52 protein-coding genes and 4 pseudogenes (1 of these 56 cut by a window edge) are annotated in these 57,091 nt (G+C 71.1%); 22 read left to right on the top strand and 34 right to left on the bottom strand.

Features of this window, described 5'->3' with window-relative positions; genetic code table 11:
- The 7 genes from FHG89_RS05215 to FHG89_RS05185 all read right to left on the bottom strand — a co-directional run.
- A protein-coding gene (locus FHG89_RS05215; RefSeq protein ID WP_139583199.1) for a non-ribosomal peptide synthetase crosses the window boundary here: on the bottom strand, positions 1 to 2,130 show its 5' portion. Its footprint begins 2,877 nt before the window's first position; 2,130 of the gene's 5,007 nt are visible here — the first part of the coding sequence; the start codon lies at positions 2,128 to 2,130; the stop codon falls past the left edge of the window.
- Positions 2,131 to 2,177: 47 nt separating this feature from the next.
- Positions 2,178 to 2,384, bottom strand: a complete 207-nt coding sequence (locus FHG89_RS05210) for an MbtH family protein (protein ID WP_053655527.1) — start codon at positions 2,382 to 2,384, stop codon at positions 2,178 to 2,180.
- Positions 2,381 to 3,415, bottom strand: a complete 1,035-nt coding sequence (sbnB, locus tag FHG89_RS05205) for a 2,3-diaminopropionate biosynthesis protein SbnB (RefSeq protein WP_139583197.1) — start codon at positions 3,413 to 3,415, stop codon at positions 2,381 to 2,383. Before sbnB ends, FHG89_RS05210 begins: the two co-directional genes overlap by 4 nt.
- A complete protein-coding gene (gene sbnA, locus FHG89_RS05200; RefSeq protein ID WP_425280154.1) occupies positions 3,409 to 4,377 on the bottom strand; it encodes a 2,3-diaminopropionate biosynthesis protein SbnA in 969 nt (322 codons plus the stop codon). The genes sbnB and sbnA overlap by 7 nt, the downstream gene beginning before the upstream one ends.
- Before the next feature lie 215 nt (positions 4,378 to 4,592).
- Positions 4,593 to 5,948, bottom strand: coding sequence for a condensation domain-containing protein (locus FHG89_RS05195; protein WP_139583194.1), 1,356 nt, complete (start codon positions 5,946 to 5,948; stop codon positions 4,593 to 4,595).
- A complete protein-coding gene (locus FHG89_RS05190) occupies positions 5,945 to 6,199 on the bottom strand; it encodes an acyl carrier protein (RefSeq protein WP_139583193.1) in 255 nt (84 codons plus the stop codon). Before FHG89_RS05190 ends, FHG89_RS05195 begins: the two co-directional genes overlap by 4 nt.
- A 40-nt stretch (positions 6,200 to 6,239) precedes the next feature.
- Positions 6,240 to 7,196: a beta-ketoacyl-ACP synthase III gene (locus tag FHG89_RS05185; protein WP_139583191.1), complete on the bottom strand. Its 957-nt coding sequence runs from the start codon at positions 7,194 to 7,196 to the stop codon at positions 6,240 to 6,242.
- A 178-nt stretch (positions 7,197 to 7,374) separates the two neighbouring features.
- Here FHG89_RS05185 and FHG89_RS05180 point away from each other — a divergent pair, with 178 nt between their 5' ends.
- The gene (locus FHG89_RS05180) at positions 7,375 to 8,262 is read left to right on the top strand and encodes an SDR family NAD(P)-dependent oxidoreductase (protein ID WP_139583188.1); all 888 of its coding nucleotides are present in this window, start codon (positions 7,375 to 7,377) and stop codon (positions 8,260 to 8,262) included.
- On the opposite strand, the gene FHG89_RS05175 is transcribed toward FHG89_RS05180, so the two are convergent.
- From FHG89_RS05175 to FHG89_RS05160, 4 genes are all read right to left on the bottom strand, one after another.
- On the bottom strand, positions 8,234 to 8,980 hold the full coding sequence (locus FHG89_RS05175; protein WP_139583187.1) for an SDR family oxidoreductase: 747 nt from the start codon (positions 8,978 to 8,980) through the stop codon (positions 8,234 to 8,236). The two genes, FHG89_RS05180 and FHG89_RS05175, sit on opposite strands and share 29 nt — an antisense overlap.
- Positions 8,977 to 9,441: a 3-hydroxyacyl-ACP dehydratase FabZ family protein gene (locus FHG89_RS05170; protein WP_139583185.1), complete on the bottom strand. Its 465-nt coding sequence runs from the start codon at positions 9,439 to 9,441 to the stop codon at positions 8,977 to 8,979. Before FHG89_RS05170 ends, FHG89_RS05175 begins: the two co-directional genes overlap by 4 nt.
- A complete protein-coding gene (locus tag FHG89_RS05165; protein ID WP_139583184.1) occupies positions 9,441 to 9,809 on the bottom strand; it encodes an ApeI family dehydratase in 369 nt (122 codons plus the stop codon). Before FHG89_RS05165 ends, FHG89_RS05170 begins: the two co-directional genes overlap by 1 nt.
- A gap of 78 nt (positions 9,810 to 9,887) precedes the next feature.
- The gene (locus FHG89_RS05160) at positions 9,888 to 11,708 is read right to left on the bottom strand and encodes an AfsR/SARP family transcriptional regulator (RefSeq protein ID WP_167517344.1); all 1,821 of its coding nucleotides are present in this window, start codon (positions 11,706 to 11,708) and stop codon (positions 9,888 to 9,890) included.
- A 279-nt stretch (positions 11,709 to 11,987) separates the two neighbouring features.
- Between FHG89_RS05160 and FHG89_RS05155 the strand changes: the two genes are divergently transcribed.
- The 3 genes from FHG89_RS05155 (at position 11,988) to FHG89_RS05145 (ending at position 18,478) form a co-directional block, all read left to right on the top strand.
- Positions 11,988 to 15,170 carry a type 2 lanthipeptide synthetase LanM family protein gene (locus FHG89_RS05155; RefSeq protein ID WP_139583180.1) on the top strand — a complete coding sequence of 1,061 codons (3,183 nt, stop codon included), beginning with the start codon at positions 11,988 to 11,990 and terminating at the stop codon, positions 15,168 to 15,170.
- Positions 15,167 to 15,406, top strand: a complete 240-nt coding sequence (locus FHG89_RS05150) for a hypothetical protein (RefSeq protein WP_167517343.1) — start codon at positions 15,167 to 15,169, stop codon at positions 15,404 to 15,406. Before FHG89_RS05155 ends, FHG89_RS05150 begins: the two co-directional genes overlap by 4 nt.
- 123 nt (positions 15,407 to 15,529) lie before the next feature.
- Entirely contained in the window at positions 15,530 to 18,478 is a 2,949-nt protein-coding gene (locus FHG89_RS05145) for a LuxR family transcriptional regulator (RefSeq protein ID WP_244295173.1), read from the top strand.
- A gap of 168 nt (positions 18,479 to 18,646) precedes the next feature.
- Here FHG89_RS05145 and FHG89_RS34095 read toward each other — a convergent pair whose 3' ends face one another.
- Together FHG89_RS34095 and FHG89_RS05130 are read right to left on the bottom strand one after the other, a co-directional pair.
- Positions 18,647 to 19,102: an AAA family ATPase gene (locus tag FHG89_RS34095; protein WP_280116049.1), complete on the bottom strand. Its 456-nt coding sequence runs from the start codon at positions 19,100 to 19,102 to the stop codon at positions 18,647 to 18,649.
- A gap of 7 nt (positions 19,103 to 19,109) precedes the next feature.
- Complete coding sequence (locus tag FHG89_RS05130; RefSeq protein WP_139583174.1) at positions 19,110 to 20,198, bottom strand: XdhC family protein; 1,089 nt, start codon at positions 20,196 to 20,198, stop codon at positions 19,110 to 19,112.
- Positions 20,199 to 20,315: 117 nt separating this feature from the next.
- Here FHG89_RS05130 and FHG89_RS05125 point away from each other — a divergent pair, with 117 nt between their 5' ends.
- The 8 genes from FHG89_RS05125 to FHG89_RS05090 are packed head-to-tail and all read left to right on the top strand — an operon-like array spanning position 20,316 to position 28,492.
- A complete protein-coding gene (locus FHG89_RS05125) occupies positions 20,316 to 21,188 on the top strand; it encodes an FAD binding domain-containing protein (RefSeq protein ID WP_139583172.1) in 873 nt (290 codons plus the stop codon).
- 2 nt (positions 21,189 to 21,190) lie between these two features.
- Complete coding sequence (locus FHG89_RS05120) at positions 21,191 to 21,739, top strand: (2Fe-2S)-binding protein (protein ID WP_139583170.1); 549 nt, start codon at positions 21,191 to 21,193, stop codon at positions 21,737 to 21,739.
- Positions 21,736 to 24,126 carry an aerobic carbon-monoxide dehydrogenase large subunit gene (locus FHG89_RS05115; RefSeq protein WP_139583169.1) on the top strand — a complete coding sequence of 797 codons (2,391 nt, stop codon included), beginning with the start codon at positions 21,736 to 21,738 and terminating at the stop codon, positions 24,124 to 24,126. Before FHG89_RS05120 ends, FHG89_RS05115 begins: the two co-directional genes overlap by 4 nt.
- Before the next feature lie 11 nt (positions 24,127 to 24,137).
- The gene (locus FHG89_RS05110) at positions 24,138 to 25,004 is read left to right on the top strand and encodes an XdhC family protein (protein WP_139583166.1); all 867 of its coding nucleotides are present in this window, start codon (positions 24,138 to 24,140) and stop codon (positions 25,002 to 25,004) included.
- 2 nt (positions 25,005 to 25,006) lie between these two features.
- Complete coding sequence (locus FHG89_RS05105; RefSeq protein ID WP_139583208.1) at positions 25,007 to 25,585, top strand: nucleotidyltransferase family protein; 579 nt, start codon at positions 25,007 to 25,009, stop codon at positions 25,583 to 25,585.
- The gene (locus FHG89_RS05100; protein WP_139583165.1) at positions 25,582 to 26,451 is read left to right on the top strand and encodes an AAA family ATPase; all 870 of its coding nucleotides are present in this window, start codon (positions 25,582 to 25,584) and stop codon (positions 26,449 to 26,451) included. Before FHG89_RS05105 ends, FHG89_RS05100 begins: the two co-directional genes overlap by 4 nt.
- Positions 26,448 to 27,260 (top strand): SRPBCC family protein, encoded by an 813-nt coding sequence (locus FHG89_RS05095; protein ID WP_139583164.1) that lies wholly within the window; start codon positions 26,448 to 26,450, stop codon positions 27,258 to 27,260. The genes FHG89_RS05100 and FHG89_RS05095 overlap by 4 nt, the downstream gene beginning before the upstream one ends.
- A complete protein-coding gene (locus FHG89_RS05090; RefSeq protein WP_139583163.1) occupies positions 27,257 to 28,492 on the top strand; it encodes a vWA domain-containing protein in 1,236 nt (411 codons plus the stop codon). Before FHG89_RS05095 ends, FHG89_RS05090 begins: the two co-directional genes overlap by 4 nt.
- Here FHG89_RS05090 and FHG89_RS05085 read toward each other — a convergent pair.
- The 6 genes from FHG89_RS05085 to FHG89_RS05060 form a co-directional block, all read right to left on the bottom strand.
- Complete coding sequence (locus FHG89_RS05085) at positions 28,417 to 29,373, bottom strand: LysR family transcriptional regulator (RefSeq protein ID WP_139583162.1); 957 nt, start codon at positions 29,371 to 29,373, stop codon at positions 28,417 to 28,419. The two genes, FHG89_RS05090 and FHG89_RS05085, sit on opposite strands and share 76 nt — an antisense overlap.
- 385 nt (positions 29,374 to 29,758) lie before the next feature.
- A complete protein-coding gene (gene dmpG / locus FHG89_RS05080) occupies positions 29,759 to 30,790 on the bottom strand; it encodes a 4-hydroxy-2-oxovalerate aldolase (RefSeq protein WP_139583161.1) in 1,032 nt (343 codons plus the stop codon).
- Between the two features lie 29 nt (positions 30,791 to 30,819).
- Positions 30,820 to 31,782 (bottom strand): acetaldehyde dehydrogenase (acetylating), encoded by a 963-nt coding sequence (locus FHG89_RS05075; protein ID WP_139583160.1) that lies wholly within the window; start codon positions 31,780 to 31,782, stop codon positions 30,820 to 30,822.
- A complete protein-coding gene (locus tag FHG89_RS05070) occupies positions 31,779 to 32,600 on the bottom strand; it encodes a 2-keto-4-pentenoate hydratase (RefSeq protein ID WP_139583159.1) in 822 nt (273 codons plus the stop codon). The genes FHG89_RS05075 and FHG89_RS05070 overlap by 4 nt, the downstream gene beginning before the upstream one ends.
- Before the next feature lie 196 nt (positions 32,601 to 32,796).
- On the bottom strand, positions 32,797 to 33,396 hold the full coding sequence (locus tag FHG89_RS05065; RefSeq protein WP_139583158.1) for a cysteine hydrolase family protein: 600 nt from the start codon (positions 33,394 to 33,396) through the stop codon (positions 32,797 to 32,799).
- A 10-nt stretch (positions 33,397 to 33,406) separates the two neighbouring features.
- Positions 33,407 to 34,513 (bottom strand): alcohol dehydrogenase catalytic domain-containing protein, encoded by a 1,107-nt coding sequence (locus FHG89_RS05060; protein ID WP_139583157.1) that lies wholly within the window; start codon positions 34,511 to 34,513, stop codon positions 33,407 to 33,409.
- 203 nt (positions 34,514 to 34,716) lie between these two features.
- On the opposite strand from FHG89_RS05060, the gene FHG89_RS05055 reads away from it, so the two are divergent.
- From FHG89_RS05055 to FHG89_RS33550, 6 genes and pseudogenes are all read left to right on the top strand, one after another.
- Positions 34,717 to 35,595 carry an alpha/beta fold hydrolase gene (locus FHG89_RS05055; protein WP_139583156.1) on the top strand — a complete coding sequence of 293 codons (879 nt, stop codon included), beginning with the start codon at positions 34,717 to 34,719 and terminating at the stop codon, positions 35,593 to 35,595.
- 1 nt (position 35,596) lies between these two features.
- A complete protein-coding gene (locus tag FHG89_RS05050) occupies positions 35,597 to 36,538 on the top strand; it encodes a 3-carboxyethylcatechol 2,3-dioxygenase (RefSeq protein ID WP_139583155.1) in 942 nt (313 codons plus the stop codon).
- A gap of 70 nt (positions 36,539 to 36,608) precedes the next feature.
- Positions 36,609 to 37,283, top strand: a complete 675-nt coding sequence (locus FHG89_RS05045; protein ID WP_139583154.1) for a GntR family transcriptional regulator — start codon at positions 36,609 to 36,611, stop codon at positions 37,281 to 37,283.
- Between the two features lie 477 nt (positions 37,284 to 37,760).
- Positions 37,761 to 37,952, top strand: a pseudogene (locus FHG89_RS34400) (phosphatase PAP2 family protein); the annotation flags it as partial.
- 338 nt (positions 37,953 to 38,290) lie between these two features.
- A complete protein-coding gene (locus FHG89_RS33555) occupies positions 38,291 to 38,770 on the top strand; it encodes a BUD32 family EKC/KEOPS complex subunit (RefSeq protein ID WP_244295171.1) in 480 nt (159 codons plus the stop codon).
- A 16-nt stretch (positions 38,771 to 38,786) separates the two neighbouring features.
- Positions 38,787 to 39,671 carry a lysylphosphatidylglycerol synthase domain-containing protein gene (locus FHG89_RS33550; protein ID WP_244295170.1) on the top strand — a complete coding sequence of 295 codons (885 nt, stop codon included), beginning with the start codon at positions 38,787 to 38,789 and terminating at the stop codon, positions 39,669 to 39,671.
- A 110-nt stretch (positions 39,672 to 39,781) separates the two neighbouring features.
- On the opposite strand, the pseudogene FHG89_RS05035 reads toward FHG89_RS33550, so the two are convergent.
- From FHG89_RS05035 to FHG89_RS04995, 9 genes and pseudogenes are all read right to left on the bottom strand, one after another.
- Positions 39,782 to 40,682, bottom strand: a pseudogene (locus FHG89_RS05035) (AMP-dependent synthetase/ligase); the annotation flags it as partial.
- Positions 40,683 to 40,807: 125 nt separating this feature from the next.
- Positions 40,808 to 41,026: pseudogene (locus FHG89_RS05030) on the bottom strand (heavy metal translocating P-type ATPase); the annotation flags it as partial.
- A 46-nt stretch (positions 41,027 to 41,072) separates the two neighbouring features.
- Entirely contained in the window at positions 41,073 to 43,754 is a 2,682-nt protein-coding gene (gene fdhF, locus FHG89_RS05025) for a formate dehydrogenase subunit alpha (RefSeq protein WP_139583153.1), read from the bottom strand.
- Positions 43,755 to 45,509: an NAD(P)H-dependent oxidoreductase subunit E gene (locus tag FHG89_RS05020; protein WP_139583152.1), complete on the bottom strand. Its 1,755-nt coding sequence runs from the start codon at positions 45,507 to 45,509 to the stop codon at positions 43,755 to 43,757. It abuts the gene before it with no gap.
- A gap of 276 nt (positions 45,510 to 45,785) precedes the next feature.
- Positions 45,786 to 45,971 carry a cation transporting ATPase C-terminal domain-containing protein gene (locus tag FHG89_RS05015; protein WP_244295175.1) on the bottom strand — a complete coding sequence of 62 codons (186 nt, stop codon included), beginning with the start codon at positions 45,969 to 45,971 and terminating at the stop codon, positions 45,786 to 45,788.
- Between the two features lie 52 nt (positions 45,972 to 46,023).
- Positions 46,024 to 46,362, bottom strand: a pseudogene (locus FHG89_RS05010) (IS5/IS1182 family transposase); the annotation flags it as partial.
- 124 nt (positions 46,363 to 46,486) lie between these two features.
- Positions 46,487 to 47,380 (bottom strand): inositol monophosphatase family protein, encoded by an 894-nt coding sequence (locus FHG89_RS05005; protein WP_244295168.1) that lies wholly within the window; start codon positions 47,378 to 47,380, stop codon positions 46,487 to 46,489.
- Positions 47,381 to 47,642: 262 nt separating this feature from the next.
- Positions 47,643 to 48,149: a hypothetical protein gene (locus tag FHG89_RS05000; protein WP_244295166.1), complete on the bottom strand. Its 507-nt coding sequence runs from the start codon at positions 48,147 to 48,149 to the stop codon at positions 47,643 to 47,645.
- A gap of 40 nt (positions 48,150 to 48,189) precedes the next feature.
- A complete protein-coding gene (locus tag FHG89_RS04995) occupies positions 48,190 to 48,384 on the bottom strand; it encodes a hypothetical protein (protein WP_139583151.1) in 195 nt (64 codons plus the stop codon).
- 741 nt (positions 48,385 to 49,125) lie between these two features.
- Here FHG89_RS04995 and FHG89_RS04990 point away from each other — a divergent pair.
- The 4 genes from FHG89_RS04990 (at position 49,126) to FHG89_RS04975 (ending at position 52,582) form a co-directional block, all read left to right on the top strand.
- The gene (locus tag FHG89_RS04990; RefSeq protein WP_139583150.1) at positions 49,126 to 49,956 is read left to right on the top strand and encodes a tetratricopeptide repeat protein; all 831 of its coding nucleotides are present in this window, start codon (positions 49,126 to 49,128) and stop codon (positions 49,954 to 49,956) included.
- 84 nt (positions 49,957 to 50,040) lie between these two features.
- Positions 50,041 to 51,180, top strand: a complete 1,140-nt coding sequence (locus tag FHG89_RS04985) for a sensor histidine kinase (RefSeq protein WP_139583149.1) — start codon at positions 50,041 to 50,043, stop codon at positions 51,178 to 51,180.
- On the top strand, positions 51,177 to 51,839 hold the full coding sequence (locus FHG89_RS04980; protein ID WP_139583148.1) for a response regulator: 663 nt from the start codon (positions 51,177 to 51,179) through the stop codon (positions 51,837 to 51,839). Before FHG89_RS04985 ends, FHG89_RS04980 begins: the two co-directional genes overlap by 4 nt.
- 98 nt (positions 51,840 to 51,937) lie before the next feature.
- Positions 51,938 to 52,582 carry a DUF2306 domain-containing protein gene (locus FHG89_RS04975; RefSeq protein WP_139583147.1) on the top strand — a complete coding sequence of 215 codons (645 nt, stop codon included), beginning with the start codon at positions 51,938 to 51,940 and terminating at the stop codon, positions 52,580 to 52,582.
- On the opposite strand, the gene FHG89_RS04970 is transcribed toward FHG89_RS04975, so the two are convergent.
- The 6 genes from FHG89_RS04970 to pcaH all read right to left on the bottom strand — a co-directional run.
- Positions 52,569 to 53,390, bottom strand: a complete 822-nt coding sequence (locus tag FHG89_RS04970; protein ID WP_244295164.1) for an IclR family transcriptional regulator — start codon at positions 53,388 to 53,390, stop codon at positions 52,569 to 52,571. The two genes, FHG89_RS04975 and FHG89_RS04970, sit on opposite strands and share 14 nt — an antisense overlap.
- A complete protein-coding gene (pcaC, locus tag FHG89_RS04965; protein ID WP_139583146.1) occupies positions 53,387 to 53,767 on the bottom strand; it encodes a 4-carboxymuconolactone decarboxylase in 381 nt (126 codons plus the stop codon). The genes FHG89_RS04970 and pcaC overlap by 4 nt, the downstream gene beginning before the upstream one ends.
- Entirely contained in the window at positions 53,764 to 54,543 is a 780-nt protein-coding gene (gene pcaD / locus FHG89_RS04960) for a 3-oxoadipate enol-lactonase (RefSeq protein ID WP_139583145.1), read from the bottom strand. Before pcaD ends, pcaC begins: the two co-directional genes overlap by 4 nt.
- Positions 54,540 to 55,880: a 3-carboxy-cis,cis-muconate cycloisomerase gene (gene pcaB, locus FHG89_RS04955; protein ID WP_139583144.1), complete on the bottom strand. Its 1,341-nt coding sequence runs from the start codon at positions 55,878 to 55,880 to the stop codon at positions 54,540 to 54,542. Before pcaB ends, pcaD begins: the two co-directional genes overlap by 4 nt.
- On the bottom strand, positions 55,855 to 56,427 hold the full coding sequence (pcaG, locus tag FHG89_RS04950; RefSeq protein ID WP_139583143.1) for a protocatechuate 3,4-dioxygenase subunit alpha: 573 nt from the start codon (positions 56,425 to 56,427) through the stop codon (positions 55,855 to 55,857). Before pcaG ends, pcaB begins: the two co-directional genes overlap by 26 nt.
- Positions 56,420 to 57,091 (bottom strand): protocatechuate 3,4-dioxygenase subunit beta (gene pcaH, locus FHG89_RS04945; protein ID WP_139583142.1); only part of this gene is annotated, 672 nt, incomplete at its 5' end. The genes pcaG and pcaH, both read right to left, overlap by 8 nt.

Below are 57,091 nucleotides of genomic sequence, written 5' to 3'. Positions count from 1 at the left end.
GCCCCGGCCGAGCTGTGCGGTGATGAGTTCGGCCAACCCGCCGTGGCTGACGTCGCGCACCTCCAGGTCGACAGCTGCCGGCGGCACGACCTGCTGCCGGGCCACGCCGTCGACCACCAGGTAGCGGGTGCGCAACGGCTCGTGCCGTGCCTCAAGCGCGTGCAGGGCCGCCCGGACGTGGTCGGGATGGACGGCGGCGGGCACCCGTACGTGCACCGGAACGACCCACTCCCTGCTGCCCGGGTCGAGCTGGTCGAGCATCCAGAGCCGGTGCTGGGCGGCGGAGAGTGGCAGGGGCCTGTCGCGTCCCACCGGCAGCACCGGCGGGGTCGCCGGGGTGGCTGCGGTGGCCGCCTCCACGAGTCGGGCCTGCGCGGCCACTGTGGTGTGGGTGAGCAGGTCGCGCAGCGTCACCGTGCCGCCCGCCCCGATGAGCCGGCTCTCCAGCAGCAGCGTCACCAGTGAGGAGCCGCCGAGCTGGTAGAAGTCGTCGTCGACGCCGACCTCGTCGACGCCGAGCAGGTCCCGCCAGATGGCCGCTACCGTCCGTTCGGCGGCGGTCCGCGGCGGCCGTAGCGCCGGCCGGTCGAGAGGGTCGATCGCCGGCAGGGCAGACCGGTCGATCTTGCCGCTGGCGGTGAGCGGGAACTCCGCAACCGGCTGGAAGACAGCCGGCACCAGCGCCTCGGGCAGCCGGCCGACGCAGAACGCGCGCAGGGCCGCCGGGTCGAGTGACCGCCGGCCGGCGACGTACGCGGCGAGCTGCCGGCGACCCGCCGGGTCGGTGTGCCCCACCACCACCGCCGTCTGGACGTCCGGGTGCGCGGCGAGCACCGCCTCCACCTCGGCCGGTTCGATCCGTACCCCGTTGACCTTGAGTTGGTGATCAGTCCGGCCGACGAACTCCAGGCTCCGGTCACCGCGCCACCGGACCTGGTCGCCAGTGCGGTAGAGGCGCGCGCCGGGCGGCCCGTACTCGTCGGGCACGAACCGTTCGGCGGTCAGGTCCGGCCGGTGCAGATAGCCCCGGCCCAGGTTGGCCCCACCGATGTAGAGCTCGCCGACCACACCCACCGGCACCGGCCGTCGGTCGGCGTCGAGCACCTGGACGCGGACGCCCGGCAGCGGACGTCCGATCGGCACCGGCCCGGGCGGCTGTGCCGTGTCCACCGGGTGGGCGGTCACGTCGATGGCGCACTCGGTGGGGCCGTAGGTGTTCCACACCCGCACGTCGGGCGTGACAGTCAACCGCCGGCACAGGTCGGCGTGCAACGGCTCCCCGGCCGAGAAGACCAGCCGCAGACTGGTGCAGTCAGCCCAGCCTGGCTGGTCGACCAGCCGACCGAACACCGACGGCACTCCCTGCAGGACGGTGATCCGGTGCCGGATGACCGCGGCGACCAGCGCGGCGGGATCCCGGTGCGCCCCCTGCGGGGCGAGCACCACGGTGCCGCCGCTGGCCAGCGGGGCGAAGAACTCCCAGCCCGCCGCGTCGAAACTGACAGACGTCTTCTGCAGCACCCGGTCGCCGGGGCCCAGGCCGTGTTCCCCGATCGTCCAGGTCACCCGGTTGCCGATGCCGCGATGGGTGATCAGGACTCCCTTGGGGTCACCGGTGGACCCGGAGGTGTAGATGGCGTACGCCACCGAGTCCGGGTCGGGTGACGGCACCACGGCGGTGTCCGGGCAGCCCTCGATCCGCGCCCGGTCGGTGTCCAGGCAGACCACCCGGTCGGGCGTCGCCTCGTCGCGCAGCGCGTCGCGGGTGAGCAGCACCGCGGCCCCGCTGCCGGCGAAGAGACGCCGCCGCCGCTCGGCGGGGTGGGTCGGGTCCAGCGGCAGGTACGCGGCACCGGCTCGCCACACTCCCAGCAACGCGACCACGAGGTCGACGCCGCGGTCCAGGTTGACCGCGACAAGCGATTCCGGGCCGATGCCCCGCTCGGCCAGGTACCGACCGAGCTGGTTGGCCCGCCGGTCCAGTCCGGCGTAGTCCAGCCGCTCGTACTCGCCGCTCACCGCGATGGCGGTGGGGGTCAGCGCGGCCTGCCGGGCGATCAGCTCGGACAGGGTGCCCGCCCCCTGGGTGACGGCTGCGGCTGCGGGCGCCGCTGGCGGAACGATGCTCATGGTGCTCCTCCGGGGACCGGGCGCGGGCGTGGGATCGGATCAGGTGGTCAGGCCGTGGCCTGGGACTCCATGCGCTGGCGCAGGCTCAGCGGCCGCATGTCGGTCCAGATCTCGCCGATCCGGGCCAGGCATTCGTCGCGGGTGCCCTCGGTGCCCTCGGCACGCCAGCCGGCGGGCAGATCCCGGTCGGTCCACCAGACCGAGTACTGCTCCTCGTCGTTGAGCACCACGCGGTAGCTGCGGTTGTCGGTCATTGCCACTCCTTCAGGGATCCGGTGGACGCCACGGTGGCGTCCACCACGGGTAGGAAGTCGTCGACGCGTACGCCCAGGCGTCGCCGGTCGGCGGTGGCACGCACGTGCTCGGCGAGCACGAGGTCCAGCACGCCGAGGCCGAACGGGGACACCACCACCGGCACGTCGTCGACGGGCAGTCGCACCCGGCCGTCGGCCAGCGCGCCGATGGTGGCGTGAATGAAGTCCCGGCCGCCGGTGAGCCGCTCGGCCAACTGCAACGAGGTGCCCTCGCGGCAGGCGTGATCGGGGTCGTCGACCACGTTGCGCGCGGTCAGCAGCCCGTCGGGGAGCAGGTCGCGCAGGGACAGGTGCAGCACCACCGCGCCGGGCCGGCAGGCGGCCAGGTCGAGGTGGGGCTCGGTGGCGGTGGTGGCGATCGACACCAGCCGGTGCGCGGCCAACGCCTCCTCGGCGGTCCCGGCCACAGTCGTCGGCATCTCCGGCAGCAGGGCCCGGGCGGCCTCGGCGACGGCCTCGGCCCGGCGCGGGTCGGTGTCGAACACCGTCAGCGCGGGCGGCGGGGCGAGGGTGCCGGCCACGAACCGCAGCACCTGCTGGTTGATCAGCCCGCAGCCGATCAGGGCCAGACCGTCCGGCCGGCGGTGCGCGGTGAGCAGACCGGCTGCGAGCGCCGCGCTCGCCGCGGTACGCCGGGCCGAGATGACCGAACCCTCGACCAGGGCCACCGGGTGGCCGGTACGCATCGAGTTCAGCAGGATGGCCGCACTGGCCCGCTCCAGCCCGATGGCCAGGTTGCCGGGAAAGGAGGAGATCCACTTGATCCCGCTCACCGGCGGGTCGGCGCCGAGGTAGGCGGGCAGGCCGATGATGCGGTCGCCGGGTCGCTGCGGGAAGCGCAGGAAGACCGAGTGCGGCAGGCTCGTGCGGCCCTGCTCGTGCAGCAGGTACGCGTGGCGGATCAGATCCACCACCCGGGCGTCGTCGCCGTCGAGGATGTCCCGTACGACGGCCCGACCGATGATCAGCACGTGGCGTCCTTCCACAGGTGGGTGATCTCCCCGAAATGCCGGGAAACCCATTGATCCGAATAGATCGTGTCGAGGTAACGGTCACCGTTGTCGGGCAGGATCAGCACGGCTGTGGCACCCGCCGGGATGTCCGCCATCCGTCGGCTCAGTGCGGCCACCGTGGCGCCGGACGATCCGCCGGCGAGGATGGCCTCGCGGTGCAGCAGCAACCGGCAACCGACCACGCAGTCCAGGTCGGAGACGTGCATGATCTCGTCCGGTGTGGCGTCGGCGGCCAGGGGCGGCACGACCGAGGCGCCGTGCCCGGGGATCAACCGGGTCCCCGGTTCGTCGCCGAAGATGGCGCTGCCCACCGCGTCCACCGCCACCACCTGAGTGGACAGCCCGTGCTCACGCAGGTATCCGGCGCAGCCGACAAGCGTCCCGCAGGTGCCTGTGGAACAGAACAGGTAGTCGATCCGCCCGTCGAGCGCGGCCACGATCTCGGCCATCGTCTGCCGCTGCGCCGCGGCGTTGAGCGGGTTGGCGTACTGGTCCGGTCGGTAGGCGTGCGGGACCTGCTCGCACAACTCGCGGACGCGGCGCTGCCGGGCCGGTAGATATTCGCCGGTGACCGGGTCGGGATGCTCGACCATCTCGATCTCCGCGCGGTACGCGGTCAGGATCGCGAGGTTCTGCCGGGTGGTCTTCGGGTCGACCACGCAGATGAACCGGATCGCGTAGTACGCGCAGACCTGGGCGAGGCCGATGGCCAGATTGCCCGAGCTGGACTCGACGACCACCGACCGGCCGGGCACGAGCTCCCCGGATTCGACCTTGGCGCGCAGCATGCTCAGCGCGGTGCGGTCCTTGATGCTGCCGCCGGGATTGAAGCGTTCGAGCTTCACGAACAACCGGGAGGGGAACTCCGGAAACAACCGGACCAGCTGTACCAGCGGTGTGTTCCCGACCGTCGAGAGGATGCCCTCGCGCACCGTTCCTCCCTCCACGAGTGACCTAGCAATGCCACGACGTTGTCAATCGGCGCTATACCGCCCCTATACCGGTGCCTCGGGCCGCCACCGCCGGGCCTCGGGATCCGGCCGGCGACGGGGGTCGCGCCGACCGGATCCCGGCCCGTGCGGCGGACACACCGTCCCGGTGGCGTCAGGGCGCCACGGGGTCACGCCGCACCGGTCTATCGGGTGCCGAGCGCCAGCAGTTCGCGCAGTTCCGCCTGGTCGACCATCGGCGCCAGGGAAACGACCGTCTGAGGCGCAGTGCAGGCCACCCGCAACATCTGGAGGAAGTGCCCGGCCAGCCGCTGCACGGTCGGCTCGTCGAACAGGTCGGTGTCGTAACCGAACTCCGCCTGGAGCCGGCCGTCCTGGTACTGGGTGAGGGTCGCCGACAGGTCGAACTGGCCCTCGTCGTACGGGATGTCCAGCAGCCGGATCCGGTGCCCGGCGAACGCGTGCCGCCGGGTGCTGTAGTTGTCACCGTGCTGGTGAGCCAGCAGGGTGACGGTCACCCGCACCGGTGGATCCTGGTTACGTCGGCCCGATCGGAGCAGCGGGAACGGGTAGGCGGCATGGGCCACGGCGTCGGTGAGCTGTCGACTCGCCGCGGTGATCGCCGTGGCGAACGTGGTGTCCGCGTCGAACGACCCACGCAGCGCGATCGTGTTGATCAACATGCCGACCACCCCGCGCAGCGCCCGCCCCCGGCGCAGCGACGCCGGACAACCGACGGTGAGCTCCCCCAGCCCGGTGTAGCGGTACATCGTCGCCTGGAACGCGGCGAGCACGACGCTGTACGGCGTCACCCCGGCCGCGGCCGCGGCCTCCCGCAGATGGACGGCGAGGTCGTCCGGGATCTCCTGGCTGAACGCGCCGCCGCGGAACGAGCGCACCGGCGGACGGGGCCGGTCGGTCGGCAGCGTGGCCGCCGTGGCACCGTCGCAGACCTGATCCCAGTAGGCGCGCAGCCGCTCGCCGCGCTCGCCGGCCAGGGCCGCCCGTTCCCGGGCGAGGAAGTCGTCGTAGCTGCCGGAGACCGGCGGCAACTCCACCGCCCGCCCGGCCTGCAGGGCCCCGTACGCGGCGTCCAACTCCTGCCAGACGATCCGCTGAGAGTGGAAGTCGGTGGCGATGTGGTGGATGACCACCACCAGCACGCAGTCGGTGCGCCGCCGCAGCAGCGCCACCCGCATCGGACCGTCCCGCCCGAGCCGTAGCGGCTGGTCGCCGAACTCCTGGCAGCGGCGCACCAGCCCGTCGTCGTCCAGGTCGGGAACATCGTGGACCTCGACCTCGCACCCGAGGTCGGGATCGACGACCCGCACCGGACCCTGGTCCGTCTGCACGAACCGGGACCGGAGCAGGTCGTGTCGTGATCGCACCACCGCCAACGCCCGGCGTACCAGGTCGGGGTCGAGCGCCGGTTCGACGTGCAGACCGTGGACCACGTTGCTGGCCGGGCTGTCCGGGGCCAGCCGGTGGACCAGCCACAGCGCCCGCTGCCCGACCGACAACTCCCGGACGTCCTCGGTCACACCGGAGACCGGGCGGAGAGGACGAAGTCGCTGAGATCCTGGACCTTGGCGAAGCTGCCGACCTTCTCGTCCGGCACCTCGATGTCGAAGTGGGTCTCCACGGCGGCGAGCAGGTCGACGAGCTTGAGGCTGTCCAGCCCGAGGTCGACGAAGGTGTCGCCGGCGTTGATCTCCCGGTCGACGTCCTCGGTCATCAGCTTGCGCGTGAGCGAGACAACGTCGAGGGACACCTGGTTCACGGTCATCGTCATGGTGCTTGTCCTTTCGTGGGAGGGGTCGTGATCGGAGTGGTCAGGGCATCCGGATGAGCTGCCCGGCGTAGGCGAGTCCCGCCCCGAAGCCCAGCAGCAGCACGCGGTCGCCCGGGGTGGTCCGACCGCTCTCGTGCAGCCGGCTGAGCGCCAGCGGCACCGACGCGGCCGAGGTGTTGCCGGTGTCGACGATGTCCTTGGCGACCTTCTCGTCCGGGATCTGGAGGATCTCGGCCAACTGGTCGACGATGCGGAGGTTCGCCTGGTGCGGCACGAACCAGTCGATGTCCGACAGCTCGATGCCGGCGTGGGCGCACACCTTGCGGGCCACCCTCGGCACGTTCTTCGTCGACCAGCGGTAGACCAGGGGGCCGTCCATCTTGGCGAACTCGCGGCCGTTGGCGTCCCACTTGGTGCCGAGGATGTCGGACCGCGAGCCGTCGCTGCCCCACACGGTCGGGCTGATTCCGTCGACCTCCGCCGGGGAGACCACCGCGGCGCCCGCACCATCACCGAAGATGACGTACGTCGCCGGGTCCTCCGGGTCGATGAAGCGGCTCAGCTGTTCCGCCCCGACGACCAGCACGTTGCGGGCACCGCCGATCCGGATCTCGTTGGCCGCGATCCCGATCGAGTAGGCGAAGCCGGCGCAGGCGGCGTTCAGGTCGAACGCCCCGGTGGCGGTGATGCCGATCCGGCTGGCCACCTCCGGCGCCCCACCCGGGATGCGGTCCTTCTTCGTCGCGGAGGCGAGGATGACCAGGTCCACCTCGGCCGGGTCGACGTTGGCCATGGCCAGCGCCTTTCCGCCAGCCTCGGCGGCCATCATCGTCACGGATTCGTCCGGCCCGGACCGATAGCGCGACCGGATACCGGTCCGCTCCTCGATCCACTCCGGAGTCACGCCGGCTTCCTCGGAGATCTCCTCGTTGGTGATCAGTCTGCTCGGCCGGTACGCCCCGAGCCCGGTGATTGCCGCGCCTGTCATCTGTGCCATCGCCTCCTCCGCACCACGCCTGGTCGGCGTCCTGGTGGCACCGTCCGGAGGCAGTGTTCGGCGGGGCTCTCATAACTTCTCTACATCGCGCCCGGTATGGAAAAGAGATAGCCCGGCCCCGGACCGTACGGCGGACGTGTGTCGCCGCAGGCGGCACGCCGATTCCGAGGGAGCGCGCATGGAGGAGTTCCGATCAAAGGTCGCGGTCGTCACCGGTGCGGGTTCAGGCATCGGCCGGGCGTTGGCTGTCGAGCTGGCCGCGCAGGGCGCCCGCCTGGCCCTCTCCGACGCGGTGCCGGAGGGCCTGGCGCAGACCGCCGCGAGCTGCGCTGAACGGGGAGCCGAGGTCCGCACCTACCGGCTGGACGTCACCGACAGGCTCGCGGTGCAGAACCACGCCAAGGAGGTACGCGCCGACTTCGGCGGCGCCGACCTGGTGATCAACAATGCCGGCGTGACCCTGCTTGCCTCGATCACCGAGGCCGACTGGGACGACATGCGATGGGTGCTGGACGTCGACTTCTGGGGCGTGGTGCACGGCACCCAGGCGTTCCTGCCGCAACTGGTCGCCACCCGGGGCCACCTGGTGAACATCTCCAGCATGTACGGGTTGACCCCGGCGCCGGCGCAGAGCGCGTACAACGCGGCGAAGTTCGCCGTCCGGGGCTTCACCGAGGCGGTGTTGCAGGAGATGCGTGTCGGCGACGTGCCGGTGAAGGTCAGCTGCGTCTACCCGGGCACGGTGCGGACCGACATCTTCAGCAACGCCCGGGCCGCGACAGGGCTCGGCTACGGCGGAATCCGGGAGCGCTACGCCCGGGAGGCGACGACCTCGGCCGAGCAGGCCGCCCGGATCATCCTGCGCGGGGTCCGGCGCAACCGGGTGAAGATCATCGTCGGGGCGGACGCCCGCCGGGCCGACCTGCTCACCCGGTTACTCGGTACGGCCTATCTGCGGATCACCGCGCGCCGCGCCCGGACGCAGGCGAGCCAGGCCCGTCTGGAGGCCATGCGGGCCCGGCTCGCGGCACAGCGGGTCAGAACGTCAGACCACCGTCAACCGTGACGACCTGCCCGGTCAGGTAGGAGGCCCGCTCCGAGAGCAGGAACGTCACCACCGGGGCGACCTCCTCCGCCTGGCCGAGCCGGCCCAGCGCGGTCCGCTGCTGGACGCCCACGGTCAGCCCGGCTGGCAGGTCGTTCAGCATGTCGGTCTCGATGAAGCCCGGCGCCACGGCGTTGACCCGGATCCCGTACGGGCCGACCTCCTTCGCCAGCGCCTTGGTGAAGCCGATGATGCCGGCCTTCGAGGCCGAGTAGTTCGTCTGGCCCGGGCTGCCGGTGATGCCGGCCACCGAGGAGACCGTGACGATGGCACCACCACGACGCCGCATCATCCGGCGGATCGCCGCCCGGCACACGTTGTAGACGCCCCCGAGGTTGACGTCGATCACCGACTGCCACTCCTCGTCGGCCATCATCGCCACCGGCCGGTCACGGATGATCCCGGCGACGGTCACCATGGCCGCGATCCCGCCCAGGTCGCGCTCCACCCCGGTGACGAAGTCGCGCACCTGCGCGGCGTCGGCGACGTCCACCTGCCGGGCCAGCACCCGGGCACCGGCCTCCAGCACCTCCGCGGCCACCTTCTCGGCGGCCTCCCGGTTGCTCTGATAACAGAAAGCCACGTCGTACCCGTCCGCGGCGAGCTGCCGGACCACGGCCCGGCCGATCCCTCGGGATCCGCCGCTGACCAGGGCGACCGGTCGTCGGATTTCACTCATGTCGACTCCTTGACGTCGGAGACCCCGGCCAGGACGGCGGGGCGAAGCGCGGCCGCCGGGCGCACCGCACCGACCAGACGACCGACCTGCATGACCACCTCGGTGCCGATCACGCTCTCGCCCCGGACGAAACCCGTGTCGGCGATCAGCCGGATCAGCTCGACCCGGTGCTCGACCGTCTCGCCCGGCAGCACCGGCCGGCCGAAGCGGATCCCCTCGAAGGCACCCGCGATCGGCACCCCGTCGGTCAGCACGTCGGGCATCGGCCGGTCGTGCCGGATCAGCACCAGCGCGGCCTGCCCCCACGACTCCAGCAGCAGCACGGCGGGCAACGGCCGGGGTCCGGTCACCGTGTAACTGCCCACCAGCCGGCGCCGGGGCACCAGTTCGCTGACCCGGTCGACCAGGAGCATCGGCGGGCGGTGCGGGATGAGCCGCCGGATGTCGTCGCGGTCGAGCATCAACCGTCTCCTTCCTGGTAACGCAACACCACCTCGGCGGCCGGTACGCCGGACACGGCGACCGCGCCCCGGTAGAGCCCGCCGTCACACCGGATGGAGACGACCAGCTCGTCGTCGAGATCGATCGTTCGGAGGAACCGGCAGGACACCAGCTCGGCGAGGATCGCCGACGGCACCGCCGCGAGGACGGCGCGGTGCACGTACTCGACGATGTAGACACCCGGCAGCAGGGGGAACCCGGGATAGTGCCCGGCGAAGACCGGGTCGTCCCGGTCGGGCCGGATCCGGGCGACGATCTCGTCCCCGCTGGTGTGGTCGAGGTCGATCCGCGCGCTGGTCGCGCACTCGGGCGGGATCAGGATGGTCACTCACTGACCGTGCCGGCACCGGCTATATCTTCTCCATACGCCGGGGCACGGCGGAAACCCGGGGATCAGCAGGTACGGCTATGCCGACAACACCGACCGGGCGGTCACCACGCGGTGGTCCACCGGGTCGGCCTTCTCCCGCGCGAAGACCCGTACCAGATCGTGGAAGCGGTGTCGCTGCCGCCGCCCGCCGTCCGAGCCCGCGATCTCCAGCAGCCGGGCGTCGACCAGGCTCTCGGCCACCTCCTCCCCCACCCGGGGCGTCACGCCGAGCACCCGGGCGGCGGCCCCGATCGGGAAGTCGGCCGTGTTCAGCAGTGCCAGCCGGCGCAGCGCGACCTGACTCTCGATCTCAAGCTCCTGGTAGCTGCCCTCGATGCGGGCCCGCACGTCAAGCGTCCCCAGCCGTAGTTCGTTGAGACGGAACCGTTCGTCGGCCAGCCGCTGCGCGAGGTAGCGCAGTGACCAGTGCGGCCGGGCGATGAGCCGCGCCGCAGCCACCCGGATGCCGATCGAGAGCCGCCCGCACAACTGCACGATCCGGTGTGCGGCACCGAGCTCGGCGGCCACCCGCCGCGAGCCGACGATCGTGGCGAACAGCTCAAGCGCCTGCGCCGGATCGAGGATGCCCACCTCGACGCGGGTGACACCGGGCAACTCGGAGAGGCGACCACGGCAGGTCAGGATCACCCGGCAGGACGGATCACCGGGCAACAGCGGGCGGACCTGCGGATAGTTGGCGGAGTTGTCGAGCACCACCAGCACCCGGCGGCCGGCCAACTGGCTGCGGTAGAGGCACTCGCGTTCGTCGAGGCGCCTCGGAATGGCCTCCTCGGCATTACCGAGACTCCGGAGGAACCAGCCCAGCACGTCGCCCGGGTCGGTGGCGTTGCCCCGGGTGCCGCCGAGGTCGGCGTAGAGCTGCCCGTCCGGGAACTCGCCGCGGCAGAGGTGCGCGGCCCGCAGCGCCAGCGCCGACTTGCCGACGCCGGGCATCCCGGTCAGCAGCGTCCGCTGCGGAGCGGACGGCGACGTCTCGGCGAGCAGCCCGGCCAGCTCCCGCAGTTCCTGCTCCCGGCCGCAGAAGTCCTGTGCTCCGGGCGGCAGCATCGCCGGCCGGACGTCCCGCCAGCCGGCTCCGGCCCGCGCTGCGACCGCGACATCGGGCATCCCACGGCCGGCCAGCACCACCTGGTACGCCTCGGCCAGCGCCGGTCCCGGATCGGCCCCCAGCTCGTCGGCGAGCACCCGCCGGCCCTCGTGGTAGACGGCCAGCGCGTCGGCCTGACGGTCGCACCGCAGCAGAGCCGTCATCAGGTGGCTGCGCAGTTGCTCGTGCAGCGGCTGCGCGGCGACCAGGTCGCTCAGCTCCACCACCAGCTCAGCCTGCCGGCCCAGCATCAGGTCGACAGTGATGCGATCCTCCAGGACCGCCATCCGCACCTCGGTCATCCGGGGCGACTCCGCCTCGACGAGGTGGTCGGTGACGTTGGCGAGCGTCGCCCCGCGCCACAGCGCCAACGCCCCGTGCAGTTCCCGTGCGGCCTCCTCGTGCCGACCGGAGCGCAGTGCGTCCCGACCCGACCCGGCCATTCGCTCGAACTCGTCGAGGTCGAGTCGGCTGTCCCCCATCCGCAACATGTAGCCGGACCACTGCCTGACGATCTCCACCTCGTCGCCGAGATACTTCCGCAGGCGGGAGACGTAGTTGTAGAGCTGGGCGGCGAACGTCGCCGGCGGGTGTTCGTCCCACAGCAGCTGGCAGAGCCGCGTGTCGGAGACGATTCGCCCCCGGGCGAGCAGCAGGACGGCCAGGACGGTGCGCTGCTTGGCGCCGTCCAGCGGGACCTCACCGCCGTCGCGCCAGGCGCTCACCGGCCCCAGTACGCGAAACTCCACAGTTGCTCCGATCAGGTCAGCCCATCGAACAGTCGGAGGGTCGACCACCGTCGCGCGTCGACGCATCTGTGCCGGGCACCCAAGTTCCGTCGTCCACACCCGCGTGATATCGCCACAGCACCGACGCCGGCCCGCGGTCCCACCCTCCGGGCGGTCATCACCGACTGTCGCCCGGGCAGCACCGGAAAGTGCGCGATCTGCGGCGACCAGCCTGGCCGACAAGAATTTGGGTGGATCCCACGCATGAGTTACCCGCCGCCGCTTGGCACCCTCAAATCGATGAACACCACGGACGCCGACGGCCCACCCAGCCTCGCTCCGGCCGAGTCGCCCCGACTCCGCCGGGGCTGGTGGGCGCGGGGCCTGGCGCTGCACGAGCGGGTGACCGCCGGCGGCGGCACCGACCCGGTGGACACCGGGCGGCTCGGCCACGCGCGGCGGCGGTTGGACCTGTGGCGGGCCGACCGTGGCGCGGAGCTGAACGTCCGGCTGGGCGAGCTGGGCGTCGACGAGGATCGGTTGCTCACGTTCCTCGCCGAGGAGGACGGGCACCTCGCCGCGCGGGTCGACCCGCCGCCCTGGGCGGTCCTGATCGAGTCCGCGGTGCGCGCCGCCGCACCGCCTCCGTCGGTGCCGGTCCCAGCGGACTGGAGGACGGCGTTCGCCCTGCCGTTACGTCCGTTGGTCGACCAGGCGAGGGCTCGCTTCCGCCGGGACGCCGGCCCGGTGACCGATGCCCAGGTCGACCTGGGCGCGCTGGATGCCGCGTTGGGGGCCACCCTGGAACGGCAACTGGCCGCGCTGGCCGCCCGTACCTTCGTCGAGGAACTACACCGCCGCAGGACCGCCGGCCTCCTGCCGGGTGCCGACAGTCGCGCCCGATTCGTCGGCTTCGTCCGCCAGCTTGCCACCCCGGCGGGGCTGGCTGCGCTGTTCACCGATCTTCCGGTCCTCGCCCGGCTGCTCGGGCAGGCCACCGCGCACGCCACCGACGCGATGCTGGAGCTGCTCGCCAGGTACACCGCCGACCGGGACCGCCTGGTCGACAACCTCCTGGGCGGCGTCGACCCCGGCCCCCTGGTGGCCGTCGACGACAGGCGGGGCGACCCGCACCGGGCCGGCAGGACCACCACCGTGGTCCAGTTCGCCGACGGCCGGCGGTTGGTCTACAAGCCCCGGGATCTCACCCACGACGGCCGGCTCGCAGCCTTCGTCAGCTGGATGAACCGGATGGTGCCCACAGTCGGCATGCGGACAGCCGCCTGCCTGGTCCGCCCGGAGTACGGCTGGACCGAGTTCGTGATCGCGGCACCGCTGGCCGACACGGACGGCGCGGACCGCTTCTATCGACGGCAAGGCGCGCTGCTGGCGCTCGCCCACGCGCTCAACACCACCGATCTGCACTACGAGAACGTGATCGCCAGCGGCGAGGACCCTGTGGCCATCGACGTCGAGACGTTGTTCAGCCCCAGTTGGCGGCCCGCGACCCAGAGCGGCGACCCAGCCGCCGACCTGCTCGCCGCCTCGGTGCACCGGACCGCGTTGCTGCCGCTGATCGTCGTCGGTGATCAGGGCATCATGGACCTGTCCGGCGCCGGCGGCGACGAGGGCCGGCAGAGCCCGGTCAGGCGGATCGACTGGGCGGACCCGGGCACTGACCAGATGCGCCTGGTACGTCGCGCGTCCGCCTTTGACGGAGCCTCGAACCGGCCCCGGCTCGGCGATCGGGTGATCGATCCGGAGGACCACGAGGCGGCGATGCTGGAGGGTTTCCGGCTCGGCTACGAGGCGATCGAGGCGCACCGCGGGGAATTCGCCCAACTGGTCAAGGCGTCGTCGGCCATGACTGTGCGACTCGTCGTTCGGCCCACCTGGGCCTACCGTACGTTGCTCGACGAGTCCACCCACCCGAGCCTGCTGCGCGACGGTCTGGACCGGGACCGCTTCCTCGGGCAGCTCTGCGGCCGGACCACACTGCCCGGCGACCCGTTGTTCGCGCGCCACGAGATCGTGGCCCTGTGGCGCGGCGACGTGCCGTACTTCCACGCCCGGGCCGACAGTCCCCACCTGGCAGCCGACGGGGAGCCGACCACGGTGCCGCTGTACCGCAGTGGCGTCGACGCCGCACTGGACCGCATCACCGGGCTCGGCGAGGCCGACCGGCAGGACCAGGAGTGGGTCATCACGGCCAGCCTGGCCACCCGCCGGCCCCTCGGCGCGCATGGCGACATGGCGCCGATGCCAGGGCCGTCGCACGGCACGGCCGCCCCACCCGAACGGTTGGTCTCCGCAGCCTGCGCGATCGCCGACCAGATCGTCGCCCGTGGCGCGCCGGGCCGGGACCGGGTGAACTGGCTCGGCCTGGAACTGGTCGACGACCGGCAGTGGCTGCTGCTCCCGATGGGCGCCGGCCTGGCCAACGGGTATCTCGGCGTGGCGCTCTTCCTCGGCCAGCTCGCCCACATCAGCGGCGTGGCCCGCTACGGCGACGTGGCCCGTCGGGCTGTCGCCGCGACGCCGGGGCTACTACGCCTGCTCTCGGATCGACCCGAGCTGGTCACGGCGATCGGCTGTGGCGGGCTGCACGGCCTCGGCGGACTGGCCTACGGGCTGGCCCGGCTGGCCGTGCTGCTCGACGACCCTGAGATCGGTCGGTGGGTCGACACGGCGGTCGAACTCGCCGAGGTCGCGGTTGCCGGCTCCGCCACCGACGACTGGGCCACCGGCAAGGCCGGCTGCCTGGCCGCGATGACCTCGATCCACGCCGAGCTGGGCCTGGATCGGGCTGCGGCGCTGGCCCGGACCTGCGCCGACCAGCTGGCCGGTACGACCGCGTTCGATCACCCCGCCAGTCCGGCTGGCTTCGCCGACGGCACGGCCGGCATCGCGTACGCCCTGCACCGGTTCGTCGACGTCGGCGGCGGTTCCCGGCAGCACGGGGACGCGGCACGGAAAGCTCTGCGGCACGCCCGGCGGACCCCGACCAACTCGTCCGGGTGGTGTGCCGGCACCGCCGGCCTGGCCCTCGCCCTCGCCGGCCGGCACGACGCGGGCACCTCCCCCGCCGCGGACCCGGACGCGCCGACTCACCTCGTCCGGCGCTTGGCCGACCGGCCGCTGTCCCGCGACCTGAGTCTCTGCCACGGCGAGTCCGGCGTCGGCGAGGCGCTGACTGTGCTGGCCGCGGGGCCCGCCGGCCCTGCGGCAGCCGCCGCGCTACGGCAGCGGACCACCCTGCTCCTCAACTCCCTTCAATGGCAGACGCGCTACTGCGGCACACCCGACGGAGTGCTCACACCGGGGCTGCTGACCGGCCTCGCCGGCATCGGCTACGGACTGCTGCGCTCCGCCCTGGCCGCACGGATTCCGTCCGCGTTGCTCCTGGAACCCACCCCGCAGCCAACCGGAACCGGCTGGCTGTCGCTTACCAACCCCTTCACCCCGAGGAGAGAAGAAAAATGATGTCTCACCAGCTCACCGCCGACCTCGCCGACACCGCCCACGTCGAGGACCCGCACCCCGCCGGGGAGCCAGAGGTCAGCCCGATGGTTGCCTTTGGCCTGCGTACGGCGGCCCTGGCCGGTCTGGCCATCCCGGTTGGCCTCCTGGTTGGACACCTGGTCGCTGGCAACGCCGGAGACGTCGACGCCGCCGTCCCGCTCGCGCTCACCACCTGCTGCCCCACCTTCCCTGTGTGACCCTGGGCGGATACCCCCCGGTCAGCGCCGCGATCAGGCCGGTCGGACGATAATCTTGCCGGGCTCGGTGCGCCTACTGGCTGACCCTGGTCATCGATGGACCGCCTCGCTAACGTTGCCGCCGTGCAACGATCACGCGTCCTGGTCGGCCGAGATGCGGAACTCGGTGTGCTGATCGGCATGATCGAGGCTGCCCGCGTCGGGCGCGGGGGCGCGGTCTTCATCGTCGGAGAGGCCGGCGTCGGCAAGTCGCGGCTCGCCGCGGCGGCCGCCGAGCGCGCCTACACCGACGAAATGAGTCTGCTGCGGGGGCGGGCCAGCGCACTCGGCACCGGAGTGCCGCTGCGCCCGCTCACCGAGGCGGTGCTCTCCCTGCTCCGTTCGGCCACAATGGACGTCACGGCGCTCGGCCCGTACGGGCCGATCCTCGGCAAACTTGTGCCCGACTGGGGCACCCCCCTCGCCGACCAGGAGACCGGATCGGTGGTGATCCTGGCCGAGGCGGTGCTCCGGCTGACCGGTCTCGCCGGTCAGGACCGCGGGTGCCTGATGGTCCTGGACGATCTCCAGGACGCCGACGCCGAGACGCTCATGGTGATCGAATATCTGATCGACAACCTCGACCAGCAGCCCACCCTGCTGGTCGGCGTCCTCCGGGCGGACGACTCCCCCGCGCTGGAGGTCGCTCGGGCAGCGGCCCGCCGCGGCCGATGCACCGTGATCGAGTTGGGCGGTCTCGGGCCCGAGGACCTGCACGCCATGGCCGGCGCCTGCCTCGGCGTGACGGCGGATGAGCTGCCCACGGCCGCGGCCGAGCTGCTGTGGGGCGGCAGCGGCGGCAACCCGTTCCTCATCGAGGAGATCCTCGCGGCGATGGTGGAGAACGGATTGCTCCGGCACGGTCCACAGGGGTGGCTCGTCACTCCGCAGGCGCCCGCCACCCTGCCCGCCGCCTTCGCCAGAAGCATGGCGCACCGGATCGAGAAGCTGAGCCCGCAGGCCCGGGAGCTGCTGTCCTGCGGCGCTCTGATCGGGCAACGCTTCTCGGTGGCCGTGGTGCAGTCGGCGACAGGGCTCAGCGACCGCGACCTGTTCAACCATCTGCACGGCGACATCGTCGCCCAGTTGGTGGCACCGGACGACCAGTTGACCGACTGGTACACCTTCCGGCACCGCGTCACCCGCGAGTCGCTGCTCGCCCTGGTCGAGCCGGCCGACCGGCGGGAGTTGGCCCACACCGTCGCCGAGGCCGTCACGAAGGTACACCCGGAGTTGTCGGGTGAGTGGTGCCAGATTTCCGCCACTCTGCGGCTCGAGACCGGCGACGCCCTGCTGGCCGGTCGACTCTTTGCCGAAGCCGGCCGGAGGGCCCTCGCGCAGGGTGCCGCCACCTCGGCCGTCGCCCTCCTCGACCGGGCCTGGGAACTCCAGGCCGACGGGTCGGCCGAGGCCCGCGCCGACACCCTGGAGACACTCCTGCAGGCCCTCGGCGAGGCTGGCATGGTCCGGCGGGCACTGGAGCTGGTCAACAGTCCAGACCAGGTGGCCGGTCTCCCCGCTCGACGGCGAGCCAGGCTGCACACCCGGCTGGCCTGGACCGCGGTGGTGGCCGGGGAGCTGACCGACGCGCTGGCCCAGGTGGAGATCGCCCGTGAGCTGCTCGGCCCGGACCCCGCGGCGGAGGACGAAGCCCCGATCGACATCGTCGCCGCACACCTGGCCCTGGACAGGCCAGGGCGGGACCAGATGGAGGTCGCCGAGACTCTGGCCCGCCGGGCCGCCACGGTAGGCGCCGCGGTGCCGCTGCCGGTGGTGGCCTGTCAGGCCTGGCAGTTGCTCGGTGCGCTCGTCCGGCATCGCGACCCGGCCGAGGCCACCCGCTGCCTGGAGCAGGCCCGGTCCATCGCCGCCGAGCACGGCCTGCCGATCTGGGAGGTCCACGCGCTGATCCGGCTCGGCAACGACGACGCCCTGCTACACGGCACACTGGACCGGCTGGAACAGGCCCGGGAACGAGCGCTGCGGGCCGGGGCGGTGACTGCCCGCCAGCAGGCCGAGGCGAGCATCGCGCTGCACCTGATCATGCGCGGTGACTACCCGGCCGCACAGAACCTGATCGACCAGGTCCTCACCGCGACGACACGCCTGAAGCTGATGGAGACCACCCAGTACGTACTGCTGCTCAGCGCGGTGCTCGCCGCCCACCGGGGCCGACGGGTGGAGATGCAGAACGCGCTCGCTGAGTTCCGGCGCTGGGGCGGTGACGAGAGCCTGCACACGCAGCGGGTCCACGGCCTGGCCGGCACGTTCTGCGCGCTGCTGGAGGAGGACCGCCCGCGGGCGCTGGACGAGCTGTCCCTGGCGGTACGGGCGGAGGAGACGAACCCGACCGTGTTCCACCTGGGTGGACGGCTCGGCCTCCAGTTGCTGTTGCGGGCGATCGCCGGCGAGGTCGACTTTCCGGCGTACGAAGCGATCGTCGGCACACCGGCGAGCCAACTACGGTGGGACCGGCAGTTCGCGCTCTTCGCCCGGGCGGTCCTGCTTGGCCGTGCGGGTCAACACAACGCCGCGACCGCCACCGTGGCCGAGGCCATGGAGGTCGGCGCGCTGTACGCGATGGGGCGGCACCTCGCCCTGCGGCTGGTCGCCGAGGCGGCGCTCGCCGATGGCTGGGGCACCCCTGTGGAGTGGCTGCGTGCCGCCGAGGACTACTTCCACCAGGCGAACGTCACGCCGGTTGCCGGTGCGTGTCGCATGCTGCTGCGCCAGGCGGGCGCGCGGGTCACCCAACGTCGGTACGGCGCCGCAGAGATCCCACCCGAGCTACGGGCGGCGGGCGTGACGGTACGCGAGTGGGAGGTGCTGCGGCTGCTCACCGGTCGGCTGAGCAACCGCGAGATCGCCGAGCGCCTGCACCTGTCACCGCGCACGGTGGAGCGGCATGTCTCCAGCCTCATTACCAAGACCGGCCAGCCAAACCGGATCGCGTTGAGCGATATCGCGACCGATATCGACAGTGGCCGACCGGTCCCTGAGCTTCCTGGCGCTGGCCTCGTCGGCAGCCGCTGACGCCGATCCTGGTCATGTGAGCGGCATCCTGGCCGACAGTTCGTCAGCGTCTGCTGCCGGCCTGACGGCCCAGCTCACTTCAGGTGCCGGGCGAAGGACCGGTTCCCATCGTCCCCTTGGGGTTTTCGGGGGGCGGCTCAGAACCCCATGGACGAAATTAAGCCCTGATCAGCGTTTCCGCTGGTCAGGGCTCTTGCCTGTCGGGACGGCCGGATTCGAACCGACGACCCCTTGGTGTCGTTCGCTGTCGGTGGTGTAGATCTGCGGCCAGGGCGGGGCGATGAACACCCGCTGGTGGTAGCGGAACAGCTGTGCTGCGGCTGTCAGGTGCGCGGGAACGGGCTGGCCGAGTAGGAGGTAGTAGCCGACGAGGTCCGGGATCCCACGGTCGAAGAAGACGGGTCCGGGATGCCGGCTGGCTTGGCGGTAGGAGCGGATCTCCCAGCTGAGCATGACCTCGGCGAACAGTCGTGAGGATCGACGGCGCCCCGATCGGGCCGGCAGGCCGCGGGCCTGTCGTGGCCGGCGACGCCGAGACCCACGGGCTGCTGATGTCGATGATTCGCGGCCGAGGCTAGTGGGGTGACCGGACAGGTCTCGCCGGGCCGGATCGGGCTGCGGCACGAGCGGATCACTCCAACGGGTGCGGCTGCTGGTGGATCGGGAGCCCAAGGCCGGTGAGGGGACGGCCCGAGCCCCCCCAGGCCTGGGCGATGATCTCGGCGGCGATCGCCACGGCCGTCTCCTCTGGCGTCCGCGCGCCGAGGTCCAGCCCGATCGGCGAGGAGAGCCGGGCGAGGGCGGCCTCGTCCACACCCTCTTCCCGCAGCCGTCGTAGCCGGTCCGAGTGGGTACGGCGGCTGCCCATCGCGCCGATGTAGCGGGCCGGCGTGCGCAGGGCGAGCTTCAGCAGCGGGACGTCGAACTTCGGGTCGTGGGTCAGCACGCAGAGCACCGTGCGCTCATCGACGGTGGTCGACTCCAGGTACGTGTGCGGCCATTGCACGACCAGGTCGTCGGCCTCGGGGAAGCGTTTGCGGGTGGCGAACACGGGGCGGGCGTCGCAGACGGTGACGCGGTAGCCGAGGAACCGGCCGATCCGCGCCACCGCGGCGGCGTAGTCGATCGCCCCGAAGACGATCATTCGGGGCGGCGGCAGGTACGACTGGACGAAGACGGAGACCTCGTCGCGTCGCTGCTCCCCCTGCCTCCCGAGGTGGATCGTGCCGGTGGTGCCGAGCGCGAGCATGCCGGCCGCCTGCTGCGCCGCCGCGCGGTCCAGGTCGGGGTTGCCGAGGCTGCCCCCGACCCGGTCGGGCCAGACCACCAGCTGCGCGTCCTCGACCGAGGCCGTGGCGACGGGCCGGCCGGTCCGGATCGCGGCGAGCACCTCGTCGGGTTCGGTCAGCCCGGTGTCCGGCCGGACCAGGATCTCGATGGTGCCGCCGCAGGTCAGGCCGACGTCGAACGCGTCGTCGTCGCTGACGCCGTACGTCTGGGTGTGGGGCAGGCCGGTCCCGACGGACGCCAGGCACAGCTCGTAGACGGCGGCCTCGACGCAGCCACCGGAGACGCTGCCAAGGACCTCGCCGTGGGCGGAGACCGCCATGGCCGCGCCCGGTTGCCGGGGTGCCGAGCGCCAGGTCCGTACGACAGTGGCCACGGCGAAGGCGACACCGGCGGCGCGCCAGGCGATCAGCCCATCGGCGATGTCCCGCATGGCGGCACGATCCGCGAGCCGCGGCGCACCGTCAACGCCGACCTAAGGAACTGCTTAGGTCGGCGTTGACTTTGCCGGGTGCCGGGGCGAGATTTTGCCGGACTGCGGAGGTGCGACATGCAGGTCCCGGCACCGTTCGAGTACGAGCGAGCTACCACTGTGGATCAGGCCATCGGCCTGTTGGAGCGGCTGGGCAGCGGGGCGCGGCTGGTCGCCGGCGGGCACAGCCTGCTGCCCATGATGAAGCTTCGCCTGGCCAACTTCGACTATCTGATCGACATCAACGATCTGCACACGGAACTGGGCTACATCCGGCCGGGCCCCGACGAGCTGCGGATCGGCGCGCTCACCCGGCACCGCGAACTGCTCGAGTCCGCGGAGCTGGCCGCGGCGTTCCCGATCTTCGCCGACGCGGAGCGGGTGATCGCCGACCCGGTGGTGCGGAACCGGGGCACGTTGGGCGGGTCGCTGTGCCAGGCCGACCCGTCGGAGGATTTGTCGGCGGTGTGCACGACGCTGGACGCGAGCTGCGTGATCCGCGGGCCGGGCGGCGCCGAGCGGGTCGTTCCCATGGAGGAGTTCCACGTCGGGCCGTACGAGACGGCGGTCGGCGACGCCGAGATCCTGGTCGAGATCCGGCTGCCGGTGCGGCCGGGCGGCGGCAGCGCGTACGAGAAGGTCGAGCGCCGCGCCGGTGACTGGGCGGTGGTTTCGGCCGGCGCGGCGGTCTGGCTCGACGGCGGCGTGGTCGTGGACGCCCGGGCCGGGCTGGCCGCGGTGGGGCCCAACACCACGGGCATCCCGGGGATTTCGGCGCTGCTGCGGGGCCGGCAGCCGAGCGAGGACCTGCTGGAGCAGGCGGGAGCGATCGCGGCGCGCAGCTGCGATCCGGTCAGCGACCAGCGCGGCAGCGCTGACTACAAGCGGCATCTGGCCGCCGAGCTGACCAGACGGGCCCTGCGCCGGGCCGTGGAGCGGGCGAGGAGCTGAGCATGCAGGTGACGATGACCGTCAACGACGTCGAGGTCACTCGGGAGATCGAGGGCCGGCTGCTGCTGGTGCACTTCCTGCGGGACGTGCTGGGCCTGACCGGCACGCACTGGGGCTGCGACACCAGCAACTGCGGCACCTGCGTGGTGTGGCTGGACGGTGAGCCGGTGAAGTCGTGCACTGTGCTGGCCGCGATGGCCGGAGGTCACGAGGTGCGCACGGTCGAGGGCCTGGCCAGAGGCGGCGAGCTGGACCCGGTCCAGCAGGGGTTCATGCAGTGTCACGGCCTGCAGTGCGGTTTCTGTACGCCCGGGATGATGATGACGGCCCGGGCGCTGCTCGACCGGAACCCGGACCCGACGGAGGCGGAGATCCGTGAGGCGATCTCGGGGCAGATCTGCCGGTGTACGGGCTACGCCACCATCGTGCGGTCGGTGCGCTGGGCGGCCGTGCACGAGGCGGCCGCCGCGGCCCAGGTCACCGAGACCACCGAATCAGACGACGCCGGTGAGATCGCGAACGCCGGCCAGCCCGCCGGGAGCCTGTCATGACGACCGTCCACGAGCGCCCGGACACCTTCCACGACAACGACCAGAAGCCGGTCGGGCACGGCCGGATGCTGCGCAAGGAGGACCCGCGGTTCCTGCGCGGCCGCGGCCGGTACGTCGACGACGTCCAGCTTCCCGGCATGCTGCACCTCGCCATCCTCCGGGCGCCGGTGGCGCACGCCCGCATTCTCGGCATCGACACCAGCGCGGCCGAGGCCTCGCCCGGGGTGAAGGCGGTCGTGACCGGGGCGATGCTCGCGGAGCAGAACCTGGCCTGGATGCCGACCCTCTCCAACGACGTGCAGGCCGTGCTCGCCACCGACAAGGTCCGCTTCCAGGGCCAGGAGGTGGCGTTCGTCGTCGCCGACGACCGGTACGCGGCGCGGGACGCGCTCGAGCTGATCGACGTCGAGTACGACGTCCTCGACCCGGTCGTCGACGCCCGCCGCGCGCTGGAACCGGGTGCGCCGCTGATCCGCGACGACCTCGAGGGCAAGACGAACAACCACTGCTTCGACTGGGAGACCGGCGACGAGGCGGCCACCGAGGCCGTGTTCGGGCGCGCCGACGTGGTGGTCAGCCAGGACATCGTCTACCCGCGGGTGCACCCGGCGCCGATGGAGACGTGCGGGGCGGTCGCCGACTTCGACGCGGTCGAGGGCAAGCTGCGGCTGTGGTCCACCACCCAGGCACCGCACGCGCACCGCACCCTTTACGCCATCGTGGCGGGCATCCCTGAGCACAAGATCCAGGTGATCTCGCCGGACATCGGCGGCGGGTTCGGCAACAAGGTGCCGATCTATCCCGGGTACGTCTGCGCGATCGTCGCCACGATCGTCACCGGCAAGCCGGTGAAGTGGATGGAGGACCGGTCGGAGAACCTGGTCAGCACCGGCTTCGCCCGCGACTACATCATGCGCGGCGAGATCGCGGCGACCCTCGACGGCCGGATCCTGGCCATCCGCACCAACGTGCTCGCCGACCACGGCGCGTTCAACGGCACCGCCGCGCCGGTGAAGTACCCGGCCGGCTTCTTCGGGGTGTTCACCGGCAGCTATGACATCGAGGCCGCCTACTGCAGGATGACCGCTGTCTACACCAACAAAGCGCCGGGCGGTGTGGCGTACGCCTGCTCGTTCCGGATCACCGAGGCCGTCTACCTGGTCGAGCGGATCGTCGACTGCCTCGCCGACGAGCTGGGCATGGACCCGGCAGAGCTGCGGCTGAAGAACTTCATCCGGCCGGAGCAGTTTCCGTACACGACGAAGACCGGCTGGGTGTACGACTCCGGCAACTACGAGCCCACCATGCGGCTGGCGATGGACATGGCCGGCTACGACGCGTTGCGCCGCGAGCAGGAGGAGAAGCGGGCCCGAGGCGAGCTGATGGGCATCGGTATCGCGTTCTTCACCGAGGCCGTCGGCGCTGGGCCCCGCAAAGACATGGACATCCTCGGCCTGGGCATGGCCGACGGCTGCGAGCTGCGCGTGCACCCGACCGGCAAGGCCGTGGTACGGCTCAGCGTGCAGTCCCAGGGCCAGGGACACGAGACGACGTTCGCGCAGATCGTCGCCGAGGAGATCGGGATCCCGCCGGCCGACATCGACGTGGTGCACGGCGACACCGACAACACCCCGTTCGGCCTCGGCACGTACGGCAGCCGCTCGACGCCGGTGTCCGGTGCAGCGGCGGCCCTGGTCGCCCGGAAGGTCCGCGACAAGGCCCGGATCATCGCCTCCGGGATGCTCGAGGTGTCGGTCGCCGACCTGGAGTGGGAGAAGGGTGCCTTCCTCGTCAAGGGCGACCCGGGCAAGACGGTGACGATCCAGGAGATCGCCCTGCGCGCGCACGGCGCCGGCGACCTGCCCGAGGGCATCGAGGGCGGGTTGGAGTCGCAGATCTGCTACAACCCGTCGAACCTGACCTACCCGCACGGCGCGTACATCTGCGTGGTGGACGTCGATCCCGGCACCGCCCAGGTGAAGGTGCGGCGGTTCATCGCGGTCGACGACTGCGGCACCCGGATCAACCCGATGATCATCGAGGGGCAGGTGCACGGCGGGCTGACCGACGGGGTCGGCATGGCCCTGATGGAGATGATCGCGTTCGACGAGGACGGCAACTGCCTCGGCGCGTCGCTGATGGACTACCTGATCCCGACGGCGCTCGAGGTGCCCGACTGGGAGACCGGCTTCACCGTCACCCCGTCGCCGCACCACCCGATCGGCGCTAAGGGCGTGGGCGAGTCGGCCACCGTCGGGTCGCCGCCCGCGATCGTCAACGCGGTCGTCGACGCCCTCAAACCCTTCGGCGTACGACATGCCGACATGCCGTTGACGCCATCGCGGGTCTGGGACGCGATGCGCGGCAACGCCCGCCCGCCGGTCTGAGGGAGGCCGCCATGACGACCATCGCCGACCGCGCCCGGGAGCTGACCGTGTCGCGCGCGCCGTTCGTGCACGCCACCGTGGTCCGCGCCCAGGATCCGACGTCGGCGCGGCCCGGCGACGACGCGGTGATCCTGCCGGACGGCACGATCGAGGGTTTCGTCGGCGGGGTGTGCGCCGAGAGTTCGGTGCGGGCGGCCGCCCTGGACACGCTGCGCGACGGCATCACCCTGCTGCTGCGGGTCCTGCCGGACGGCACGGCCACGTTCCCCGACACCCCGGGGGCACTGGTCGTGGTCAACCCATGCCACTCGGGCGGCGCCATCGAGATCTTCCTGCGCCCGGTGCTACCCGTGCCCGTGCTGGGCGTGGCCGGCAGCACGCCGATCAGCGCCGCGGTGGCCACGCTGGCCGCGTTCCTCGACTTCGAGGTCTCCACGTCCGGCGGCTACGCGGGCGCGACCGCGGTCGTGGTGGCCGGTCTCGGCAAGGGCGAGCAGGACGCGGTCCGCGCCGCGCTGGACGCCGGCGTGGGCTTCGTCGCGCTGGTCGCCAGCCGCACGCGCGGCGCGGCCCTGCTCGACGAGCTGGCGCTGACCGACGCCGAACGCGCCCGCGTCCACACCCCGGCCGGCCTGGAGATCGGGGCGCGCTCGCCGCAGGAGATCGCCCTGTCAATCATGGCCGAGGTGGTCCGGGCGCTCAGGGTGGACGGGCTCGCCTCCTCCCCCGGCGCACCCGCGGCGCGCCCTCAGCAGGCCATCGACCCGGTGTGCGGAATGACCGTTCTGGTCGGGCCGGACACCCCGCACGCGCGGGTCGACGGGCAGGACCAGTGGTTCTGCTGCGCCGGCTGCCTCGCGCGCTACACGGCGGCGTAGCCGTGTTCGTCACCGGCCTGGTCCTCGCCGCCGGGGCGTCCGTACGCCTCGGCGAGGCCAAGCAGCTGCTGCCGTACCGCGGGCGGACGCTGCTCGACGCCACCCTGGAGCTGGCTCGCTCGTGTGCCTTCGACCAGCTGCTCGTGACCCTCGGCGGCGGCGCGGACCTGGTCCGCGACCGGGTGGACCTGACCGGGGTCCAGGTCGTCGAGAATGCGGAGCTCAGCACGGGCTGCGGGTCGTCGATCAGCGCGGCGGTGCAGGTGGTGGACCCGCGCGCCGACGGGCTCGTCCTGCTGCTCGGCGACCAGCCCGGCGTACGCGCCGCCGACGTGCGGAGGGTCGTGGCAGTGAGCACTCCGCTCGCGGTGTGCCGGTACGCCGACGGGCTGGGGCATCCGTTCTGGTTCGCCCGCGAGGTCCTTCCGGAGCTGCGCAGCCTGCACGGTGACAAGGCCGTCTGGAAGCTGCTGCACTCCGGCCGCCACCCGGTGACGGAGGTACCCGCGGCCGGGCCGGTGCCGATCGACGTGGACACCCGCGCGGACTACGAGCGGCTGCTGACGGGCGAGGCGCGGTGAAGGATCCGCTGGCCGTGCGACGCCGGCTCGACGCCGTCGACTATCTGGCCGACGACGGCATGGCGATGGCCATCTTCCTCGCGCTGAAGCTGGGCAAGCCGCTGCTGCTCGAGGGCGAGCCCGGCGTCGGCAAGACCGCGGCCGGGAAGGCGCTGGCGCGGGCGCTGGACACGACGCTGATCCGGCTGCAGTGCTACGAGGGCCTGACCGCCGGCGAGGCGCTCTACGAGTGGAACTACCAGCGGCAGTTGCTCGCGATCCGGCTCGCCGAGGCCCGGCACGCGACACTCACCGACGCCGACCTGTTCAGCGCGGAGTTCCTCCAGGAACGGCCGATCCTGCGGGCAATACGCCATGAGGGGCCGGTCCCGCCGGTGCTGCTGATCGACGAGATCGACCGCGCCGACGACGAGTTCGAGGCGCTGCTGTTCGAGTTCCTCGGTGAGGCCGGGATCACGATCCCCGAACTCGGCACCTTCGCCGCGACCACGCCGCCGGTCGTGGTGCTCACCTCGAATCGCAGCCGCGACCTGCACGACGCGCTGCGCCGCCGCTGCCTGTACCACTGGATCGACTTCCCGGAGCCGGGCCGGGCCGCCGAGATCGTCCGCCGGGCCGTTCCGGGCGCGGCCGAACCGCTGATCCGTACGGCGACCGAGTTCATCGGCGACGTGCGCGCCCTGGAGCTGGACAAGGCGCCCGGCATGGCCGAGGCCATCGACTGGGTCGCCGCGCTATCCGTGCTCGGCGCCGCCGACATCGCCGCCGGTGACGTCCTCCGGACCATCGGCACCATCGCCAAGACCCCCGACGACCGCGCCGCCGTCGCCGCCGCGCTCGGCGCCCACCAGGAGAGCCCGGGATGAAGATCACCAACGAGTTCACGGTCAACACCTCGATCGAGCGGGCCTGGGCGGTCCTCACCGACCTCGAGGGCATCGCGCCGTGCCTGCCGGGCGCGCAGCTGACCGGCGTCGAGGGCGACGTCCACCGGGGCAAGGTGAAGGTCAAGGTCGGGCCGGTCGTCTCCGAGTTCGCGGGCACCGCCCGGTTCGTCGAGAAGGACGAGACGCGGTACCGGGGAGTGATCGACGCGAAGGGCCGCGACGCACGGTCGGCGGCCAACGCGTCCGCGCTGGTCACCGCCCGGCTGCGGCCGGATGGCGACCGGACCCTGGTCAACGTGGACACCGACCTCAAGATCTCGGGGAAGCTGGCCCAGTTCGGCAGCGGCATGATCAAGGAGGTGTCGGGCAAGCTGCTCGCCCAGTTCGTCGGCAACCTCGAGGCCAAGCTGGCGGCCGAGGAGATGGGCAGCACGGTGCCGGTGGGCAGCCCGGCTGCGTCCACCGCGGGACCCGAACCCGAGTCCGCAGCAGCCGGGACAGCCTTCGCGACCACACCCGACACCCCCACAGCCACCGCGACCACGCCCGACATCCCCGCAGCCACGCCCGATACCCCCGCAGCCGTCGCAGCCTCGCCCGACACGGCCACGGTCGCGTCGACGCCAGTCGAACGGCCGTCCACCACCGCCCGCGTCGTGCCGGCCGCCGAACCGGAGGCGCTCGACCTGCTCAGCATCGCCGGTGGCTCGATCACCAAGCGCCTCGTGCCGGTGCTCGTCGGGATCGTCGTCGCCGCGGTGATCGCCTGGCTGGTCGCGCGCCGGTGAGCTCCGGCCTGTTGCGCGGGACCGACCGCGCCACGTTCGCGGTGGCCTTCGCCGGCCGGCTGCGGCACGCCGGTGTGCCCGCCGGGCTCACCGAGGCCGACGACTTCGTCCGGGCGCTCGCCGCCAGCACACCCGTGGAGATGTCCACGCTCTACTGGACCGCCCGGATCAGCTTCGTCCGGCGGGACGCCCACCTCGCCGCGTTCGACCGCGTCTTCGCCACCGTTTTCGCCGACGCGCCGCCGCTGCCGGTGACCCGGTCCGCGGCCCTGTCGGGTGCCCGCGACGACGTACACCTGCCGGTTCCCGCGGACACCGACGACACCGGCGGCGGCGGTGGGCTGCCGTGGGCGATGCTGCCACCGCCCATCGCCGAGGCGGAAGCGTCCGATGCCGCGATGCGGCTGCCCGAGCGGCGCCCCAGTGCCCTCGCCGGGCTCGTCGACCGGCCGTTCGAGGACCTCGACAGCGCCCAGGTCGACCTGCTCGGCGACGCCCTGCGCGAGGCCGTCGCCGGCTGGCCGACCCGACGCACCAGGCGGCACGCCGTCGGCCCGGCCGGGCGGCGGGTCGCGCTGCGCCCGACGATCGCCCGCGCCCGCCGAACCGCGTGGGAACCCGTCGAGGTCGTCCGCGAGCGGCCGGTTCGACGACCGCGCCGGGTCGTGCTGCTGTGCGACGTCAGCGAGTCGATGCGGGCGCAGGCCCACGCGTACCTGCACCTGCTGCGGGCGTTCGCGGTGGTCGCCGACGCGGAGGTGTTCGCGTTCGCGACGACGCTTACCCGGCTCACGGTCGCGCTGCGACACACGTCGGCGACCGCAGCGATCGCGCAGGCCAGCTCGGCCGTGACCGACCGGTTCGGTGGTACCCGCATCGCCACGAACCTGCGGGCGCTGCTCGCGTCCCATCACGGCGACGCGGTCCGCGGGGCGGTGGTGGTGGTCGGCTCGGACGGCTGGGACAGCGACCCGCCCGGCGAACTCGCCGCCGTCATGGCACGGCTGCGCCGCCGCGCCTACCGGATCGTCTGGTTGAACCCACGGGCCGGCGCCCCCGGGTTCGTTCCCCGGGTGGCGGGCATGGCCGCAGCTCTGCCCTACTGTGACCGGCTACTGCCGGCCGCGACGTTCCGGGACCTCGTGGACGCCGCCCGTCAGCTCCAGAGCGTCACGTGCACCGACGGCCTGAAGTGGTTCACCGCGACGCCCACGCCGCGTATCATGGCCTGAATCGCCCGCGGCGTCGACGCGAACCGGCACAGCTCGGCCGCGGCGGACGGGGTACCCGGGTTGGTGAGCACCATCGAATGCCACACCGCGTCGACCGTCGCGTGCGGCCCGGACAGCGCCGCGAGCTGGCCGTTGCGGACGTCCGGAGCGACGGTGAACGACAGCGCCGGTGCGACACCCTTGCCGCGCTTCGCCTCGCCCAGCGCGGCCGCGTGGCTCTGGAAGATCTGCTGCCGCTCCTCGGGCACACCGAGCCGGCGCAGCATCGCCGGCATCGTGCCCAGGTCGGCGGCGGCCGACGGCCCGAGCAGCCAGGTCTGGTCACGCAACTGCCCCGGCGACGCCGGCACGCCGGCCAGCGGATGGTCCGGGCCGACGACTATCACGAGCCGGTAGTTCATCACCGGCCGGCAGGCGATCGCCGTGTCGACCACCGGCGGCAGCGGCCCCATCGCGATGTCCGCGGCCCGGGTCAGCAGCAGCGACTCGAAGGATCCCGGGTTGCACACGCTCAGCTCGACCTCGAGGTCGGCAGCCCGTTTCGCGAACAGCTCGATCAGTCCCGGCGCGGCGAACTCGGCGAACAGGCTGGACGCGGCGACCCGCAACAGCCGGCGCCCGCGTCCTGCCGCGCTCACCTCCAGCACCGTACGGTCCTGCAGGCCCAGCAACTCGGCTGCACGGCTGGCCAACCGCAGCCCACCGGGGGTGAAGGCCAGCCCCACCGCCGTCCGCGAGAACAGCTGGTCCCCGAACTCCTTGCGCAACTGGCCGATCAGCAGCGAGACCGCCGATTCGGAGACCTCCAGCTGCGCGGCGGCCTGCTTGACAGATCCCAGCCGGACGACGGCGACGTAGGCACGCAGCTGCGTCGGTGTCATCGGCGTCGACCCACTCTCCCGCTCCCCGATCGAGTGATCCGGACATCCCGCGATGTGCCTCGATCATTCCCGGTCAGCCGCCCTGCCGCCAGTGCCAGCTCAGAATCGGGGCTGCCTGATCGAAGAAGGTCCGGTCGGGGGGTGCCCGATCGCGCGGGCCGTCCGCCAGCGCGGCGATCCCCATCGTAGGCCTCGACGCGGAACGCACTTCCCACGTCAACGGGCGCCTTGCTGACAGCCTCCGCCGCTGACACCACCGGCCGGCCCTGTTTTGGCCCGACGACCGCATCCGCTGGCAGGTCCCCGACTGCGATCCGCTGCGGGGGAATGGCGGACCATGGCGTTTTGGCACCGTACAGCGGCGGACACCATCCCCGGGCGAGACTCAGCTCGCCGTGCGGGAGGCCAGCAGGTCGAGCGCGATGTCGACGATCATGTCCTCCTGTCCGCCGACGAGTTGCCGCTTACCGACCTCGAGCAAGATGGTGCGTACGTCGATGCCGTAGTGCTTCGAGGCTGCCTCGGCGTGCCGGAGGAAGCTGGAGTAGACGCCGGCGTATCCGAGGGTGAGGGTCTCGCGGTCCACGCGTACCGGGCGGTCCTGGAGTGGCCGGACGAGGTCGTCGGCGGCGTCCTGGAGCGCGAAAAGGTCGCAGCGGTGGGTCCATCCGTGCAGGTTGGCCACGGCGATGAACGGCTCGATGGGGCAGTTGCCGGCTCCGGCACCATGACCGGCCAGCGAGGCATCGACGCGGGTCACGCCCTCCTCGACTGCTATGACCGAGTTGGCCACCGACAGCGAAAGGTTCTCGTGGGCGTGGATGCCGATCTCGGTCTGGGGGTCGAGGACGTCCCGGTAGGCGCGGATCCGCTCGCGTACACCGTTCATGGTGAGGCGACCGCCTGAGTCGGTGACGTAGACGCAGTCCGCTCCGTAGGACTCCATGAGCTTCGCCTGCTTCGCCAGCTCGTCGGCCGGGGCCATGTGGCTCATCATCAGGAAGCCTGAGACGTCCATGCCGAGGTCGCGGGCGTGGGCGATGTGCTGGGCGGACACGTCGGCCTCGGTGCAGTGGGTCGCGACCCGCACCGAGCGGACGCCGAGCCGGTAGGCCTGCTCGAGTTCTGCGACCGTGCCGATGCCGGGCAGCAGCAGGGTAGTGAGAGTGGCGGTTTTGATGTTGTCGGCCGCGGCCTCGATCCACTCCCAGTCGCTGTTCGACCCGGGGCCGTAGTTGAGTGACCCCCCGGCGAGGCCGTCACCGTGGGCGACCTCGATCGCGTCGACGCCTGCGGCGTCGAGGGCGGCGACGATTTTCGCGACGTCGTCCGGCGAGACCCGGTGGCGCACGGCGTGCATTCCATCGCGCAGGGTGACGTCCTGGATGTAAAGATTCACAGGGGCGGAGTCGGTCATGGCGTTGGTCTCTCGGTCGGCAGGGGTCGTCAACGGGTCACCTCACGGGCGAACCTGGTGGTGAGGCGGGCGGCGATCGCCTCCGCGGTACGGAGCGCGGCGGAGGTCATGATGTCGAGGTTGCCGGCGTAGGCGGGCAGGTAGTGCGCTGCGCCCTCGACTTCGAGGAACACCGTTACTTTGGTCGTCGCCGGTCCGGCGCCCGTGGGGAGCAGCGTGTGCACCGGCTCGTCGTCCGGGATGGGGGTGAACTGAACCTCCTGCTTCAGGCGGTAGCCAGGCACGTACGCCGCGACCTGCTTGACCATGTCCGCCACTGAGGAGCGGATCGCGTTGTGGTCGGCGTCACCGATGAGCGCGAAGACGGTGTCGCGCATGATCAGCGGGGGTTCGGCAGGGTTCAGAATGATCACGGCCTTGCCGCGCAGGGCGCCGCCGACCCTCTCGATCGCTGCCCTGGTGGTCTCGGTGAACTCGTCGATGTTCGCGCGTGTGCCCGGCCCGGCGGAGCGGGACGAGATCGAGGCGACGATTTCGGCGTAGGGGACCGGTGTGACGCTGGAGATGGCGTGCACGATCGGGATGGTGGCTTGGCCACCGCAGGTGACCATGTTGACGTTGTCGACGTCGCTGTCGAGGTGTTCATCGAGGTTGACCGGAGGCACCACGTACGGGCCGATCGCAGCGGGGGTGAGATCGACCACCTTCTTGTCGTAGGGGGAAAGCTTCCTGGCATTGACCACGTGTGCGGAGGCGGAAGTGGCGTCGAAGACGATCTCGATGTCGTCGAAGCCGTCCATCGCGATCAGCCCGTCCACGCCCTCGTGGGTGGTGGGCACGCCTAGCCGTCGGGCTCGAGCCAGACCGTCGGATTCCGGGTCGATGCCGACCATCGCGCCCATCTGGAGGGTTTCGGAGAGTCGCAGGACCTTGATCATCAGGTCCGTGCCGATATTGCCGGAGCCGATCACGGCCACCTTGATCTTGCTCATCGCATTTCCTTCGCCGAGAACGTGGCGGTCACGGTGCCGAGGGAGGAGATCTCGGCTCGGACCCTAGCGCCGGTGGGAGTGGCAACCATCGGGCCGAGCGCGCCGGAGAGTACGACCTGGCCGGCACGCAACGGCTCGCCGAGCTCACGGGTGGTACGAGCCAACCAGAGCAGCGCGTTGAGCGGATCGCCGAGGCACGCGGCGCCGTAGCCCTCGGACACCAGGTCGTCGTCGACGTACATCCGCATCGTGACGTCGACCGGCTCGAAGTCGGTGAGCGGCACCCGCTGCGAGCCGAGCACGTAGAGCCCGCTGGAAGCGTTGTCGGCGACGGTATCGGTGATGCGGATGTCCCAGTCCGCCACCCGGCTGTCGACGATCTCCAGCGCGGCGACGGCGTAGTCAACCGCGGCACGGACGACGTCGACCGACAAGTTCTCGGAGTTGAGGTCCGCTCCCAGTACGAACGCGATCTCCGCTTCCGCCTTGGCCTGGAGCAGTCGCCCACTCGGGATTACGGGCAGGTGGGAGACATCCATGTCGTCGAACAGCACCCCGAAGTCGGGCCGGTCCACCCCCAGCTGCTGCTGTACGGCGGGAGAGGTGAGGCCGACCTTGCGGCCGACGATACGCGCGCCTGCAGCGAGCCGGTTCCTGGTGAGTCGCTGCTGTACCGCGTAGGCCAGCTCCATGTCGCTGTCACCGAGCAGGTCACGCACCGGCTCGCACGGCGTGCCGTTGCGCGCTGCGGATTCGAGCCGGTCGGCCGCCTGAGTGATGGCGGCGGCCCGATCGGTGCTTGTGGGTATCTGGGTCATCTGTGTCCTCGTGTCGGGTCGCCGCCGAGGACTCGGGCAGGCCCGCGGCTGGGCTACCGCTGTCATCGGTACGACGTGCGATGGGCGGACGCGTCCGGTGCTTGCTGTGGAGCGTCGGGGTCTCCGGAAATGCGGCTGACATGGCCGGAGACCCCGAAGATGGCGCGCGCGGGCGATTCGCCGGCGCGCCGAGCGGTCAAGACAGTTGAGAGGTGAACTCGTCAACGGTTGCGACGGCGGCGAACAGCCCCATCGAGCCCAGAGATGCTTCGTGGGCGCCGGCGTCCGCGGCGGATGACGCGTCCGAAAGGACCACGGTGTGGTAACCGAGGTCGGCGGCCTGTCGCACGGCGCCTTCGACAGATGCGTTGGTTGCGACGCCGCACACGATGACGTTCTCGATTCCGCGCTCGTTGAGAAGGTCGGCCAGTGCGGAGTCGGTGAACGGGCCCGGTCGCTTGTGCGTGATGACCACGTCGGACTCGGTGACCGTGAGGTCGGGAACGAGGGCTGCGCCCTCCGTGCCGTCCTTGAGACAGCCTGCCTGCGCCACCATTTGCAGCAGCGGAAGCGTGGGGTTCAGGTCGGAGTGATCGGGTGCGAACGCGATACGCAGCGGAACCACGACTCCGCCCCTGTCGCGCAGTGGCTTTGCCGCCGCGTTGACCTTCGTGATGACGTCGCGGGCGGTGTACTCGGCAGAGAAGATCGTCCCGAAGGCGGTTCCCGCCGTGACGATGTCGTGCTGGAGATGCACGATGAGAAGCGCCGTCTTGGACGCGTTGAGCTGGTTCATCAGTGGGTCCTCACTTGTGGGGCTGGACGATGACGCTGGCGAATCCGCCGTCGCGGTGGTTGGCCGCCGCCTGCACGGCCTCGTTGGCCTGCTCGAGCGGGAAGTGGTAGGCGTCGAGGTGGCTCAGGTCGAGAGTGCCGGCAGCCGCCATCCGGGCCATGTCCTCACCCTCGGCGGTGGTGAACCACAGAGATCCGATGATGCTGATATGCATGGTCATGAGCCGGTACATGGGGATGGGGAGATCCTCGGGCATGGCGCCGATGCTGACCATCCGGCCTCCACGGCGCAGCGCCCAGATTCCAGCCATCGTCACGTCAGCCGTCGCGGTGTCACCGGTGGCGTCGAGGAACACGTCGACGCCGCGTCCATCCGTGTGGGACCGGACCCACTCACCAACCTCCTGCTCGCCGAAGGAGAGGACCTTGATGCGTGCCGGGTCGATCTGACGGACCCGCTCCAAGCGCTCCTTGTCGCGCGCCACGGCGAAGATCTGGGTTGCCCCCATGGCGCGCGCCAGGAGGACGGCGTTGACGCCGAGAGTCCCGGTCGCACCGTGGATCAGGACGCTAATGCCGGCACGGACGTCGCCCTTGCGTAGGCCGCTGTAGGCCGTGCCCAGGTAGCCGAAGCGCGTGGCGTGGTCGAGCGGAACGTTCTCCGGGATGACGATGACGTTCTTGACTGGCGCCTTCACGTACTCCGCAAGCCCGCCGTACGGATAGTCCTTGTGGATCTCGGCGGACTCCGGTCCGAAGCCGAAGTAGCCCATGAACGTGTAGGCCGGGTCGTTCATCGGCTCGCCGTTGCGGGCGGCCCACGAGTCCCCGGAATCCAGGCCGGGGTTGATGTAGACCCGGTCGCCGGGCTTGAGGTTGCGTACCCGGGAACCGACCTCGGTGATCACGCCGGCACTGTCCATGCCGAAGACAGCAGGCAGCTGCGGCAGGGGAAGGAAGGGCTTGACTGTCGGGTAGGTGTTGATGACGTTGCGCAGGTTCTGGACGATGGCCGCCGCCTCGACGCGGACAATCACGTCCTGGTCACCCGGGCTCGGCTTCTCAATCTCGTCGATCTGGAACTTGCCGCCGACTTCGTGCAGCCGCGCGGCTCGCATCGTTGCCATGTTCGGACTCCTCACAGGTGGCGTTCGGCAGCCTCCCGGGAACGGGGCCGCCGCAGATTGGCATGCCACATCGTGGCACGAGGTGATCGTTACCACAACCACTACCTGGCAAAGTTTCTTTCGTACGCCGCTCGGTATGGACATTACATCGGCCAGCTAGCATGCTAGTTCAGACGTCGAGGGGAAGGACGGACATGACCGAGCGTGAGTTCACCAGTGTGTGGTCAGACCTCGCCCAGGTGGAGTTCAGCCAGGGCTTCATCCAGGCGGGGCCCTACCGGACCCGCTACCTGAAGGCAGGGGCGCAGGACAAGCCACTGCTGCTCATGCTGCACGGTGTCACCGGTCACGCCGAGGCCTACGTGCGGAACCTGAAGGCGCACGCCGAGCACTTCAACGTCTACGCCATCGACTTCATCGGGCACGGTTACTCGGCCAAGCCCGACCACCCTCTTGAGATCCCCCACTACATCGACCAGGTCCACCACGTCATGGACACGCTCGGCTACGACAAGGCGTACTTCAGCGGCGAATCGCTGGGCGGATGGGTAGCGGCCCGTTTCGCCCAGCTTTATCCCGACAAGGTGGAGCGGATCGTGCTCAACACCATGGGCGGCACGATGGCCAACCCGCAGGTGATGGAGCGCCTCTACACGCTGTCCATGCAGGCCGCGGAGGACCCGTCCTGGGAGCGGGTCAAGGCGCGCCTGGAGTGGCTGATGGCCGACCCGTCCATGGTCACCGCCGACCTCATCAAGACCCGGCAGATGATCTTCCAGCAGCCGGACTGGCCGCGGGCCTGCCGGATGAACATGGCTCTGCAGGACCTCGAGACACGCAAGAGGAACATGCTCAGCGACGACGACCTGCGTGCGATCAAGGCGGAGGCGCTGGTGATCTGGACGACCAAGGACCCCTCGGGCCCGGTCGACGAGGGCCGGCGCATCGCCGAGCTGATCCCCAACGGCCGCCTGCAGGTCATCGAAAACGCCGGCCACTGGCCACAGTACGAGCAGACCGCGGTGTTCAACCGCGTGCACCTGGACTTCCTGCTCGGAAACGAAGCAGTGTGAGATGACCGTTGCACTGATTGCCACCTCTCACAGCCCTCTGCTCGAACACGCCGACCTTGAGGCTGGGGTGGCAGCCGAGCTCGATCAGGCGTTCACGACCGCCCGGCGCTTCGCGGAGGACTTCGACCCGGAGCTTGTGATCAGTTTCGGGCCGGACCACTACAACGGCTTCTTCTACAACCTGATGCCGCCGTTCTGCATCGGCTATGCGGCGAGCAGCGTCGGCGACTACGGCACCCAACGGGGCCCCCTCAACGTGCCAGAGGAGATCGCACGAGGGATCGCCGAGGCCGCCATGTCGGCAGGCATCGACCTCGCGGTCTCCCTTCAAATGGAGCTCGACCACGGCGCGGTCCAGCCTATGGAGATCCTCTTCGGCGACATCGCCGCCCGCCCCGTGGTGCCGATCTTCCTCAACTCAGTCGCACCACCCTTCACCCCGCTCCAGCGAGTCCGGCTTCTCGGCGAAGCAGTCGGCCGCCATGTCGCCCAACTGGAGATGAGGACCCTGCTCATCGCCTCTGGCGGTCTCTCCCACGACCCGCCCGTCGCTCGACTGGCAACTGCCACGCCTGAGCAGCGCCGGGTCCTGCTGGGTCACCATCTGCCCGCGACTCCGGGCTGGCGGAAGGAACGAGAGCAGCGCGTCGTCGAGACCGCCAGGGCCTTCGCAGCAGGCACCGCCGATATCCAGGACCTCGCCCCCGATTGGGACCGCGCCCTCATGGCCACCCTCGCCTCGGGTGACCTGACCAGCCTGGATGCGTGGACGCCAGAGGAGATGGCCAGGATCGCCGGGAACTCCTCACACGAGGTGCGGTCCTGGATCGCGGCCTATGCCGCACTAGGATCCTGTGGCGCTTACAGCGTTCAGTACAGCTACTACCGACCGATCCGTGAGCTGATTGCGGGATTCGGCCTGACCACTGTGACCCTCGACTGAGCACGACCGACGAGACTCGTCGACATGGTTGGCTTGTGCCCAGCGCCAGCACCTGAGATTGGGAACCGCGATGAGCATAGCCACCGAATCGGGAAGAACAGACGTCCCGTTGGGACGTCTGCTCTTCGACCGCCTGCGAGAACAGCTCGTCGAGGGCACGTACCCACCCGGCTCCCGCGTGCCGATCGATGCAATCAAGGAAGAGTTCGGGGTCAGCAAACAACCCGTCATGGAGGCGCTGCGACGACTCGCCACGATGGGACTCGTGGAGATCGTGCCCCAGAGCGGCTGTGTTGTCCGGCAGTACACCCAGCAGGAGGCGCGCGACTTCTTCGGCGTCTTCGGCTCGTTCGAGGGTGATATCGCAGCAGCAGCGGCCCGTCGACACACCCCAGAGGAACTCGTAGAGCTCGACCACGCGTTCGAGCTGCTACATCAAGCGGAACACACCCCCGAGGTCGCCCAACGCAGTCGCGACTACTTCCAGTACAACGCCGGCTTCCACCGGGTCATCCACCGGATGGCACGTTCGCCGCTCATAGCCGACCTCAGCCAGCGCATGTGGGTACTGTCAGACTTCCTGATGTACGGCTTCGCCGGCGCCGCACCCATCGCTGGCGCCGTCGATGCCCGAAATCACGACCACGACTTGATACGAACCGCAATCCGGGATCGCAACGACACCGTCGCCAGAGCCGCCATGGACCACCACATCCGATCCATCACCCGGCTCTTCGCCGACTGATCGTAGTTACTATCGGAGTTGGTGCCTGTCGCCGACATCGCGCACCGGCTATCGCCGATGCAACCCCTAGATGATCGACTCCAAGGGTTGCGGGATAGCAAGCAGACGCGAGGGCGTCCCATGACCGGCGTTGGTCGGCGGTCAGAAAGCCGGGCGCTATGCGGAGTCGGGCATCCTCGCTTCACCATCGACCAGGCCGCCCACGTGGGCACGTGGTAAACCGCCCGCGCGCGGACCCGTCAGCCGCGCCACCCGCAACGACCTCGGCCAGCAGGTCCTCCGCGCCGGCGACTTCCTCGACTGGACCCAGCAGCAGAAGCTGACCCTCGCCACGCTGCGGCAGAACGACCTCGACCGCTGGCTCGTCGACCACCGCCCGGACCGTCGTGCAGCGGTGACTCGGGACCGAATGTCTGAGCGCAGGTCGAACACCCCCGGCCCACATGAAGACCTTCAAGATCCACCGGGCGGTACGGATACCCGTCGGGACACGTCGCGGTCGCCACCGCCCTGGCGCTCGTCGCCGCGCGGGCCGGCGGCCCCCGTTGGCGCCGCGCGGCCTGGACGGTGATCGGGCTGGTCGCCGTCGCACGGATCCACGTCGGCGCGCACCTGCCGGTCGACGTGGTCGGGGGCTTCCTCGTCGGCTGGCTCGCGGTGTGCCTGACCCGGCTCCTGGTCGGTGAGGTCGGGCCGCAAAGGTCGGTGCCCGCCCTACGGGCGGCGCTGCGGCGGCGCGGGTTCGAGGTGGCACGGTTGGCGCCGATCCACGGCGACGCCCGCGGGTCGCAGCCCTGGCAGGCGGTCATCACCGACGGGCGGCGGCTGTTCGTCAAGGTGACCGGCGGCGAGCAACGCGACACGGACTGGTTCTACAAGCTCTACCGGCGGAATGCGCTGCCGGCACGTGGCCGACGCGCCGCCCTACCTGAGCGCCCGCCAGCAGAGCGAACACGAGACGTGCCTGACCCTGCTGGCCGAGCGCGCCGGCGTCCGGATACCGGCCGTTGTCACGACCGCCGCCATGCCCGGCGGCGAGCGCCGTCCTGGTGCAGGAGTTCATCGACGCCGCCCCACTGCACGCCGTCGTCGGGCCGGTCCCGCTCGCCGCCGTGCGCGACGCCTGGGAACAGGTGGCGCGCCTGCACCGGGCGGGCATCGCACACCGCGACCTGCGCGCCGCGAACGTGCTCGTCGGCCGCGACTGCGCCTACCTGGTGGACCTGGGCTTCGGCGCCGACGACGCCTCGGCCGAGCAGCAGGCCCGCGACGTCGTCGAGCTGATGGTCGCCCTGTCCACCCGGGTCGACCCGGCCAGCGTGGTCGCCGCCGCGGCCGACCGCCTGGGCGTCGAGGCGGTCGCGGACGGCCTGCCGTTCCTGCAACCTGCGGTGCTGTCCCGCGCCGGCCGGGCAGCCCTGCGCGGCCATCCCGGCATGCTGACCTGCCTACGGCCAGGAGATCCTGCGGCGCAACCCCGACCGTGACCGCCCGGCGGCAAAGGTGGTCCGGATCAGCCGCCGCACGGTCCTGGAACTGCTGTTCCTGGGGTTGATCGTGCACCTGCTGCTCCCCCAGCTCGGCGAGATACGCACCGCCGTGCGCCTGATCATGCTCGCCAACCCGATCGCGGTCACCGCGACGCTGCTCGGCTCCGCCCTGACCTACCTGCTCAGCGGCCTCGTGCTCCGGCTGGCCGCAGCCGACCGGGTCCCGCTGGGCGAGGCCACCCTGGTACAGGTCGCCGCGTCGTTCGCCAACCGGCTGGCCCCCGGCAGCCTCGGCGGCGCCGCACTCAGCCTGCGGTACCTGCATCAGAAGGGACTCGTCGCCGCCGACGCGGGCACCGCCGTGGCCGTCTCCCGCACCGCCGGCGTGTTCTCGGTGGTGCTGCTCCTGCCGGTGCTGCTGCCGTTCGCCCGACAGCCGGCCCGTATCCTCACCCACGATGCGACCAGGGCGTTGCCGCTACTGCTGGGCGTCCTGGCCGTGCTGCTCGTCCTCGCCGCGGTGCTCGCCGTACCCCGGGTCCGCCGGCGCGGACGCGCGGCGGCCAGCCAGGTCGTGACCGCACTGCGCGAACTGCGCCACCAGCACAGGCTGCGGTGGCTCGTCGTCGCGTCGACGGCGCTCACCCTCACCTACGGCCTCTGTCTCTACCTCGGGCTGCTCGCCACCGGGCCGGTCCCGCTGGTGCACCTGCCCCCGGTGATCCTGGTCTGCCTCGTCGGCGAGGGTGTCGCATCCGCCGCACCCACTTCCGGCGGGCTCGGTGCCACCGAAGCCGCACTCGTCTCCGGCCTGCTGCTCTACGGGCTGCCGCTGGACACCGCGGTACCCCCGGACTATTTGGCCTTCCGGGTCCTGACCCGCCGCCGGCTGCTGTGAACACCGGCGCGTGTCGGTCACCGCGGCGTTCGTGATCCGGGGCGGGGGCCATCGGACGGGTTCGCGGTGGCAGCCGGTCCCGCGACGGGGTCCGCCGGGCGTGCGCCGGCGTGCCCCCGGTACAGATCGTCGATGTCCGCGGCGAAATGCACGGCCACCACGGCGCGTATCACCTTGAGCGTCGGGGTCAGCTCACCGTCGACCTCGGTGAGCTCACGGGGCAGGATGCGAAACGTCTTGACCTGCTCGGCCCGGGACAGGCCGTGGTTGACGCGGTCCACCGCGAGCCGGACCTCGGCGCGCAGACGCGGATCATCACGCGGTTCGTCCACGGTCCCCTCGCGTGCCCCGCCACCGCTGCCAGGCGGTGAAATCGACGGCCACCAACGCGGCCACGTAGGGGCGGCCGTCACCGACGAGCACGCACTGGCTGACCAGCGGATGGGCGCGGACGGCCTCCTCGATCGGGGCGGGAGCGACATGCTTACCCGCCGCCGTCACGATGAGATCCTTCTTGCGGCCGCTGACGTGCAGGAACCCGTCGGTGTCGAGTGGCCGAGGTCTCCGGTGCGCAGCCAACCGTCGTCGGTGAACGCGTTGCGGGTGGCGTCCGGGTTGTTCCAGTAGCCGCCGAACACCATCGGGCCGTGAGCCTGGATCTCGCCGTCGGCGGCCACCCGAATCCGCGCGTCGGGCAGCGGCGGCCCGACGGTGCCGATACGCTGCCGGTCGGGTCGGTTGACGGTCAACGCCGGTGACGTCTCGGTCAGGCCGTAGCCCTCCAGCACGCGCACGTCGGCACCACGGAAGAAGTGGCTCAACCGCTCGTCCATCGGCGCGCCGCCGACGATGACCGTGCGGCATCGCCCACCCAGGCTGTCACGCAGCGCGCGGTAGGCCACCCTGTCGCAGGCGCCGTGCGCCAGCCGCAGCCACACCCGGCCCGCCGCGGTCGTCGAGGGCACGACTGTAGCGCTCCGCGACCTGCTCGGCGACGCTCCACAACCACCCGCCAACATGTGGTAACGCGGAGAAGGCGAGTGCGCACGGGAACGGCGAGCCGCCCGGCGACCGGGGGCAGCCGACCGGCGGCACGATCATCGCGACGACGCCAGGCCCATTGCGGCGGTGGCGATCCGGCCCGCAATGCGGCGGGCGTACCGGTCGACGGCGCGGCCGAGCAGCTCCAGCGAGCCGCCGTCGCGGACCAGCATGCCGCGGCGGGCCACCCGGGACGACCCGGAGACGATTGCGATCGGGGTGGCCAGCAGCCGCAGACAGGGGGTGGCCACCACGAGGACCGCCACCGCGCGGATGAGCTGCCCGCTGAGCAGCCAGGCCGCGCCGGCCAGCAGCTTGTATTCATGTGGCGCGAGTTCGCCCGCCGTCTTGCCCTCGCGCTTATGGAACCGGGTTCAGGGACACCGCGGTGATCTTGTATTCGGGGCAGCCGGTTTCGGTGTCGGTGGCGTCGGAGGTGAGGGCGTTGGTGGGGGTGTCGGGGAAGTTGAAGGCGGTGAACATCTCGCCGGGTGCGATCGAGTCGGTCAGGTGGACGGGGAAGGTGACGGTTGCCCGTCGGCTGCTCACTTCGACAAGGTCGCCGTCGGTCAGTCCGAGCCGGGCGGCGTCGTCTGGGTGCAGGTCGAGGACCTCGTGTGGGTGGAGTTGTTGGTTGGGGGTCCGGCGGCTCATCGAGCCGCTGTTGTAGTGCGCCAGCCGACGTCCCGTGATCAGGACGTACGGGAAGCTGGTGTCTGGTTGCTCTCCGGGCGGCAGGTACGGGCGGGCGGCCAGCGCGGCTCGGCCATCGGGGGTGGCGAACGAGTCAAGGTAGAGGCGTCCCTCGCCGGGTTGGTTCGTGCTGCGGCAGGGCCAGTGCAGTGGGCCGTCGCGGTCGAGCCGGGCGTGGGAGATGCCGGCGAAGGTGGGGGTCAGCGCGGCGCATTCGGCCATCGCGCCGTCGGGGGTAGGGCAGCCGAGTTCGGCGCCCATTGCGCGGGCGAGCAGGTGCAGGATATCGAAGTCGCTGCGGGCCTGTCCGGGTGGGTCCAGTGCGGGACGGACCCGCTGGATGCGGCGGTCGAAGTTGACGAATGTGCCGTCTTTCTCGAGGAAGGGCACCGCCGGGAACACCACGTCGGCGTGTTCGGCGGTGGTGGAGAGGAACAGGTCGTGGTTAATGACGAGGTCGCAGGCGGCCAGTGCCCGGCGCACGTTGCCGCTGTCGGGGTCGGTCTGTGCGATGTCCTCGCCGATGACATACATCGCCCGCACTCGCCCGGCGATTGCTGAGGCGAACATGTCCAGGATGCGCAGCCCGGGCCTGGCAGGCACCTCGGCCTGCCAGGCCCGGTTGAACCGCGCGCGGACGTCAGGGTCGCTAACGTGCTGGTAGCCGGGGAGCATGTCCGGCAGAGCCCCCATGTCCGAGGCGCCTTGTACGTTGTTTTGCCCGCGCATGGACAGCACACCGCAGCAGCCGGGAGTGCCCACCGCGCCTTTGAGGATGGCGAGGTTGGACAGGGTGCGTACGCCGTCGGTGCCGTGGGCGTGCTCAGTGATGCCGAGGCCGTAGACGATCGCCGGGCGATGCGCTGTCCCGTAGAGGCGGGCCGCCGCGACCAGCGTCTCCGGTGCGACGCCGGCGAGCCGTGCCGCGTGGTCGGGTGGATAGTCGGCCAGCAGCGTGGTGAGTTCGTCGAGGCCGCTGGCGCGGGTGTGGAGGAACTCTTCGTCGGCGTATCCCTGGTCGAGTAGCACCCGGGCGATGCCGTTAAAGACGGCGACGTTGGATCCTGGCCTGGCCTGGATGTGCACGTCGGCCATTTCGGCGAGGTCGATGCGGCGGGGGTCGATGACGATGAGCCGTGCGCCACGTAGCACCAGCTGTTTGATCCGGGCTCCGATGACCGGATGGGCTTCCGTGGGGTTCGCGCCGGCGATCAGAATGCAGTCGGTGTGGTCGAGGTCGTCGACTGAGTTGGTGCCGCCGGCGTAGCCGAACGCGGCGGTGAGCCCGACCGCGGACGGGGCGTGGCATAGCCGGGAGCAGTTGTCGATGTTGTTTGTGCCGAGCACGGCGCGGGCGAACTTCTGGGCGAGGTAGTTCTCCTCATTGGTTGCCCGCGCGGAGGAGATCATGCCGATGGCGTCGGGCCCGTGGCGGTCGCGGATGGTCGCCAGCCGGGTCGCGGCGACGGTGAGGGCCTCCTGCCAGGACGCCGGCCGTAGCGGCGAGTCCCGGCCGCCGTCGCGGACCAGTGGGGTGGTCAGCCGGTCCCGGGATCGGCTGAACGCGTGCGCGAAGCGGCCTTTGACGCAGGCGTGGCCGCGGTTGACCGGTGCCCCGTGCACCGGGGTGATTGCGGCGACGGACCCGTCGCGAGCGTGCACCCGCAGAGTGCAGCCGACGCCGCAGTACCCGCAGGTGGTGATGGCCGTTCGGTTGACCGGGCGCGGGTCGGCCAGCCCCGGTTCGGTCAGCGCCCCGCTCGGACAGGTGTCGACGCAGCCGCCGCAGGCCACGCATGGGGACGACACCCACGGCCCGCCCGTACCGGCCACGACGACGGTGTCGAACCCGCGTCCAGCTAGGGAGAGCGCGAATGTGCCCTGCACCTCCGCGCACATGCGGACGCACCGGTTGCAGGCGATGCACAGGTCCCGGTCGAGTTTCACGTACGGGTGGGAGTGGTCGACGCCCGCGTTCCGGGTCGCCCCGTGGAATCGGGTGGTGGTCAGGCCGACGTGCTGGCAGGCGCGTACCAGCTCGCTGCGTTCGGCGGGGATGTCGAGCGCCCGCTCGGGCAGCTGGGACACGAGGAGCTCCAGGGCGAGCCGTGCCGATCTGCGGGCGACCGAGTCGTCGGTGTGTATCTCCATCCCCTCGGCGGCGGGGGTGGTGCACGCGGGCATCACCTGCCCGCGTACGCCGACAAGGCAGACTCTGCACGATCCCTGCGGGGTGAGCCGCTCGTCGTAGCACAGGGTCGGCACCACCGCTCCGGCCGCCCGTACGGCGTCCAGCACGGTCACCCCCGCGGCCACCTCGACGCCGATGTTGTCTACGGACAACCTCATCTACTCACCCCCGTCAATGGTGGCGGCCGGCTGGTGCAGCTCGTCGAAGTACACCCGCAGCAGGCTGCGCACGGCGCCGGCCACCCCCCGCCCGAACGCGCAGAGGCTCGCCACATTCAAGACCTCGAGCAGAGGTTCGTGGTCGAGGAGCGCCGCTGCCGCGTGGCCGGGTTCCCCTAGCCGCTCGACCAGTTCGACACCCCGCCTGGTGCCGACCCGGCAGGGAGTGCAAGCTCCGCAGCTCTCCGCCGCCGCAAACGCCCAGGCATGCCGCAGGATCGCCGTAGCGGGCACGGTCGAGTCGACCGCTACGAGACTGGCGTGTCCCAACGCGGCCCCGGCCTCCGTAAGCGCTTTGGCCAGCAGCGGCAGGTCGAGCTGATCCGGGGTGAGAAAGCCGCCGAGCGGTCCCCCGACCTGCACCGCGCGCAACTGGTACGGCTCCCGCAGCCCGCCGCCGAGATCCTCCACGAGGTGCCGCAGCGGCACGCCGAACTCCACCTCGTACACGCCCGGTCGCCGGAAGCGCTGGCTCAGGCAGACCAGCTTGGTGCCGGTTTCGTCCGGGTGGCCCAGCCGGGCGTAGGCCGTCCCACCATGCCGCACGATCCATGGCACCGCCGCCAGCGTCTCCACGTTGTTGACCGCGGTCGGTCGACCGAGGAAGCCGTGACTGGTCGGGTACGGAGGACGCGCCCGCACCGCCGCCCGCAAGCCGGCCAGGGCGTGCAGCAACGCCGTCTCCTCCCCCGCGACGTACGAGCCGGCGCCCACCACGATCTCCACGTCGAAGTCGACCGGCGATCCGTGCACCCCCTTTCCCAGGTGACCGGCCTCCCGCGCCTGCGTTACCGCGACACGCAGCCGGTCGGCCGCCGTCGGATACTCCGATCGCACGAGGATCAGCCCGTTCCGCGCGCCCACCGCGAAGCCGGCCAACGCCAGACCTTCCAGGATCCGGTGCGGGTCGTGCTCCATCAGCAGTCGATCGCCGTACGAACCGGGATCACCCTCGTCGGCGTTGCCCACCACGTACCGGGGTGCGGGCTCGCCGGCGGTCATCGACCACTTCTCCGCCACCGGGAAATCGGCTCCGCCCCGCCCACGTAAGCCCGACCTGGCAATCTCGTTCATGATCTTCTCGCGGGAACCGGCCGTCACCACGCCGGGCCACACCGCCCACGATTCCTCGCCACCGACCAGCCCGGCCAGCACCACCGGCCGCTCGACCATGCTCGCGTACGGTATCTGCGCCGCCTGCATCTTCAGCGGTTCCGCACAGCCGGGCCTCGTTCGTCGCTGCGCGGCGAGCGGGTCACCGAACAGTCCGCCCAGAACATCCCCCGTGGCTGGTAGCTCCCCATCGAGGAGGGCGGGTGAGTCGTAGCAGTAGCCCAGGCACCGAACGCCCTGCAGGGACGCCGACCCGTCCGCGGCGCACTCGCCCAGGCGTACGCCCAGTGCCCGCTCCAGGAGTGCGATGTGCTGGCCTTGGCTGCCCACAAAGCACGAGGTGCCCTCGCACACCCGGACGTGGCGTCGGCCCCGCCGGCCCTCGGCGAAGTCTGCGTAGTAGGTCGCCGAGCCGGTCACGGCCGCCACTGGCCAGCCGAACTCGCCAGCGGCCCGCGCCAGATCCTCGGCGTCGACCCGCCCGTCCTCGTCCTGCGCCTGCCGAAGCCGATCCAGCATCCGCGTGCCCGGCCGGCCCAGGCGCTCCTGCAACTCGACGAACGCCTCCCGCGGCTCACCCATCGCACCATCCCCCGCGCACCGCTGCCCCTTCCGCAAACGTACGTCCGCTTCGAGGTTGCTCGCGGTCGAATAGGAAACCTGTCGGGTTCAGCGATGGGGAACCGGTCATCGAGCGACCCGCCGGACTGATGAGACGCCCGCTCAGGGAACTGAAACGGCGTCCGTAGTACGCACAAGATCGGACGCTGCGCCCAGGAGGATGAGGCGTCCAGGCGACCGATATCTGATCCTTCACGGCTGCTCGTTCGCCCTACGTCGATCACCGCTAGCGGAGTCTCAATGCCTTCCGGTCCGGCGTAGTACTGCTCGACGTAGCTCGTCCGGTGCCCAGACGAGCAGCGGGAAGGCGATCAGGATGGCGAGCATGGCGGGGTCGGGCAGGGCGGTGCCGAAGATCGCCTGTAGCGGGGGCACAGTGACGATGGCGGCGGCGAACGCGAGTTCGAAAGCGATTCCCCACAGCAGGAGCCGATCGCTTGCCAGGCCGATGGAGCGTAGTGAGGCCCGGTCCGTTCTGGTCGGCGACGCGGTCGATCGGAATCAGCGTGCCGTCCAGGATCGCATAGGCGAGGGTGCGGATGCGCCGCATCGCGGTGTCCAGGTCGTCGGCGGATGTGCTGAGCAGGGTGATCGCTCCTTGGACGTAGCGCCAGGCGGTGGCGACCCTTGAAGCCGGCAGAGAGGCGAACGTGGGTGTCGCCGTTGCGGAGATGGGCCAGGGCGAGCAGGGCCTGCCGGCCGGGCTCCAGACGCCGCCACCGCGAGCGGCGCTGCTTGCGGTGGCTGCGGATGCGGTCGGCGAGGTGGTTCAGGTCCGGCTAGACAATGGGATCGTGGCGGGGTAGGAGAGCATGGTGAGGCTCCCGGCCGGAGCTTCGGGTCTTGGTCGATACTTGTCCTACCTGGAGCGTCGCATCCATCGCCCATCGGGCAGGTTGGCCGGACCCGTCGACCTGACAGAAGATCGAACAAGTTGGTCAACGGCCTTCGGTCGATGGATGAGCGCCGACCCTGAGGACTTCGAGTGCTGCGGCATGCATGGGGCCGCTGCGCGCGAATAGAGCTGGCCCGGGGGTGGGCTGTGCCTGCCCGTCGAGCCCGCTGTAGCGCCCGCCCGCCTCTTCAACGATGAGCGAGGTGGCTGCGTAGTCCCACACCTGTCCCCGAGCCTGGATGGCAAGGTCCAACTTCCCGCTCGCCACTAGCAGCGCGGCGTGGGTGCTCCACGGCACGGTCGATGTCATGACGCTCAGCGGCGCTATCATCTCGCGTTCAGCCGGGAGGAGCTCGTCGTCGGTGGGGATCACGCCGAGTCGACTTCCGCGCAGGGCCTCCCGCCTATCAACGTCGACGGTGATCCGTCGCTCGTCGGTCGCCGTCGGTCCGGAGAAGTCCGCTCGGAATGCTCCGCCGCCCCGCTGCGCCCACCAGATGCTCCCTTGAGCGGGTACCACTGCCACTCCGACGACGATCTCGCCAGCCTCTTCTAACGCGACGAGCACCAGCCACCGGTCGTCACCAGCGATGAACAGAGCGGTCCCGTCGATCGGGTCAACGATCCAACGGCGCCCGCCCCGACCGCTTTGCCCTCCCTCCTCGCCGAGGACGGCATCGTCGGGCCGCGCGTCGGCTAACACCTCTCGGATAGCCGCTTCGACAGCGCGATCAGCTTCCGTCACCACGCTGCCGTCCGACTTGAGCTCCCGAGGAAGCTGAGCGAGGGTTGCAAAGTACCGCAGACCCACTGCGGCGCCGGTCAGAGCAGCACGGCGAGCAAGCAATAGATCATTTTCCATGATCGCCATTATGCCTAGGGCGCGGCCACGCACGCAGGTAGCCAGCTGCGTGTGCACCGGCATCTCCAGGATCATCGCCGGCATCCGCAATCGCGGGCGTAGGTGTCGCCGCTGCGAGATCAGCCAGGGCGGCGCTGCTTGCGGTGGCTGCGAGTGCGCTCGGCCAGTGGTTCAGGGCCCGGCTGAACAACGGGATCGTGGCGGGGTAGGACAGCATGGCGAGGCTCCCGGCCGGGGCTTCGGGTCTTGTTGACCACTGTCCTACCTAAAGCATCGTATCCATCGCCCATCAGGCAGACACACCCGCTACGACCTGCAAGATCAGGTTGGAAAAGGCTCAGTCCATCGCCCCGTAGGCTTCTCGAAGCCGGTCAGTCACGTCGACTGCACCATCAAAGCCCGCACGGACCTGGCCTACGGTAACCCTGTGCCCGGCGACCCACGAGCTCTCCCGGGCAGCAGCCTTGACCTGGTCGACGGGAACCTCGACAGCCTGTTGGACCTCATAGGTGACGCTGTCCAGGATGACGAAGACGCAGGCATCAAAGTTCCAGCTGCGAATCGGCGAATAGACGGCAGTACGCCGGCTGCCTGGCTCGATCACTCGACATTTCACCTGCAGCAAGGTGCCGTCTGCTGCACGCACGTCCCAGCTCTTCTCAGACTGCGGCGCGAGATGACCTCGGTAGGCGTTGGCAACGACGGACTCAGCCAGATCGCCGGCAGGGGCGTTGCGCGACCTGACAACGCCGCGCCGGATCAGCTCGGTGAGAATCCGGGAGTAGAGCGTGAGCAGTTGCCGAATGCTCATCTCGTGAAGATCAGGGTTGGCAGCTGCTTGCACGGCGCGACGCTACACCCGTTCCCGTACGCAGGCCATCGGGTCACAGCCCGGCCATCGCCGTCTCGACCTTCTTTGCCAGCGACGGCTTCACCTTGCCCGACACCCGTACCAGCACCCGCCCCTGGTCCGCCCGGTAGTGGTACTCGGTGCCCAAAATCTGCATGCTCTTGAGCGTGTCCTGAATGAACTTGGACCGCCGGTCCGCATCCTCGGCGGTCGGCCAGGCCTCGATCACAAGCCCGCGGTCGATGTCGTACTTGTCGGCTTCGGTGTCACCCCCGGGGAGGTCGGCGGAGGCACGGGACGTGTAGCCGTTCGGGCGGCCGAGCAGGTCGTTGGGGTCGTTGTCCTCGTCTCCAACCCGGGTTCACGCACCGCGCGGCAGGGTCCCGCGTGCGCGACAGTACGCTGGCCTGGCCCTGCCTGGCACCGGCAGGCGGAGTGGAACTGTCTGTTCAACAAGGCAGGTGGCATGAAATCGCGACGCGTAAACCTCACCTCCGGCGGGCTGACGTCGGACCTGCGCCCTCCCCGCGATCCTCTTGGCGATCCGTCCTCTCGCAGGCCGCTGCCAAACAGAGAGAACGCCGTTCGGAACCGCTTGAACGTTGACCTGACGAATCTCGTCGCTGCGATGCGCGCCGGGCGAGAGTCAGCCGCGTGGGAGCTGTTGCGCGAGGCGCGAGCTCTAGTTGCCCGGCTTCCGCGAAACTCGTGCGAAGTTGAACGCCGCAAGATCAACGCGGCCGCCCTTCTGCTTCGCTCCCCCGCCTGGCGCCAGGAAGCTGCTGCTACAAGACACGGCAAGAGGTAGAAGGCCAACTACAAGGCGTTGTAATCGCTGACACTTGGTGCGCGTTTGGGATCAGGTTTGGTCGGGCGTGTCGCACAGGGGGTCCGATCGATAAAGGCGGCTCGATCGATGGGCGAGCATGGATCGAGTGCGGCGCTATCCGTCTGACCTCACCGACGCCGAGTGGGAGATCATCGAGCCGAGCTGCCCGCTGACCGTCGCCGCACTCCGCCAAGCCGCCGGTGCCGGATTCGACGCGCACACCTGGCGGCTGGGCGGGCCCTCGACACGTTCCTGGACCGCCAGGGGCACTGGCAGGACCTGGTCGAGACCTGCCGGGCGGCCCTGCGCGCCGCCGAGCGTCTCGGCGACCCGGTCGCGCGGGCAGTCGCGCACCGCTTCCTCGCCGGCGCCCACACCGTGGTCAACCAGTACACCGACGCGCTGGGCCACCCCGAGAGGGCCCTCGACCTGTACGTCCGCGCTGGGGACACCGAGGGCGAGGCGCGTACGCACCAGAACCTCGCCTCGCTGTGGGACCGGCAGGGTGAGCCGCGAAAGGCCCTTGAGCACTCGAAGCGGACCCTCGTCCTGGCCCGGGCCGCCGGCCACCGCAGGGCCCAGGCCGACGCACTCAACGCGGTCGGCCGGTGCCATGCCCAGCTCGGCGAGCACCTCGCGGCGTTGGCGTACTGCGAGCAGGCGCTCGCACTCCTCCAGCAACTCGACGACCGCGCCGGCGGGGCCGCCACCTGGGACAGCCTCGGCTTCGCGCACCACCACCTCGGCCAGTACGGCCGGGCCGTGGAGTGCTACCAGCGCACGCTTGAGCTGACCCGCGATCTCGGCGACCGCTGGGGTGAGGCGGACACCCTCAGCCGGCTCGGCGACACCCGGCACGCGCTCGGCGACCCCACCTCCGGCCGGGCCGACTGGCAGCGGGCACTGGACATCCTCACGGCCCTCGACCACCCGGACGCCGCGGCCGTCCGCGCCAAACTCCAGCTCCCGTAATCGAACCGTCGACCAACAACCGCGCCCACCCGGTCGTACTTTGGGACGATCTGGAGTCGCACCACCGTTCGTACGATGAAACCCATGCACTCTCGCCTGCACGCGGTGTTGGCCGAGCCGCGGGTCTCCCCCACCCCGGCCCGGGTCTGGCGCGACTGGGCGTTGATCGTGGTCCTCGCTCCGGCGATCGTGGTGGAAGGAATCTTCCGGCCCGATCTGCCGTGGCGGGTGGGCTGCGTCGTCGTCGCGCTCGCGCTGCTGCCCACGATCCTGTGGCGGCGGACCCGGCCGCTGCCGATGGTGGTGATCGCGTTCGGCTGCACGACGGTCGCCCCGTACGTGCTGCCCGGTGATCCCTGCCAGCTGTTCACGGCGAGCTTCCTGGTCCTGCTGACCTACGCGCTGTTCCGCTGGGGCTCCGGCCGGGACGCCGTGCTCGGTTCGTTCTTCGTGGTGGCCAAGGTGATCGCCGCCGGCCTGGTCGGCTCGATCGACGGCGGCGAACTGGTCGCCGGCTTCGCGGTGATGTTCGCCGCCGCCACGCTGGGTGCCGCGATCCGCTTCCGCGCCGCCGCCCGACTGCGCGAGCTCGATCAGGTGAAGCTGTTGGAGCGGGAACGACTCGCCCGGGACCTGCACGACACGGTGGCCCACCACGTGTCGGCGATGGCGATCCGCGCCCAGGCCGGCATCGCCGCGTCGGCGAGCCAGCCGGGTGCCGCAGTCGAGGCGCTGCACACCATCGAGGCCGAGGCGTCCCGGGCGCTTGCCGAGATGCGCGCCATGGTCCGCGTCCTGCGCCGCGATCAGCCCGCCGACCTGGGGCCCAACCCGCAGGTCGCCGACATCGAACGGCTCGCCGGCCAGTTCCGCACCGGGCCGAGGATCGACGTGGATCTGCGCGGCGACCTCGGCGACCTGCCGCCCACGGTCGGCTCCGCGCTCTACCGGCTGGCCCAGGAGTCGGTCACCAACGCCCGTCGCCACGCGCGCCACGCCACCCGCATCGAGGTCAGCGTCGCGGCCGACGACACGTCGGTGCGGCTGCGGGTCAGCGACGACGGCGAGGCCGGTGCCGCCCGCCCGACCGGCTCGCCCGGTTTCGGCCTGGTGGGCATGATGGAGCGCGCCGACCTGCTCGGCGGCACCTGCGAGGCCGGCCCCAACCCCGACCGTGGGTGGACCGTCACGGCCGTGCTTCCGCGCGAGGGGGTCGGCGCGTGACGGTTCGCGTGCTGCTGGCGGACGACCAGGAGATCGTCCGCACCGGCCTCACCATCATCCTGAACACCCAGCCCGGCATCGAGGTCGTCGGTGGGGCCGGCGACGGCCGGCAGGCCGTCGAGCTCGCCCGTCGGCTCCGCCCCGACGTGTGTCTGTTCGACATCCGGATGCCGGGCATGGACGGCATCGAGGCGACCCGGGCGCTCGCCGGGCCGACGGTCCCGGAGCCGCTCGCGGTGGTCGTCATCACGACCTTCGACCTCGACGAGTACGTGTACGCGGCGCTGCGGGCCGGCGCCCGCGGCTTCCTGCTCAAGGAGGCCGGTCCCGACCTGCTCAGCCAGGCCGTGCACGCCGCCGCCAACGGGGACGCGCTGATCGCGCCGAGCGTCACCACGCGGCTGCTGAAGGCGTTCGCCGACGCGGATCCGGCCACGCCGCGCCAGCAGCCCATCGAGGCGCTCACCGACCGGGAGGAACAGGTCCTGGTCGCCGTCGCGCGGGGACGCACCAACCAGGAGATCGCCGACGAGCTGTACATCACGCTGAGCACTGTCAAGTCTCACGTCACCAGCCTGATGACCAAGCTGGGGGTGCGTAACCGGGTCGAGGTGGCGATGTGGGCGTACGAGACCAACCGCGGTCGGAGGCACTGGTGACCGGCGGAAGTACGACGACGGCGTCCGACCATGGGCCGACCCGGTCGCGGCCCATCTGCCGATGAGCGGGGGCGGGTGCGGCGTCCACCATCGGTGGCATGACGATGCGCGAGTGGCGGCTACCGGCCGCGTTGATCCTGCTGGGCCTGATACCGATGCTCGCCGGCGCGGGGCGGCTCACCGAGCTGGGCAGCGGACCGGAGGTCACCGCGGCGAACGCGCGCTTCGTCGCCGATCCGCTGCCGGTGGTGCTGCACATCGTCGGCGCGGTGGTGTACACGATCCTCGGCGCGTTCCAGTTCGTACCCCGTCTGCGCCGGCACGGCTGGCACCGGCGGGCCGGCCGGGTGCTCGTCCCCTGTGGGCTGACGGTCGCGTTCACCGGGCTGTGGATGGCCGTCGCGTACGACCTGCCGGCCCATGACAACGACGTGCTCGCCGGTATGCGGCTCGTCTTCGGCTCGGCCATGGCCGGCTCGATCCTGGTCGGTCTCGCCGCCGTGCTCCGCCGGGACATCGCCCGGCACCGCAGGTGGATGGTGCGCGGCTACGCGATCGGCCTCGGCGCCGGCACCCAGGCGTTCACCCACGCGCCGTACCTCATCGCGACCGGCGAGCAGCCCGACGGGAACCTCCGGGCCGGGCTGGTGGTCGCCGGCTGGTTGATCAACCTTGCGGTGGCCGAGTGGTACCTGCGCCGTCCGGCCCGGGTCGTCACCGCGCCGGCCCTCAAGCTGAGCTGAGCCCGTCGGCCGTCGGTGACCGGCTCAGGCCGCCCCGGATGTCCTCCTCGATCCGCTTCGCGGCGGCCAGCAGCGGCGGGAGCAGCTCTCGACGGATCATCTCGAAGGACCCCCGGCTGGCGTGCGCGGAGACGTTCACCGCGGCGATCACCGACCCGTTCTCGCCGTGGATCGGCGCGGCCACCGAACGCAGCCCCTCCTCCAACTCCTGGTCCACGATGGCGTACCCCTGGGCGGCGATCTTCGTCAGGACGGCGCGCAGCTTGGCCGGGTCGGTGACGGTGCGCCGGGTCAGCGGCCGCAACTGCGCGGCGGCGAGGTAGTCGTCCAGCCACTCCACCGGTTGCGCGGCGAGCAGCACCCGGCCCATGGAGGTGGCGTACGCGGGGAACCGGGTGCCGACGCTGATCCCCACCGTCATGATCCGCTTGGTGGGCACGCGGGCGACGTAGACCACCTCGTCACCGTCGAGCACCGACACCGAGCAGGACTCACGCACCTGCGCGACCAGCGCCTCCATGTGCCGTTGCGCGACCTCGGGCAGGCTCAGGCTGGACAGGTACGCGTAGCCGAGTTCGAGGATCCGGGCCCGCAGCGAGAAGAGCCGGCCGTCGGTGTGCACGTAGCCCAGCTCGACCAGGGTGAGCAGGAACCGGCGCGCCGCGGCCCGGGTCAGCCCGGTCCGTCTGGCCACCTCGCTGAGCGTGAGCTGCGGATGTTCGCCGTCGAACGCCCGGATCACCGCGAGGCCGCGCTCCAGCGACTGAACGAACTCCGGCGACCTCGTCGCCTCCTCGCTCACGCTCACCCGGCCTCCTGCCGCAGGGTCTCCCGGGCCACCTTGAACGCCCGGTTCGCCGCCGGTACGCCAGCGTAGACGCCGACCTGGAGCAGGACCTCCGCCACCTCCTCGGGGCTGAGCCCGTTGCGCAGCGCGGCCCGGACATGCATCGCCAACTCCTCGTCGTGGTGCAGGGTGGCGAGTACGGCGAGGGTGACGCAACTACGGGTCCGCCGGTCGAGGCCCGGCCGGCTCCACACCTCCCCCCAGGCGTAGCGGGTGATGAAGTCCTGGAAGTCGGCGGTGAACTGGTCCGTGCCGGCGATCGCCCGGTCCACGTGCGCGTCACCCAGCACCTGTCGACGTACCGTCATGCCCGCCTCGTGCCGCTCGCGGTCGTTCATCCGTCACCACGTCCCTCGTGGAAGTGTTCCAACAGGAGTCGGCACACCTGCTCGGGTCGCTCGACGTTGGCCAGGTGCGCCGCCGCGTCGACCACCGCCAGCCGGGCCCGTGGGATGTGTCCGACGATCTCGCGGGCGTGCTCCACCGGGGTGGCCGGGTCGTCCGCTCCCGCGATGACAAGCGTCGGCGCGGCGACCCGGCCGATGTCGGGTCGGAGGTCCATCGTGGCTATCGCCTCGCAGCAGGCGGCGTATCCCTCCGGCGAGGTCGCGGTCAGCATGGCGCGGTGGGTGGCGACCACCTCCGGCCGGGCGGCGGCGAAGGTCGGGGTGAACCAGCGGGCCACCACCGCGTCGGCGATCGCCGGCAGACCATCCGCCCGGACCGTCGCAGCTCGTGCCCGCCACTGCTCGGGTGGGCCGAGCGACGCCGACGTGCAGAGCAGCGCCAGCCGCCGCACCCGGTCGGGCGCGTAGGTGGCGAGCCACATGCCCACCATGCCCCCGAGGGACAGCCCCGCGTAGTGGACCCACGGCGCGTCGAGGTCGTCCAGCGTCCGCAGCAACTCCCGGCCCAGCAGTTCCAGCGTGTACGGCCCGGGCGGCACCGCCGAGCGGCCGTGGCCCAGGTGGTCGTACCGGATGACCCGGAACCGTTGGGCGAGCGCCGACACCTGGGGTTCCCACATCGCGGCGGCGGTGCCGAGGGAGCTGCCGAGCAGCAGCACCGGCGCGGCGGCCGGGCCGTCGACGGTGAGGTGCAACCGGGTTGTCATCCGCCCGCTTCCCGGACGGTGGCCAGGGCGCGGTCGACGAACCGGCCGGCCGAGCCGAGCCAGCGGTACGGCTCGAGCGCCTCGGCCAGCTCCGTGTCGGACAGGTGGGCGCGGACCTCGGGGTCGGCGAGCAGCGCGGCGCGGAACGAGGGTTCGGCGGCGGCGCGGGTCACCAGATCGTGGGCGACGCGACGGCCGACGGCGGGCGCCAGGCGCGCGGCGACCGCCTCGGCGAGCAGGAGGCCGTCGGTCGCGTCGAGGTTCTCCCGCATCCGCTCCGGGCGAACCTGGAGCCCGGTCAGCATCCGGGCGCACCGGGCGGTGGCGCCACCGGTCACGTGCAGCAGATCGAGCAGCGGCTCCCACTCGGCGTGCCAGCCGCCCGCGGCCCGCTCGTGCTCCTGCACCGCCGTGGCGAACAGGGTGGCGACGAGACCCGGACCGCGTCGTGCCGCGGCGGTGACGAGGATCGAGTCCACCGGGTTGCGCTTGTGCGGCATGGCCGAGGAGCCACCTCGTCCGGTGCCGCCCTCGGCGACCTCACCCACCTCGTTCTGGGCGAGCAGCCCGACGTCGAGCGCGATCTTGCCGGCGGCCACCAGGAGCCCACCGAGGGCGGCGGCCAGATCGAGCCAGGGTTGACGGCGGGTGTGCCAGGGCAGCGAGCTGGGCGGGAGGCCCAGGTGCGCCGCGAACCGCTCGGTGACCTCAGCACCGGCCGGGCCGAACGCGGCCAGGGTGCCGACCGCGCCACCGAGTTGCGCGGGCTGTGCGGCGCGGGCCTGACGCAGTCGGTCCCGGGCCTGGACCAGACCGGTCAACCAGCCCGCGGCCTTGAGCCCGAACGTGCTGGGTGCCGCCTGCTGCCCGAGTGTCCGGGCGACCATCACGGTGTCCCGGTTGGCGTCGGCCAGCCGGGCGGCGGCCTCCACGGCGACATCGAGGTGAGCCAGCAGCGGCCCGAGCGCCCGCACCGCCACCAGGACCAGCGCGGTGTCCAGCACATCCTGGCTGGTCGCTCCGGAATGCACCCAGGCTCGGGCATGCTCCGGCACGGCCGCGGTCAGCTCGCCCACGAGCGGGACGACCGGGTTGCCGGTGGCGTCGGCGGCCCGGCCGAGCGCCGCCGGGTCGTACCGCTCGGCGCGGCACTGCTCGGCGATCGCCTCGGCCGCCGGTACGGGCACGATGCCGGCGTCCGCCGTGGCCCGGGCGAGCGCGGCCTCCACGTCGAGCATCGCCTGGAGCACTGCCGGGTCGCTGAGTTGCGCGTCGACGTCCGGGGCGCCGGAGAGGCCGCCGAGCAGGCCGTCAGAGGGCGAAGAAGACGGTCTCATGGTCGCCCTGAAGGTGGATGTCGAACCGGAACCCGTCCGGGGCGGGACTGGCCAGCAGGGTGCCACGGCGGTCGGCGTCGACGCTGCGCAGCACGGGGTCGGCGGCGTTCGCCGTCGACTCGTCGGGGAAGTAGAGCCGGGTGACGAGGCGGTGCAGCAGCCCACGCCCGAAGACCGACAGGGTCAGGTGGGGGGCTTCGGTGCCGCCGTCCGGCTCGGGCAGCGCACCCGGCTTGACGGTCAGCAGCCGGTACCACCCCTGCCCGTCGGTCTCGCTCCGCCCGAATCCGCGAAAACCCGCGAGCGCGGGCGGCCGGGCACCCCGAGGGTCGTCCGGATGGTCGAACCGGCCCTCCGGGTCGGCCTGCCAGCTCTCCACCATCGCGTCGACCACAGGGGTCCCGGTGCCGTCGACAATCCGACCGCTGATCCAGAACGCGCCCGGCGTGCCCTCGGGCACCACGTACGGGCCGTCGGGCCAGCGCAGACCGATGTGCAGGTACGGCCCGACGGTCTGCGCGGGCATGACGCCCAACTGCTCACTCATCGTCGTCCTCGTCCTCGAAAGGAGTGCTCTCCCGGCCGCGCAACACGATGTCGAATTCGTACGCCAGCGCCCACTCCGGTGCGGTGCTGGCGTGGTCGTACCGGGCGATCATCCGTTCCCGGGCCTTCGGGTCGCGGACCGAGTTGAAGATCGGGTCCTGGAAGAAGAGCGGGTCGCCCGGGAAGTACATCTGCGTCACCAGCCGCTGGGTGAACGCGCGGCCGAAGAGGGAGAAGTGGATGTGCGCCGGCCGCCAGGCGTTGTCGTGGTTACGCCAGGGGTAGGCGCCGGGCTGCACGGTGATGAACCGGTAGCGCCCCTGGTCGTCGGTGAGCGCCCGGCCCACCCCCTCGAAGTGGGGGTCGAGCGGCGCCGGCCAGGTGTCCCGTGCGTCGCGGTACCGACCTGCGGCGTTGGCCTGCCAGATCTCGACAAGCGTGTGGGGTACCGGTCGGCCGTCACCGTCGCGGACCCGCCCGTGCACGATGATCCGCTGTCCCTGCGGCTCGCCGTCGTGCTGGCGGGTCAGGTCGTGGTCGAGCGCACCGAGCCGCCCCTCCCCCAGCAACGGCCCGGTGATCTCGGTCAGCCGCTGCGGCAGGTAGACCAGTGGGTGTCTCGGCGCCCGCGCCACTGTCGACTTGTAGCCGGGGCTGAGCAGGGG

Origin of the sequence: Micromonospora orduensis, assembly GCF_006228125.1 — a bacterium.
In the GTDB taxonomy this organism is placed as follows: domain Bacteria; phylum Actinomycetota; class Actinomycetes; order Mycobacteriales; family Micromonosporaceae; genus Micromonospora; species Micromonospora orduensis.
This window is presented reverse-complemented; position numbering and strand designations above follow the sequence as displayed.

Coding starts and splice junctions, on each gene's coding strand:
- FHG89_RS05180 (WP_139583188.1), top strand. CDS start 7,375: ATGGAGGAGTTCCGATCAAAGGTCGCGGTCGTCACCGGTGCGGGTTCA.
- FHG89_RS05065 (WP_139583158.1), bottom strand. CDS start 33,396: ATGAACCAGCTCAACGCGTCCAAGACGGCGCTTCTCATCGTGCATCTC.
- FHG89_RS05060 (WP_139583157.1), bottom strand. CDS start 34,513: ATGCGAGCCGCGCGGCTGCACGAAGTCGGCGGCAAGTTCCAGATCGAC.
- FHG89_RS05075 (WP_139583160.1), bottom strand. CDS start 31,782: ATGAGCAAGATCAAGGTGGCCGTGATCGGCTCCGGCAATATCGGCACG.
- FHG89_RS05175 (WP_139583187.1), bottom strand. CDS start 8,980: ATGAGTGAAATCCGACGACCGGTCGCCCTGGTCAGCGGCGGATCCCGA.
- FHG89_RS05055 (WP_139583156.1), top strand. CDS start 34,717: ATGACCGAGCGTGAGTTCACCAGTGTGTGGTCAGACCTCGCCCAGGTG.
- FHG89_RS05170 (WP_139583185.1), bottom strand. CDS start 9,441: ATGCTCGACCGCGACGACATCCGGCGGCTCATCCCGCACCGCCCGCCG.
- dmpG (WP_139583161.1), bottom strand. CDS start 30,790: ATGACCGACTCCGCCCCTGTGAATCTTTACATCCAGGACGTCACCCTG.
- FHG89_RS05070 (WP_139583159.1), bottom strand. CDS start 32,600: ATGACCCAGATACCCACAAGCACCGATCGGGCCGCCGCCATCACTCAG.
- FHG89_RS05120 (WP_139583170.1), top strand. CDS start 21,191: ATGCAGGTGACGATGACCGTCAACGACGTCGAGGTCACTCGGGAGATC.
- pcaC (WP_139583146.1), bottom strand. CDS start 53,767: ATGAACGACCGCGAGCGGCACGAGGCGGGCATGACGGTACGTCGACAG.
- FHG89_RS05155 (WP_139583180.1), top strand. CDS start 11,988: ATGAACACCACGGACGCCGACGGCCCACCCAGCCTCGCTCCGGCCGAG.
- FHG89_RS05190 (WP_139583193.1), bottom strand. CDS start 6,199: ATGACGATGACCGTGAACCAGGTGTCCCTCGACGTTGTCTCGCTCACG.
- FHG89_RS05210 (WP_053655527.1), bottom strand. CDS start 2,384: ATGACCGACAACCGCAGCTACCGCGTGGTGCTCAACGACGAGGAGCAG.
- pcaD (WP_139583145.1), bottom strand. CDS start 54,543: ATGACAACCCGGTTGCACCTCACCGTCGACGGCCCGGCCGCCGCGCCG.
- FHG89_RS05110 (WP_139583166.1), top strand. CDS start 24,138: ATGACGACCATCGCCGACCGCGCCCGGGAGCTGACCGTGTCGCGCGCG.
- FHG89_RS05020 (WP_139583152.1), bottom strand. CDS start 45,509: ATGGGTGAGCCGCGGGAGGCGTTCGTCGAGTTGCAGGAGCGCCTGGGC.
- FHG89_RS05185 (WP_139583191.1), bottom strand. CDS start 7,196: ATGGCACAGATGACAGGCGCGGCAATCACCGGGCTCGGGGCGTACCGG.
- FHG89_RS05085 (WP_139583162.1), bottom strand. CDS start 29,373: ATGACACCGACGCAGCTGCGTGCCTACGTCGCCGTCGTCCGGCTGGGA.
- FHG89_RS05005 (WP_244295168.1), bottom strand. CDS start 47,380: ATGATCCTGGAGATGCCGGTGCACACGCAGCTGGCTACCTGCGTGCGT.
- fdhF (WP_139583153.1), bottom strand. CDS start 43,754: ATGAGGTTGTCCGTAGACAACATCGGCGTCGAGGTGGCCGCGGGGGTG.
- FHG89_RS05045 (WP_139583154.1), top strand. CDS start 36,609: ATGAGCATAGCCACCGAATCGGGAAGAACAGACGTCCCGTTGGGACGT.
- FHG89_RS04985 (WP_139583149.1), top strand. CDS start 50,041: ATGCACTCTCGCCTGCACGCGGTGTTGGCCGAGCCGCGGGTCTCCCCC.
- pcaB (WP_139583144.1), bottom strand. CDS start 55,880: ATGAGACCGTCTTCTTCGCCCTCTGACGGCCTGCTCGGCGGCCTCTCC.
- FHG89_RS05150 (WP_167517343.1), top strand. CDS start 15,167: ATGATGTCTCACCAGCTCACCGCCGACCTCGCCGACACCGCCCACGTC.
- FHG89_RS05115 (WP_139583169.1), top strand. CDS start 21,736: ATGACGACCGTCCACGAGCGCCCGGACACCTTCCACGACAACGACCAG.
- FHG89_RS05125 (WP_139583172.1), top strand. CDS start 20,316: ATGCAGGTCCCGGCACCGTTCGAGTACGAGCGAGCTACCACTGTGGAT.
- pcaG (WP_139583143.1), bottom strand. CDS start 56,427: ATGAGTGAGCAGTTGGGCGTCATGCCCGCGCAGACCGTCGGGCCGTAC.
- FHG89_RS05050 (WP_139583155.1), top strand. CDS start 35,597: ATGACCGTTGCACTGATTGCCACCTCTCACAGCCCTCTGCTCGAACAC.
- FHG89_RS04975 (WP_139583147.1), top strand. CDS start 51,938: ATGACGATGCGCGAGTGGCGGCTACCGGCCGCGTTGATCCTGCTGGGC.
- FHG89_RS05130 (WP_139583174.1), bottom strand. CDS start 20,198: ATGCGGGACATCGCCGATGGGCTGATCGCCTGGCGCGCCGCCGGTGTC.
- FHG89_RS05095 (WP_139583164.1), top strand. CDS start 26,448: ATGAAGATCACCAACGAGTTCACGGTCAACACCTCGATCGAGCGGGCC.